45 protein-coding genes, 2 tRNA genes and 1 pseudogene (2 of these 48 cut by a window edge) are annotated in these 57,671 nt (G+C 59.4%); 14 read left to right on the plus strand and 34 right to left on the minus strand.

All coding sequences use genetic code 11. From position 1 onward, the window contains the following. The 5 genes from NVV72_00780 to NVV72_00800 form a co-directional block, all read right to left on the minus strand. On the minus strand, positions 1-861 hold the 5' portion of the coding sequence (locus tag NVV72_00780) for a hypothetical protein (protein ID MCR6657929.1). The gene continues 183 nt to the left of window position 1, outside the view; the window shows 861 of its 1,044 coding nt (coding positions 1-861); its start codon is at positions 859-861; its stop codon lies beyond the left edge, outside the window. Between the two features lie 82 nt (positions 862-943). After that, the gene (locus NVV72_00785; protein ID MCR6657930.1) at positions 944-2,359 is read right to left on the minus strand and encodes a hypothetical protein; all 1,416 of its coding nucleotides are present in this window, start codon (positions 2,357-2,359) and stop codon (positions 944-946) included. Between the two features lie 89 nt (positions 2,360-2,448). Continuing rightward, on the minus strand, positions 2,449-3,588 hold the full coding sequence (locus NVV72_00790; protein ID MCR6657931.1) for a hypothetical protein: 1,140 nt from the start codon (positions 3,586-3,588) through the stop codon (positions 2,449-2,451). Continuing rightward, positions 3,509-4,147, minus strand: coding sequence for a hypothetical protein (locus tag NVV72_00795; protein MCR6657932.1), 639 nt, complete (start codon positions 4,145-4,147; stop codon positions 3,509-3,511). Before NVV72_00795 ends, NVV72_00790 begins: the two co-directional genes overlap by 80 nt. A 125-nt stretch (positions 4,148-4,272) precedes the next feature. Then, complete coding sequence (locus NVV72_00800; GenBank protein ID MCR6657933.1) at positions 4,273-5,229, minus strand: SDR family oxidoreductase; 957 nt, start codon at positions 5,227-5,229, stop codon at positions 4,273-4,275. A gap of 94 nt (positions 5,230-5,323) precedes the next feature. Here NVV72_00800 and NVV72_00805 point away from each other — a divergent pair, with 94 nt between their 5' ends. Beyond that, positions 5,324-6,460, plus strand: a complete 1,137-nt coding sequence (locus NVV72_00805; GenBank protein ID MCR6657934.1) for a tetratricopeptide repeat protein — start codon at positions 5,324-5,326, stop codon at positions 6,458-6,460. Continuing rightward, the gene (locus tag NVV72_00810) at positions 6,399-7,331 is read left to right on the plus strand and encodes a hypothetical protein (protein ID MCR6657935.1); all 933 of its coding nucleotides are present in this window, start codon (positions 6,399-6,401) and stop codon (positions 7,329-7,331) included. The genes NVV72_00805 and NVV72_00810 overlap by 62 nt, the downstream gene beginning before the upstream one ends. A 42-nt stretch (positions 7,332-7,373) precedes the next feature. Here the strand turns inward: NVV72_00810 and NVV72_00815 are convergent. Then, a tRNA-Arg gene (locus NVV72_00815) sits at positions 7,374-7,500 on the minus strand. Between the two features lie 409 nt (positions 7,501-7,909). Between NVV72_00815 and NVV72_00820 the strand changes: the two genes are divergently transcribed. Next, positions 7,910-10,048: a hypothetical protein gene (locus NVV72_00820; protein MCR6657936.1), complete on the plus strand. Its 2,139-nt coding sequence runs from the start codon at positions 7,910-7,912 to the stop codon at positions 10,046-10,048. A 272-nt stretch (positions 10,049-10,320) separates the two neighbouring features. Here NVV72_00820 and NVV72_00825 read toward each other — a convergent pair whose 3' ends face one another. The 3 genes from NVV72_00825 to NVV72_00835 form a co-directional block, all read right to left on the minus strand. After that, positions 10,321-10,653 carry an SDR family NAD(P)-dependent oxidoreductase gene (locus tag NVV72_00825; protein ID MCR6657937.1) on the minus strand — a complete coding sequence of 111 codons (333 nt, stop codon included), beginning with the start codon at positions 10,651-10,653 and terminating at the stop codon, positions 10,321-10,323. Positions 10,654-10,676: 23 nt separating this feature from the next. After that, complete coding sequence (locus tag NVV72_00830) at positions 10,677-11,006, minus strand: SDR family NAD(P)-dependent oxidoreductase (GenBank protein ID MCR6657938.1); 330 nt, start codon at positions 11,004-11,006, stop codon at positions 10,677-10,679. Between the two features lie 289 nt (positions 11,007-11,295). Beyond that, entirely contained in the window at positions 11,296-12,120 is an 825-nt protein-coding gene (locus NVV72_00835; protein MCR6657939.1) for an inositol oxygenase, read from the minus strand. Positions 12,121-12,494: 374 nt separating this feature from the next. On the opposite strand from NVV72_00835, the gene NVV72_00840 reads away from it, so the two are divergent. Both NVV72_00840 and NVV72_00845 read left to right on the plus strand, forming a co-directional pair. Then, complete coding sequence (locus tag NVV72_00840) at positions 12,495-13,778, plus strand: GRP family sugar transporter (protein ID MCR6657940.1); 1,284 nt, start codon at positions 12,495-12,497, stop codon at positions 13,776-13,778. Positions 13,779-14,054: 276 nt separating this feature from the next. Next, on the plus strand, positions 14,055-14,867 hold the full coding sequence (locus NVV72_00845; protein MCR6657941.1) for a substrate-binding domain-containing protein: 813 nt from the start codon (positions 14,055-14,057) through the stop codon (positions 14,865-14,867). A 99-nt stretch (positions 14,868-14,966) separates the two neighbouring features. Here NVV72_00845 and NVV72_00850 read toward each other — a convergent pair whose 3' ends face one another. The 3 genes from NVV72_00850 to NVV72_00860 are packed head-to-tail and all read right to left on the minus strand — an operon-like array spanning position 14,967 to position 21,303. Next, entirely contained in the window at positions 14,967-16,175 is a 1,209-nt protein-coding gene (locus NVV72_00850) for a hypothetical protein (protein ID MCR6657942.1), read from the minus strand. Further along, a complete protein-coding gene (locus NVV72_00855) occupies positions 16,172-18,514 on the minus strand; it encodes a GH92 family glycosyl hydrolase (protein ID MCR6657943.1) in 2,343 nt (780 codons plus the stop codon). The genes NVV72_00850 and NVV72_00855 overlap by 4 nt, the downstream gene beginning before the upstream one ends. 17 nt (positions 18,515-18,531) lie before the next feature. Continuing rightward, on the minus strand, positions 18,532-21,303 hold the full coding sequence (locus tag NVV72_00860) for a glycosyl hydrolase 115 family protein (protein ID MCR6657944.1): 2,772 nt from the start codon (positions 21,301-21,303) through the stop codon (positions 18,532-18,534). Positions 21,304-21,562: 259 nt separating this feature from the next. Here NVV72_00860 and NVV72_00865 point away from each other — a divergent pair, with 259 nt between their 5' ends. Both NVV72_00865 and NVV72_00870 read left to right on the plus strand, forming a co-directional pair. Then, entirely contained in the window at positions 21,563-22,345 is a 783-nt protein-coding gene (locus tag NVV72_00865) for a hypothetical protein (GenBank protein ID MCR6657945.1), read from the plus strand. Then, positions 22,330-24,063, plus strand: a complete 1,734-nt coding sequence (locus NVV72_00870; protein ID MCR6657946.1) for a DUF4982 domain-containing protein — start codon at positions 22,330-22,332, stop codon at positions 24,061-24,063. The genes NVV72_00865 and NVV72_00870 overlap by 16 nt, the downstream gene beginning before the upstream one ends. Before the next feature lie 39 nt (positions 24,064-24,102). On the opposite strand, the gene NVV72_00875 is transcribed toward NVV72_00870, so the two are convergent. From NVV72_00875 to NVV72_00890, 4 genes are all read right to left on the minus strand, one after another. Continuing rightward, a complete protein-coding gene (locus tag NVV72_00875; protein MCR6657947.1) occupies positions 24,103-25,068 on the minus strand; it encodes a family 43 glycosylhydrolase in 966 nt (321 codons plus the stop codon). 20 nt (positions 25,069-25,088) lie between these two features. Further along, positions 25,089-27,260, minus strand: coding sequence for a GH92 family glycosyl hydrolase (locus NVV72_00880; GenBank protein MCR6657948.1), 2,172 nt, complete (start codon positions 27,258-27,260; stop codon positions 25,089-25,091). 19 nt (positions 27,261-27,279) lie between these two features. Further along, on the minus strand, positions 27,280-28,791 hold the full coding sequence (locus NVV72_00885) for a tryptophan 7-halogenase (protein ID MCR6657949.1): 1,512 nt from the start codon (positions 28,789-28,791) through the stop codon (positions 27,280-27,282). Between the two features lie 203 nt (positions 28,792-28,994). Further along, the gene (locus NVV72_00890; GenBank protein ID MCR6657950.1) at positions 28,995-32,093 is read right to left on the minus strand and encodes a TonB-dependent receptor; all 3,099 of its coding nucleotides are present in this window, start codon (positions 32,091-32,093) and stop codon (positions 28,995-28,997) included. 730 nt (positions 32,094-32,823) lie between these two features. Here NVV72_00890 and NVV72_00895 point away from each other — a divergent pair. Then, a complete protein-coding gene (locus NVV72_00895; protein MCR6657951.1) occupies positions 32,824-33,567 on the plus strand; it encodes an FCD domain-containing protein in 744 nt (247 codons plus the stop codon). A gap of 56 nt (positions 33,568-33,623) precedes the next feature. On the opposite strand, the gene NVV72_00900 is transcribed toward NVV72_00895, so the two are convergent. The 9 genes and pseudogenes from NVV72_00900 to NVV72_00940 all read right to left on the minus strand — a co-directional run bounded on the left by NVV72_00900 (position 33,624) and on the right by NVV72_00940 (position 46,226). Further along, the gene (locus NVV72_00900) at positions 33,624-35,189 is read right to left on the minus strand and encodes an alpha-N-arabinofuranosidase (GenBank protein ID MCR6657952.1); all 1,566 of its coding nucleotides are present in this window, start codon (positions 35,187-35,189) and stop codon (positions 33,624-33,626) included. A 257-nt stretch (positions 35,190-35,446) separates the two neighbouring features. Further along, positions 35,447-36,185, minus strand: a pseudogene (locus tag NVV72_00905) (GntR family transcriptional regulator). Between the two features lie 35 nt (positions 36,186-36,220). Further along, positions 36,221-37,114, minus strand: coding sequence for an ATPase (locus tag NVV72_00910; protein ID MCR6657953.1), 894 nt, complete (start codon positions 37,112-37,114; stop codon positions 36,221-36,223). A gap of 10 nt (positions 37,115-37,124) precedes the next feature. Further along, positions 37,125-38,237: a heparan-alpha-glucosaminide N-acetyltransferase domain-containing protein gene (locus tag NVV72_00915; protein ID MCR6657954.1), complete on the minus strand. Its 1,113-nt coding sequence runs from the start codon at positions 38,235-38,237 to the stop codon at positions 37,125-37,127. Next, a complete protein-coding gene (locus NVV72_00920; protein MCR6657955.1) occupies positions 38,234-40,516 on the minus strand; it encodes an alpha-N-acetylglucosaminidase in 2,283 nt (760 codons plus the stop codon). The genes NVV72_00915 and NVV72_00920 overlap by 4 nt, the downstream gene beginning before the upstream one ends. Positions 40,517-40,700: 184 nt before the next feature. Next, the gene (locus tag NVV72_00925; GenBank protein ID MCR6657956.1) at positions 40,701-43,361 is read right to left on the minus strand and encodes a TonB-dependent receptor; all 2,661 of its coding nucleotides are present in this window, start codon (positions 43,359-43,361) and stop codon (positions 40,701-40,703) included. Positions 43,362-43,980: 619 nt separating this feature from the next. After that, on the minus strand, positions 43,981-44,811 hold the full coding sequence (locus tag NVV72_00930; GenBank protein MCR6657957.1) for a GntR family transcriptional regulator: 831 nt from the start codon (positions 44,809-44,811) through the stop codon (positions 43,981-43,983). Between the two features lie 406 nt (positions 44,812-45,217). Beyond that, positions 45,218-45,300: transfer RNA gene (locus NVV72_00935), tRNA-OTHER, on the minus strand. 68 nt (positions 45,301-45,368) lie between these two features. Continuing rightward, complete coding sequence (locus tag NVV72_00940) at positions 45,369-46,226, minus strand: DNA adenine methylase (protein ID MCR6657958.1); 858 nt, start codon at positions 46,224-46,226, stop codon at positions 45,369-45,371. Positions 46,227-46,395: 169 nt separating this feature from the next. Here NVV72_00940 and NVV72_00945 point away from each other — a divergent pair, with 169 nt between their 5' ends. The 5 genes from NVV72_00945 (at position 46,396) to NVV72_00965 (ending at position 47,955) form a co-directional block, all read left to right on the plus strand. Then, positions 46,396-46,620 (plus strand): hypothetical protein, encoded by a 225-nt coding sequence (locus NVV72_00945; protein MCR6657959.1) that lies wholly within the window; start codon positions 46,396-46,398, stop codon positions 46,618-46,620. Further along, the gene (locus NVV72_00950) at positions 46,617-46,946 is read left to right on the plus strand and encodes a hypothetical protein (GenBank protein ID MCR6657960.1); all 330 of its coding nucleotides are present in this window, start codon (positions 46,617-46,619) and stop codon (positions 46,944-46,946) included. Before NVV72_00945 ends, NVV72_00950 begins: the two co-directional genes overlap by 4 nt. Further along, a complete protein-coding gene (locus NVV72_00955) occupies positions 46,939-47,223 on the plus strand; it encodes a hypothetical protein (GenBank protein ID MCR6657961.1) in 285 nt (94 codons plus the stop codon). Before NVV72_00950 ends, NVV72_00955 begins: the two co-directional genes overlap by 8 nt. Before the next feature lie 3 nt (positions 47,224-47,226). Beyond that, on the plus strand, positions 47,227-47,457 hold the full coding sequence (locus NVV72_00960) for a hypothetical protein (GenBank protein ID MCR6657962.1): 231 nt from the start codon (positions 47,227-47,229) through the stop codon (positions 47,455-47,457). Between the two features lie 294 nt (positions 47,458-47,751). Next, positions 47,752-47,955, plus strand: a complete 204-nt coding sequence (locus NVV72_00965; GenBank protein ID MCR6657963.1) for a helix-turn-helix domain-containing protein — start codon at positions 47,752-47,754, stop codon at positions 47,953-47,955. On the opposite strand, the gene NVV72_00970 is transcribed toward NVV72_00965, so the two are convergent. Next, positions 47,944-48,843 (minus strand): hypothetical protein, encoded by a 900-nt coding sequence (locus NVV72_00970; GenBank protein ID MCR6657964.1) that lies wholly within the window; start codon positions 48,841-48,843, stop codon positions 47,944-47,946. The two genes, NVV72_00965 and NVV72_00970, sit on opposite strands and share 12 nt — an antisense overlap. A gap of 214 nt (positions 48,844-49,057) precedes the next feature. On the opposite strand from NVV72_00970, the gene NVV72_00975 reads away from it, so the two are divergent. Further along, a complete protein-coding gene (locus NVV72_00975) occupies positions 49,058-49,402 on the plus strand; it encodes a hypothetical protein (GenBank protein ID MCR6657965.1) in 345 nt (114 codons plus the stop codon). A gap of 2 nt (positions 49,403-49,404) precedes the next feature. Here NVV72_00975 and NVV72_00980 read toward each other — a convergent pair whose 3' ends face one another. The 8 genes in view from NVV72_00980 to NVV72_01015 are tightly spaced (at most 37 nt apart) and all read right to left on the minus strand, a layout consistent with a single transcriptional unit that may run on beyond the window. Further along, positions 49,405-49,725, minus strand: coding sequence for a hypothetical protein (locus NVV72_00980; protein ID MCR6657966.1), 321 nt, complete (start codon positions 49,723-49,725; stop codon positions 49,405-49,407). After that, a complete protein-coding gene (locus tag NVV72_00985) occupies positions 49,722-49,904 on the minus strand; it encodes a hypothetical protein (protein ID MCR6657967.1) in 183 nt (60 codons plus the stop codon). The genes NVV72_00980 and NVV72_00985 overlap by 4 nt, the downstream gene beginning before the upstream one ends. Next, positions 49,873-50,352, minus strand: coding sequence for a hypothetical protein (locus NVV72_00990; GenBank protein MCR6657968.1), 480 nt, complete (start codon positions 50,350-50,352; stop codon positions 49,873-49,875). Before NVV72_00990 ends, NVV72_00985 begins: the two co-directional genes overlap by 32 nt. After that, positions 50,349-50,693: a DUF6527 family protein gene (locus NVV72_00995; GenBank protein ID MCR6657969.1), complete on the minus strand. Its 345-nt coding sequence runs from the start codon at positions 50,691-50,693 to the stop codon at positions 50,349-50,351. Before NVV72_00995 ends, NVV72_00990 begins: the two co-directional genes overlap by 4 nt. Beyond that, positions 50,693-51,598, minus strand: a complete 906-nt coding sequence (locus tag NVV72_01000; GenBank protein MCR6657970.1) for a hypothetical protein — start codon at positions 51,596-51,598, stop codon at positions 50,693-50,695. Before NVV72_01000 ends, NVV72_00995 begins: the two co-directional genes overlap by 1 nt. Positions 51,599-51,635: 37 nt before the next feature. Then, positions 51,636-54,146 (minus strand): carbohydrate binding domain-containing protein, encoded by a 2,511-nt coding sequence (locus NVV72_01005; GenBank protein MCR6657971.1) that lies wholly within the window; start codon positions 54,144-54,146, stop codon positions 51,636-51,638. A 2-nt stretch (positions 54,147-54,148) separates the two neighbouring features. Beyond that, the gene (locus NVV72_01010) at positions 54,149-54,490 is read right to left on the minus strand and encodes a hypothetical protein (protein MCR6657972.1); all 342 of its coding nucleotides are present in this window, start codon (positions 54,488-54,490) and stop codon (positions 54,149-54,151) included. Next, positions 54,490-57,671: the 3' portion of a hypothetical protein gene (locus tag NVV72_01015; protein ID MCR6657973.1), read on the minus strand. It continues 187 nt past the right edge of the window; 3,182 of the gene's 3,369 nt are visible here — the last part of the coding sequence; the start codon falls outside the window, past its right edge; its stop codon occupies positions 54,490-54,492. The genes NVV72_01010 and NVV72_01015 overlap by 1 nt, the downstream gene beginning before the upstream one ends.

Consider the following 57,671-nt stretch of genomic DNA (forward strand, 5'->3'; position numbering starts at 1 on the left):
GGTCGATTTCAGCGCGCCGAAGGCGGCAGCCGTGAGACTGTTGAGCTGATCCGTAGTCAGGGCGCCCAGTTGATCGGTCGAGAACGAACCCAGTTGCGCCGCCGTCAGGCCCGGAAGCTGGGTGGTTTCCAAGTTGGCGATATTGGTCGTGTCGAGATTGGCGATCTGGCCGGTTGACAGCCCGGCGATCTGCGAGGTCGTCAGGCCGTCGAGTTCGGTGGTCGTCAGGCCGCCGATCGCCGTTGCCGACAAGGCGTTCAGTTGCGCCGTTTTCAGCGCCTGGACCTGCGAGGTGTTCAGCGTGGCGATCTGGGTTTCATCGAGTGCCGCGATAGAGGCGGTCGAGAGGGCCGCAAGGATGGTGGTGGCCAGGCCACCGACACGGGTCGTCGTCAGCGCCGCCGTCAGGGTGGCGTTCAGGCCAGCCACCGCCGCCGTGGTCAGTTTGTTAAGTTGGTCGGTGGAAAGCGAAGCGACCTGGTCGGTCGACAGGTTGGCCACCTGGCTCGATGTCAGGCCGAGCGCCCGGGTTGAGGTCAGGCCAGTCAGCGCCGTCGTCGTGAGGGCTGATACGGCTGATGTTGTCAGGGCGCCGATACGGGTCACCGCAAGTCCAGAGAGCTCCGTGGAATTGATCGCCGACGCCTGATCAGCCGTCAGTGACTTGAGCGCCGCCGTGGTCAGGGCATTCAACTGGGTTGAGGCCAGAGCGCCGACCTGGGTTGAGGTGAGGCTCGGCACCTGGGTCGAAGTCACGCCGGCCAGTTGCGCGACGCTGAGTGATGTCAGGCTGGTCGTGGAGAGACTTCCCAGATCGAACGCTGCAATCGCGCCGATTTGGGAGGCGGTGAAAGCCTGCACCTGGGTCGTTGACAGCGCATTCAACTGGTCGGAGGTAAGCGCGCCGACTGCCTGGGTGTTCAGGCGGGAAATCTTGGCGGCATCAAGCCCGGCCAGTACGCCGGTGCCATTGGTCTCCAGGAAGAATATCTGGCTGCCGTTTATCCCGGCGACGGCATTTGCGGACAGGGCGTTCAACTGGGTCGAGTTCTGCTCGCCAAAAGCGATGGCGCCAAGCGCGTTGACCTGAGCCGAACTCAGGCCACCCAGCGCGGTGGTGGTCAGCGCGGCATATTGCGTCTCGTCCATGACAAAGAGCGCCGTGGTCGACAGCTTCGAGACCTGCGTCGAGGTCAGACCGCTGAGCTGGCTGGTAATGGTGAAGAGGTCCAGAGACGGTATAGCCGCCGGCGCGATGGCTGAAAACTGGGTCGAGATCCCACGCCGCCAGATTGAGGAAGGACAGGCTGCCGATCTGGGTGGCGTTAAGCCCGCCGATCTGGGTTGTTGTCAGGCTGCCGAGGTCCGTCGTATCCAGGGCACTGAAGGTATCGATAGCATTAAGCTGCGTCGTCTTGAGCTGCGACATCTGGGTGGAGGTCAGCGAATCCACCTGCCCGAAATCGAGCGAATGAACCACCGTGGCACTCAGTGCCTGCAAGTGCGTGGAATCAAGGCCGGAGAGTTGCGTGGTCGTCAGGCCGGTGACCTGGGTCGTTTTGAGCGCGCCGAAGGCCGTGGCGGACAGGCTGTTGAGCTGGTCCGTAGTCAGTGCCCCCAGTTGTTCGGTCGTGAACGCCCCCAGTTGCGCCGCCGTCAGTCCCTTCAACTGCGTGGTTTCAAGATTGGCAATATTGGTGGTGTCGAAATTGGCCAGTTGCGCCACGGAAAGGCCGGCCACCTGCGTGGTGGTCAGGCCATCCAGTTCCGTCGTGGTCAGGCCGCCCAGCGTCGTCGCCGTCAGGGCGTTCAGTTGCGCGCTCTTGAGGGACTGGATCTGCGCGGTGTTGAGCGTGGCGATCTGGGTCTCGTCTAGCGCCGCGACCGATGCGGTGGAAAGCGCGGTGAGGATGGTCGTTGCCAGCCCACCCACCTGGGTAGTGGTCAGCGAAGCCGTCAGAGTGGCGTTGAGCCCGGCCACCGCCGCCGTCGTCAGCTTGTTGAGCTGATCAGTGGACAACGATGCGGCCTGATCGGTCGAGAATGAAGCCACCTGCGTAGCGGTCAGGCCCAGCGCCTGTGTGGCCGTCAGGCCGCTCAGGGTCGTCGTCGTCAGGGCCGACACCGTCGCCGTGCCGAGCGCGCCGATACGGGTCACCGCCAGGCCGGACAGGCCGGTCGAGGTAATCGCCGCAGCCTGGTCCGCCGTCAGCCCCTTGAGCGCGGCCGTGGTCAGGGCGTTAAGCTGGGTAGAACTCAGGGCGCTGGCCCGGGTCGAGGTAAGGGCGCCCAATTGCGCCGAACTGACGCCACCCAGTTGCGCCACGCTGAGAACACCGAGCGAGGTCGTATCGAGCACCGCGAAATTGGTGGCGCCGAGCGCCGCGATCTGCGCCGAGGACAGCTTGCCGATCTGTGTATCCGAGAGCGTATCGACGGAGGTTGTCGTCAGCCCGCCAATGGCCGCTGTGCTGAAGGCCGCCAGCTTGGTTTCGGCCGGCCGCTGATCTGCGTCGTGGTCAGGCTGCCGGACTGATCCGCCGTGATGCCGCCGATGGCGACATTGGTTAGGGCGTTCAACTGGTCGGTGCCGAGCGCGGCCACCGTATCCGTGGCGACACCCTTCAGTTGTAAGGCCGTCAGGCCCGCCAAGGCCGTTGAGGTGATGGCGGCGAATTGCGTCGAGGTCAGGCTCGACAACTGACCGGTCGTCAACTTCGTCACCTGAGCCGCCGTGACGCCGGCCAGTTGCGTGGTCGAAAGCGCGCCGATGTCGTCCGTTGAGAAGGTCGCCAGGGCTGCCGGCGAAATGGCGCCAAGCTGGGTGGACGTCAGAGAACCGACCTGGGTGGAGGTCAGGCGCTCAACCTGGGTGGCGTTGAGGCCGGACAATTGCCCGGTGGTCAGTGCGCCGACATCGGTTGTCGAAAGATCAGTAATGGCGGCAGCGCTCAGGGCGTTAAGCTGCGTCGTCTTGAGACTGGCCACCTGGGTTTCGGTGAAGGAATCAACCTGGGTGGCGTCAAGAGCGCCCAGCAGGGTGGTATTCAGGGCCTGCAGGTGCGTCGTATCCAGCGCCGAAAGCTGGGTTGTCGTCAGGCCGGCCGCCTGGGTCGATTTCAGAGCGCCGATCGCGGCGGCTGTCAAACCATTAGCCTGGTCCGTGGTCAGGGCACCGACCTGATCCGTAGACAGCGAGCCCAACTGGACAGCCGTCAGGGCGCCGGCCCGGGCGGTCGTCAGCGCCGCCACATTGGTCGTCGTCAGGCCGGTCAGGCCCGCCGTGGTGATAGCCGCCAGTTGCGTGTTGGCGAGGCCCGATGCCTGGGTAGTGGTCAGGGCGCCGATTGAGGTGGCACTCAGCCCCGCGACCTGATTGACGGCCAGACCGGCCAGCAGCGTAGTGTCGAGCGCGGCAATCGCCGTGGTCGTAAGGCTGTTGAGGTTGGTGGCAGTAACCGATTTGAGCTGGGTGGCGCTCAGTTCGCCCAGCAGTGTGGTGGCGATATCACCGAACTGCGTCGTGCTGATCGAGGCGATGGCGGCCGTGCTGAACCCCTGAACCTGGGTGGTCGTCAGGGCCAGCACTGATTCCGAGGTCAGGGCGCCGATGGCCGAAGAGGTGAAGACGCCGAGTTGCGCCGTGGTCAGACCGGATAACTGGGTGGTGGTCAGCGAGGCGACTTCGTCCGTCGTCAGGCCGCAGAATCTGGGCGGTCGAAAATTTGCCGACCTGGGTGGAGGTCAGGGCCGCGAACTGATCGGTTGTAAGGTGGCTGATTTCGGAGGCGGTCAAGCCGGAAAGCTGGGTCGTGTCAAGCGCCGCAATGGCGGTCGTCGAGAAGGCTTCAAGCTGGGCGGTCAGCAGTACGGAAAGCTGGGAGCTGGTAAACGCGACCTGCCCGGTCGCCAAGAAGGTAATCTGGTCAGTGGTAAGCGCCTTGACCTGATTGCCCGTCAGCGACTTTAGCTGCGTGGTGCTGAGCGCACCGATCTGGGTGGTCGAAAGGACGGCAACGCCCGATGTCGACAGCGCGCTGATCTGCGTCGTTTTCAGTTCCTGGAGCTGATCCGTCGTCAGGTTCTGAACAAACGCAGGGCTAAGCTTGGAGATTTGTGCTGCGGACAGCCCAGAGATGGATGACACGACTTTTCGCCCCTTGATCCCGCCAGAAATACGACTCACTTATTAATTGGTACGGTAAACTTTCGATTAATTTTTACAAGTGGACACGAAATACAACCCTTGCGGTATAGGGATGACGCCTTTCTCTACAGGGCCAAAACCTCGCGGAAATAGTTAATGGTCCGGGCCAGACCGTCTTCCAGCGGCACGGACGGCTGCCAGCCAAGCGTGGACCGGGCCAGGGAAATATCCGGCTGACGCTGGCGGGGGTCATCCGCCGGCAGCGGGCGGTTGACCAGTTCGCTTTTCGCCCCGGTCAGAGCAATGACCTTCTCCGCCAGCTCGCGCATGGTGAATTCCACCGGATTGCCGATATTGATCGGCCCGGTCACGTCGTCCGGGCTGTCCATCAGGCGGATCATGCCGTCGATCAGATCGTCGACATAGCAGAAGCTGCGCGTCTGTTCGCCGGAACCATAGAGCGTGATGGGCTCACCGCGCAGGGCCTGGACGATGAAGTTGGAGACCACCCGCCCGTCATTGGGGTGCATCCGCGGGCCGTAGGTATTGAAGATGCGCATGACCTTGATTTTCAACCTGTGCTGGCGATAATAGTCGAAGAACAGGGTCTCGGCGCAGCGCTTGCCTTCATCGTAACAGGCGCGCGGCCCCTGCACGTTGACGCGCCCCCAGTAATCCTCGGTCTGCGGATGGACTTCCGGATCGCCGTAGATTTCGCTGGTCGATGCCTGGAGGATCTTCGCCTTGGTGCGCTTGGCCAGGCCCAGCATGTTGATGGCGCCGATGACGCTGGTCTTGGTCGTCTGCACCGGATCGAACTGGTAATGCACCGGCGAGGCCGGACAGGCCAGGTTGTAGATTTCATCGACCTCGACATAGAGCGGGAAGGTGATGTCGTGGCGCAGCACCTCGAAATACGGATTGCTCATCAGATGCGCGATGTTGCGCCGCTGGCCGGTGAAGAAGTTATCGGCGCACACCACATCGTCGCCGCGCTCAAGCAGACGTTCGCACAGGTGCGACCCCAGAAACCCCGCGCCGCCGGTGACCAGTATCTTCTTCACGGCATCCCCTTCATGCATACACAACTGATCCAGCGAGGTGCCACGAGTCGCCGCCTTTGACAAAAGGTTAACGCCGTTTACTCTCTGATCTGAACGAATCAGGGAACCCGCCATGCCGGACACCGCACACATCACGCCCGCCACCAACAGCATGAGCGTCATGGAACTGATCCAGTCGGCGGAAGCCCTGAAGGCCGGCGGCCATGCCGCGGCCGCAGTGGCCCTCTACGAAACCTTCGTGGCGCAGAACCCGGATCACCCCCTGCTCTATGCCCTGCTGTTCAACCTGGGCGTCATCCTGACCGATCACCGCGACCTCAACCGGGCGCGCGAGGTCATGGAGCGCGCGCTGGAGGTCAATCCGGATTTCCACAGCGTCTATATCAATCTCGGCCGCATCTATGAGGGGCTCGGCGATAATGCCAAGGCCGTCCTGACCTGGAACAGCCTGGCCGGCCGGCTTGGCCAGATTACCGGCTCGGCGCTGAAGCACAAGACAATGGCGCTCAACCAGGCCGCCCGCGTGCTGGAAGGCGCCCACCAGGATGAGCCGGCCGAAACCGCCCTGCGTATCAGCCTGGAGATCGATCCGCACCAGCGCGAGGCCATGCAGCACTTCATCGCCCTGCGCCAGCGCCAGTGCGCCTGGCCGATCGTCATCCCGTTCGAGAACATGACGCGAGAGCACCTTCTGACCGGTATTTCGCCGCTGTCGATCGACGCCTATACCGACGACCCCATCTTCCAGTTGGCCCTGAGTTATCACTATAATCTCAAGGATGTCGGCGTGCCGGTGGGTGATATCATCACCAACCACTGGTCCGCGAAAAACGCCCAAAAGGACAAGCCGATCCGCATTGGCTACCTGTCCTCCGATCTGCGCGAACACGCCATCGGCCATCTGATGTACGAGGTATTGGGCCTGCACGACCGCTCCAAGGTCGAGGTTTTCGCCTATTATTGCGGCATCCAGACCAATGATCCGATACACAATCACTACAAGAACACCTCCGACCATTTCATCGACATCACCGGCATGGACGATGTCAGCGCGGCGCGCCGCATCGCCGATGACGGCATTCAGATCCTGGTCGATGTCAACGGCTATACCCGCGACGGCCGCACCAAGCTGCTGGCCCTGCGCCCGGCGCCGGTGATCGTCAACTGGCTGGGCTTCCCGAGGAAGCTTGGGCAGCCCCTACCACCACTATATCATCGCCGACGACTGGATCATCCCAGAGGGGGATGAAATCTACTATTCCGAGGCGGTCACCCGCCTGCCCTGTTACCAGCCGAACAACCGCCTGCGCATCGTCGCTGAAGTGGTGCCGACGCGCGCCGAGGTCGGCCTGCCGGAAGATGCCTTCGTATTTTGCTGCTTCAACGGCACCCACAAGATCACGCGCTTCACCTTCGACCGTTGGCTGGAAATCCTCAGCCGTGTGCCGAACAGCGTCCTGTGGTTGCTTTCCGGCGCCGAAGCCTCCCACGGCAGGCTGAAAGCCTATGCCGAGAGCAAGGGCATAGATCCGGCGCGCATCGTCTTCGCCGACAAGAAGGCCAATCCGCATCACCTGGCGCGCTATCAACTGGCCGACCTGTTCCTTGATACCACGCCCTACGGCGCCCACACCACCTGTTCCGACGCCCTGTGGATGGGCGTGCCGGTTCTCACCCTTTCGGGGCGCACCTTTGCTTCGCGTGTCTGCGGATCGCTGGTCAGGGCCGCCGGCCTGCCCGACGAACTGGTCTGCACAACGGCCCAGGACTATATCGACCGTGCCGTGGCGATCGGTCGCGGGAATGGGGATATTAAAGCCTGGCGCGAGCACCTGCTGGCCAATCGCCTGACCAGCACCCTGTTCGATACCTCGAATTTGGTGACACACCTGGAGGACCTTTACGCCGATATGTGGCAGGCGTGCCTGGATGACAAACTGCCCCAGCCCGACCTGACCAATCTCGATACCTATTTTGAAATGGGCCTGCTGCACGACCACGAGGCCGTCGAGGTCCAGACCATTGGCGACTACAAAGGCTTCTGGCGGGATAAGCTGGCGAAACGCCACGCCTACCGGCCGGTAGGCTATGACCAGCGTCTCTGGAGAAAGCCGGAATAGCGGAAACAAAAAAGCCTCCCAAAAGGGAGGCTGTTTGTTAAATGGCGCACTCGGAGCGATTCGAACGCCCGACCCTCAGATTCGTAGTCTGAACAATTCGTTTATAATTTCAGCAGGTTAGGCTACTGAAATTGTAAATCTACAGTCCATTCTGCCACTCAAGCATCGCGGTTTGCGCGCAAGTGATTATGTCATTTCAAATCGGGGTGAGATTAAAATGTCGATCTTCAGTTCAGGAGCCTCGCATCCGTTGGATACAATAACTCGGCTAAAGATTCTATCGGGCTTGGCAGGGCCTCAATCGTGGCTTTGGGCATAGCGCTCCCTTAGTGGCATCACGCAACGCTTCTGGAGTGGGAAACGGCGACGTCAGGCCAGAATGATAACCGCCATGTTGAGGGCGGTGAGATGCCACCTGTCAACGGCAGGTGATTAATGCTCCGATTGATAATGATGCTGTGGCCGTTCGATGCTGCGCTCACCCAAGTTGCTTCTTCTACAACACCATTGTGTTGCGGCACCCGCGCGCCAATGCTACATCATTTTATAATATTATATTACAATGAAGGGGAGCGGATATGACGGGACGACATGTCTGGAAAACATCGGTGAAGCAGGCTTGCTCACTTTTTGCCATTCTAGCGATAAGCATACCTTTAGCGGCGCAAGCGGAAGATCGCCCTCAGGACATTCTGCTGAATGGCCAGGCCGGCGGCGCGAAATTCGAAGGCATCGGCGTCGTCGAAGGTGGTGGCGGCACCGGTGTATTGCTCAAGGATTATCCAGAGCCGCAACGCAGCCAGATCATGGACCTCGTTTTCAAACCCAAATTCGGAGCTTCTGTAAGCGCATTGTACGTTGAGATTCCCGGAGACGGAAATTCGACCCAAGGTTCCATGCCCAGCCACATGCACAGCCGCGACGATCTCAACTATAAGCGCGGCTACATCTGGTGGGAAATGGCCCAGGCCAAGAAGCGCAACCCGGCCATGTCTTTCGACGGTGCGGCCTGGAGCGCACCGGCCTGGGTCGGCGAGAGATCAGGCGGCAGTTTTTGGTCACAGGACACAGCAGATTACTATGTGTCCTGGCTCAAGGGCTTGCGAAGCGAGTACGGTATCGAGATGGATGCGATGGGGCTGCGCAACGAAAAAGGCGAAGACCCAAGTTTTGCCAAAATGCTGCGCCACACGCTTGACACCAATGGCTTCTCTTCGGTCAGGCTGCATGGCTATGACAACTGGCCGAACGACAAATTCAATTTCGTGGCTAAACTGGAAGGCGATGCCGAGTTACGTGATGCCCTCGACATCCTCAGCGCGCATAATAATCTGCCTGAAGGTGTGACCTCGCTATCGGTGATCGAAGGCGCGGCTCGCATGAACAAGGCGCTCTGGAACACGGAGCAACACGTCTATAAGGGTGGCTTCGACGGACTGATCAGCACCGTACAGTCCTTCAACCTTAACTACGTCAAAAACCGCTTTACGCGGGTGACCGACTGGTATGGCATCGCCGGCCTCTACACCATGGAGCCCTACAGCGGCGAAAAGGAAGCCACTGTTCGGGCGAACTGGCCGTGGAGCGGGCATTATGAGATCAACTCCAAACTCTGGGCCTACGCCCACTATGGTCAGTTCAGCGCTATCGGATGGACCTACCTGAACTATGCCAGCGGGGAACTGAACCAAGGTGGCAGTTTTGTCACCCTCGTATCTCCGCAAAAGGATTACAGTGTAATCATCGAAACGAAAGACGCCTCTGCACCCCAAACCGTTCACCTGACTGTAGGCGGCGGCCTCTCTTCGGCGCCCCTCGCCGTCTGGCGCAGTACCGAGACCGAGCAGTTCATCCGTCTGGCAGACCTCAATGCCGAAGACGGCATGATAACGGTCACGCTCGAACCGCATGCCGTCTACACTCTCTCCACGACCCGTGGACAGCAAAAAAGCGGGTTTGCCGACGTTCCTCAACCGACCGCCTTTCCCTTCCCATACAGCGATAACTTCGATGCCTACCATCAGTCCGCGAAATGGGGCTATCTGCCGCGATATTTTGCTGACATCTCAGGTGCATTCGAGCTGACCACCTGCCCGAAGCGTTCGGGCCAGTGCCTGCGGCAGTCCATGCCGGAAGCTCCCCTGTCCTGGTCTCCCGACTGGCTGCCTTATACCATTATTGGCGACGAACACTGGACGGACTATACGGTCAGTTCGGATGTATATCTGGAAGCCGGTGAAACCGCGGCCATCCTCGGCCGGATCAACAATGTCGGCTCCGGCTATGGCATTATTCCTAAAGGATATATTTTGCGCGTAACGGGTAACGGTGATGTCGTCTTGTCGGTCATTCGCGGCAAGGTCGACAAAAAGGAGCTCGTCGGCGACGCTGAACAACAAGCCATGATCAAAGCCGGGGTGGACACCGGTGACGGCGGAGAAAAGCTTCTGGGCACGGCTCATTTGTCCCACATCGGTGGTAGCTGGCATTCCGTCAAGCTTCGTTTCGCCGGCCAACTAATCATTGCCATTGTCGATGGCAAGGCAATGATCACGGCGACCGACGCCACCTACACGACCGGTATGGCGGGCTTGCTCGCAGGTCACACGGGTGATCATGTCAGCCGCCCCTTCTTCGATAACTTCGCTGTTGCGCCTAATGGATCGAAGTCCTTTCCGCGCCAGACGGCATTAAAAGCGAAGCCGATGTACGAATAGTCGACCGGGCCGGTCGCCGCTAATCGCGGCCGGCCCGCTATCCCTCGGGCGGCGAAGGCGAGATATTCCCCAAGTTTACGCCAATCAGGATCGAAATTTCAGGAACATGTTTGCTGTCAGCCGACCTCAGACGTGCATCTTTTGAAGACCGGCAGAGGGGCCAGGGCTAACACAATCCCTTGCCCTATGCCGATACACAGAGTGCCGATGCCCCGACGGGGGCGTCTATTCAATCTGCCGGATGTCACCTTAAGGGATAGCCGGGCCCTTTGTTAGCCCTCATCCATGGAGCTAAACAAATCGAACAATTGATCGAAGTTACCGTTCTTCTCCGCGAAACGTATCGGCTTACAGTTTTCGACGATGATCTCACCATTGGTGGGGGGATTAGCCAGGATCGACATGACTTCGTTAACGAAGTCGTTCAAGGGCATGGCTCTTGGATCGGCCGCCTGCTGGCTGCCCATTAACTCGATTTGAACATAAGGCGGCGCCAGTTCGAGCACCTTAACATTCGTGCGTTCAAGTTGCTTGCGCAGTGACAAGGTGTATGAGTGGACAAATGCCTTAGTCGCCGAGTACGTCGGGGTGAATACCAGCGGCACGAAAGCTGCACCGCTTGAGACATTCAGTACGGTAGCTTCCGGTTGCTTTTCAGGTGCGGCAGAAGTGCCGCCGTGAGCCGAACCGGGCCCAGAATGTTCGTCGTGATCATCGCCTCGGCTACGGTGGTATCGCTCTCTTGGCCAAGCATTTCCATCTTCATGATGCCGGCATTGTTTACGAGTACGTTCAGTGCCGGGAAGTTGGCTGTCACTGTGGCAACAAAGTCTTTATTCGATTCAGGGCTGTCAACATCCAGCGTAAGCGCTGAGATGCCAGGAGTCGCACGAGCCACTTGATCCAACAGGGCCTGACGCCGTCCCGTGATGATGACCTGATTACCAGCTTTGGCCAAGGCTTCGGCCAGCCCTCGGCCAATGCCTGAGCCGCCGCCCGCTTCGGTGTCGAGTAAGGCTTCGACTTGCAGCAGTACATAGCCCTTTGGCGCGCCTCATTTCCTGTGCCAGTATAGATCTGCATGCACGATGCCGGCCGGCGGGAGCCGAGCGTCAATCGGTGGGCTCAATCACCCTGACGCCGGACAGGCAAATGAAAATTGCGTTCCAAGACCGCTTGATCATCATTAGATTGATTTAAAAGGGCGAGAGTAGCAAGCGCCTCCATTGCCGATTGGCGGCGGTTATTTACCACGCAACCTTTTCAGGCAGGAACTCGGCGAACAGATCATCGTAATAGGGCTTTAGCTTGGCCAGATCCGGCTTGGCATGACCTTTCGAGTAAAGGTCGTACCTGTTGAATTTCAGCACCCATTCCAGCATGGCGCGATCCTTATCATTGCACAGGTGATCGTAACCGCCATGCTTGTGCCACGGATAGAAGGAATGGAAGCGCAGCATATAGAGCGCCTCATCCGGCAGATAAGGCTTCATCACCTCGGCAATATAGCCATCGTGGCCGAATGACATATGCACTGTCTCAAGACCACAATTGGGTTCGTAAATACCATATTTGGTCTGGTATTCTGGTACGTTACGATCCGGGTTGCCTGCAAAATATTCATGAAAGACAATGTGCTCCGACCAGGCGCAGCCCACCGGATATGTATCCCCAACCACGCCCCATTGCGGTTCACCCCACAGGCAAAGGCATTTACCCAGGTCGTGCAGAAAGCCGGTCAGGATCATCCAGCGCGGCAGTCCGTCACGGCGCATGGCCTCCGAGGTTTGCAAAAGGTGATCGGTCTGGGTCAGATCGGTATCCGGATCGCTCTCATCGACCAGAGCATTGAGAAATTCAGCGGCGTCCCATATCGACTTCTGCCCCCTTGTCAGGCCGAAATATTCGGCCTCCTTGCGCAGCACATAGTCAACCGTCATCTGCTCGTGATTATTGCGATAAAATTGAGCGACGCCCGGCACGGCAGCCGCGTCATACTGACGAAATTCGTCCTCGCTCTTGCCTTCCTTATAGCGACTTTCATCAGCAGCCTGTGTGGCGCTTGCACCCATAATTGCGTCTCCTCTGATCTTATGTGATCTTGTTTACGTTATCGCTTACGTATTTTATTTTCGCAAGACATCATTAGCCTCAAAATCTGCCTTGATACATTACCAATCTCACCTTGACACATTCTACGTAATGGGTAACGTTCCGTGGGCGCCCCAAACCTTCCCACAGAGAGAATGGACGGGCCCACAGGAAATGAGGAAACTGATGAACGAACGGCAGACGACCAGGTCGCCCATAGTGCGCGCGGTATTCACCGATATTCAATTCTGGGTCCCCGTGCTGGTTCTGGCCTGCGGCATACTTCTCCTGGCGCTCATCCACTGAAACACCCCCTGAATCCATATAAAAACCTGGGAAAGAAAGGACCGCCATCATGGCGTCTTCACAAAAGACGGCTGCGGCAGCGGCCAATCCTCAACACGTGCTGGGCGTCTTATGCGGTCTGGCTGCCGGCGCCTGGCTCGGCGCGGCGGAAGCGCCGACCAAGCTGGTCGCGGCGGGTTTTTCGCCTTTCGCCATATCCCTGTGCATGGTGGCGGGCGTCTTTACTGCGCGCTGGACCTTCCCGACCCTGATGAAAGGCACAGGCTTTGTGTTTTCGGACATAGCCAGCAAACCTCACCTTATCGTCTGGGCGCTTCTGGCGGGCGCTCTGTGGGCTGTCGCCAACACGCTGACCGTGTTCGCCATTCGTGATGTCGGCCTCGCTACGGCCTTTCCTTTGTGGAACACCAATTCCCTGATAGGTCTGTTATGGGGCTGCCTGCTGTTCCGTGAAATGCGGGGGGCAGGCGCGCGCACCACCAGCAAGGTGATATTCGGCACCCTGGCCATTATCGCCGCCGCCATTATGCTGGGCTTCAGCACGCTTCACGATCCGGGCGCCTCACCACATGCCATACGTGGCCTGGCTGCCGCTGCTGGCGCCAGCCTGATGTGGGGCACCATGTATGTGCCTTACCGCAAAGCCTATCTGAGCGGCATGAACCCGCTCTCCTTCGTCACCATCTTTACCTTCGGCGAACTGGGCACCATGCTGGCCCTGACCTGGTGTTTCGATGGCGGCGCGCATTCCTCCGCTATGCAGCTTATTCATAGCCGTCAGGTGCTGTTCTGGTTGTTCCTGGGTGGCTTTGTGTGGGTGATTGGCGATCTGTTTCAGCAATTCGCCACGAAATATCTCGGCATCAGCCGCGGCATTCCCCTGTCCAACACCAATCAGTTATGGGGATTGGCTTGGGGCGCGCTTGTGTTTGGAGAACTGGCCGGCGCCGATACATTACATCTTGGCCTGGTCGCCGGCGGATCGCTGCTTATGATCTTCGGGGCGCTGGCCATCAGCACGGCGTCGGCCGGCGCGAACGAGATGAGCCGCCGCGATGAAGCCTTGCGACGCGAGTGCGACCGCTATGGCCTTGATTACCAAGAAGCGCTGAAAGCGCAAAATGGCGACGAGGCCAAGGGGCCGCGTGCCCGGCGCTGGTGGGACTGGGTCATAGTGACGGCCGCTGTCGGCCTGTTCGCCTGGCTGGCCGCCGATGCAGTTGTCCCCCCGCTGGCTATGAATTGGGCCTGGGTTGCGGTCCTGTGCGCCATCCTGCTGGTGGCGCTGGCAGCAGGCTGCTGGGCACTGTGGACGCGCACGCGTTTCAGTTAGGCCGTCCTGGCGTCTGGACGCCGTTACGGAAGCGTGTGAATAGACTGAACAACAGGTTCAACGCACTTTAAAAGTTCCCTCAATGGTGGTCAGGCTCAAAGACATAGCCCGCGATCTCGGCGTTTCGACGGTTACCGTCTCAAAGGTATTGCGCGGCCGGACCGACATCGGTCAGAAAACCCGCGAGCGCGTTCTGAAACGAATGAACGAGCTGAACTATCAGCCCAATATGCTGGCGCGCGCCCTCGCGGGGGGCGTTCCTATGCGGTCGGGTTGGTGGTGCCGGATCTGGTCCATCCCTTCTTCGGCGAATTCGCCCGTTCATTGGCAGGAGCGCTGCGTTCGGAAGGTCTGGTGCTGGTCCTGGCGTCGTCCGAAGAAGATCCGGATATCGAAGAACAGGAAATCCAGACCCTTTTGACGCGCGGCGTCGATGTCCTGCTGGTCGCCTCATGCCGTCCGGCAGCGCATCCCCCAAAGGCTCTGACGGAAACCACCACGCCCGTTGTGCTCATTGACCGTCATTTTCCAAAATTGCCGATGGATTTCGTCGGCACCAACGACCTCATGGTGGGTGAACTCGCTGCGCGCCACCTGGCCGGCATCGGGCGCAGACGGATCGCTCATATTGGCGGGCGCGGCATCAGTCCGACGGCGGACCGCCTTAAAGGCTTTCAGCGCGCCCTGGCCGCGGCGGGTATCGAACTGCCCAAACCTTATGTGGTGACGCGTGATCGCTTTGAAGAAAGCGGCGATGCGACCGGCTACCATGCCATGCAGGAATTGCTGTCCTTGCGCGAACCGCCGGACGCCGTCTTCTGCTACAATGACTTGTCAGCCATTGGCGCCATGGACGCGGCGATGCAGGCCGGTCTGCGCATTCCGCAGGATATCGCTTTCATCGGCTGCGGCAACCTGCGTTACGCCGATTATCTGCGTGTGCCCCTGACCTCCGTTGACCAGAGTAGTCACCGGCTCGGAGATATGGCGGCGAAACGCGTTCTCGATCTGAGCACAGGCGCCGGCGGTGCGCCGCAAACCCTTCGCCTGGAACCGCGGTTGATTGTCCGTAAGTCAACCGTTGCCTGAATTACTGTTCAAATTTTCAGAAAAATCTTCTTAGAACTGCAAAAGTCGTGAACTCTTGCGCCTCGATGATGGCGCTCATTTCGAAGCCGGTTGATATTCTTAAGGAATAAGAGACCGAAATTCGGCTGCTCCGCACTCGGCTTTTTTCTCGCAAAGTGGAATGGGAATGCGGGTGGATGCCTTGCTTCCGAGTGGCGTAAGGTACCGCATGTCATCAAGCGAGGGGGAGCGGAAACGCACATGCACGAATTCCCGTCCGGCGCCATCACGCCAGAGTTCAAAAATCAGCGCGCCGCCGGGCGGAGGATCATCGGCGGCAAACCCCTGGGCCTGCCAGTGCAAGCCCAAGGCGCCGCCCACATAGGCGATATTGCCGTCATGACCGACCAGAAGGGTGTAAGGACTGGCATCCGGATCAAACAAGGCCGCCTCAATGTCTTTCAAAAGCCCGCCAGCCGCATAGGTCGCCACGGCTTTCGGGCGGGCAATCAACCGGAATTCTTCGGCGTGTAGGGCCGACAAGGCGGTAATCTGCCTTTCGTTCACCTTGCCCCAGCCCACCTCAGTCATCGGGAAACCATTCGCGTATTCCAGCATAAGAATTTGCGACAGGCTGGAGGCCATCTTCAGGGCGCCGCTTACCTTTGGATCATGGCCACTGACATCCAGAACCGAGGGCATGTCGGTCAGGCTGCAAACCTTATCGGCCTCACAACCCGGCTGGCTTTTCAGGTTCAGAACCTCACTCAAAAGCGCGTAATCGGATTGATGAGCCTTATCAACGGCGGCCATGCCGCCCGACGGCAGCGCCTCGTCCGTCAAATCCTTCCTATCCAGTGGCGGCGACACCACATCCGCGTTAAACGGCGAAAACCGCGCATCGGCATGGCCTTCGCCGGCATGTTCCACCTTAAGACCACAGCCTTTAAATGCCGTGCCGGCGTAGATCTCAGCCGACCTGATTGTGCGCTGATCCGTATCCGCCACAATATGTATGGCGCCCGCCCGCGGGCAAGCCGGCCCCAATAAGCCTGTATAAGTCAAACGGTCGAATTCGGCGATGCGGGCAATGGCCTGCTCGCCGTGAGGGGTCAGGCTGGCCGGCGGCACAGTCCAGACCGGCCAGGCCTGATCGGTGAGTTCTCTCGGCAGAGGCGGGTCATTGTTCGGCCGCTTTATGCCGTGACGCATCAGGATGACCACCCTTTCGAGCGTCAGGTTTTTCTCCTCTGCAAAGGCTGCTGAGTGCGGAAGGGCCACCAGGCACAGGAAAAGGGCTGCGAAGGTCAGGATGCGGAATGGGATCATTGCGTGGTTATAGGGTTTGGGGGGCTGGTAAACTTATTTGCCCATGTGCCGGGCATTGGCGCCATATCGAGGTCAAGCGTGCCGCCTGAAACGATTTCCTTATGGGTTAGCCAGGCGCGGTCCAGGGCTTTGCCGTTCAGGCGCGCGGCGACCACATATATATTGTCGCCAGAATTATTGTGGGCGCGGACGGTGAAGCTCTTCCCGCCTTCGAGATGGATGGTACTGGCGGTAAAGAGGGGTGAACCAATATAGTAAAAGGGTTGTCCGGCATTGGGATAGAGGCCGATGGCGTTCCAGACAAACCATGACGACATGGCGCCGGCATCATCATTGCCGGGCAGGCCCGTATGTTTCAGACTATAGTTATCCGCCATGATCTGGCGAACGCGTTTTGCGGTCCTGTCCGGTCGACCGGCGTGAATATACAGATAAGGCGCCAGAATATCCGGCTCATTGCCCTGGGAATAATGGCCCGTATCAAACAGGCGGTCGAGCCAGCCCGTAAAGGCTTCCGCACCGCCGACCTTGTTGATCAGGCCGGAGACATCGTGCGGCACATAGGTTGAGTACTGCTGGCCGCTGCCTTCGTAATAGGGCGCCTCCCACCAGGGCGTAGACTTATCGGGATAGTCATAGGCACAGCTATAGTTCTCAAGCCACGCACCATCGGCATAGCGCGGATGGATGCAGCCCAGCTTGTCATCCCACAGTTTTTTCCAGCCCTGTGACCGCGCCAGATAGCGCGCCGCATCGTCACGTTTGCCAAGCTGGCTGGCCACCTCAGCTATCGCGAAGTCGTTATAGGCATATTCCAGGGTGCGCGAGGCCGAGCGCGGCTGGCTTAAGGACACATAACCGAGCTTGAGATAATCCTTCAGAACCCGGCCCTGAAGCAGCGGTTGATCGGATTCGACCTCCCCATCGGTCTTCAGCGCGGCATAGGCCAGATCATAGTCAAAGCCGCCCAAATCCTTGACAATAGCATCCGCCACAACAACATCGCCGTTCGATCCGCCCTGGGTCATGCCATTGGCGCCGGCGATGCGCGCATCCGGCAGCCAGCCAGTGTGCTTATAAGTGTCCAGCAGGGAGCGTATCATGTCACGCTGCCTTTGGGTCTCTATCAGGGTCAGCAAGGGATGCAGGGTCCGAAAGGTGTCCCACAGCGTGTAGAAGTCTTCGTAGTGGGGCTCGGTCGAGTCCCACCAGGCATTGTCGCCGCTCAGATCGTGGGGCATGGTTTCGCTGTGATAAAGCGCCGTGTAGAAGATGCGTCTTTGCGCCTCTGTGCCGCCGTCCACGGTGATTTTTGACAGTGCCTGGTCCCAAAGCCCCTGGCCACGCAGGCGTACAGCGTCAAAATCCCAGCCTGGCGCCTCAGCCGCCAGATGCGCCCTCGCCTTTTCCGCGCTGATAAAAGACACCGCGACCTTCACCTGGACGACGGGGTTTTGGGCAATGTCAAATCGCGCATAGCCTCCCAACTTGTGGGCGAAGCCCTGATCGATATCGTAATCGACCATGACGCTTTGCTTATGTGCCAGGCTCAGGCTTTGCGGAAGGCCATCCAGACTGCCGGTGCCGGGATGTGCTTCAAAGCTCCCCTGACTGGCCCTCCACGCGCCCACCTCCAGGGATGGCCGGTCAAAAACGGCATAGAAATAAATCCTGTAAGGCGTCGGGTTCCAGGCGCCTTCAAAACTGGCCCAGCCGGACAGGGTATGATCGTCAATAATATCGACATGGGAAGCGGTTGCGCGCTGGCCCTTTCCGCCCATTTCCACAATGGAACTGACATTCAAAATGACGTTGCCCGGCATAGAGGCCCGCTCGCCGGCGGCCGGCGGGAAGGTCAGGCGCATAAAACCGACCATGCGCGTGGCCGTCACTTCGGTCTTGATGGCTTCGTCTGGTGCATTACCCAAAACAACACTGTAATAGCCGGGCGAGGCCATCTCATGACTCTTGGCAAAGACCAGATGATTGGCACGCAGCGGGCCAACGGTCGGTGATATCCGGAAATTACCGTACTGACTATCACCTCCGGTGCCACTGACATGGGTCAAACTCAGGCCCATAATGGGGCTGCCTGAGTCATATCCATTGGTATCACCCCTGGTGGTATCCGGGCTGAATGTGACGAAGCCGAAAGGTATTTGTGCGCCAGGCACTGTGTTGCCGCCGACGGTTGACCCGCCATCTACGCCTATAAAGGGATCAACCAGGGCGGACAGCCCCTGCGCCTGTGCGGCCGATCTGGCGGGATCAGCCAGGGCCGTCCCGTTAAGCGTGACTGTGAATAACGCCACGAGGGGCAGGATCTGAAACCGATACATGTGTGAACCCTCTTATCTCAAGGCGCATATCGCTGCGGCGCACCGGCAAAGGTCAATTCGATGCGATCCAGCACCACGCCCGGATCGAGGGCATAGATTTTCACCACATGGTTGCCGCGCGACAGGCTTACCTTGCCCGCCTCACCCAGCGCCGTATTGCTCAGCACATTGCGCTTCCAGGTATCGCTGCGGCCGACCGTCTTGAAATCGACCGTCTGGATGGGACCGTCATCAACCTGAACACCGACCTTGAGCCCGGTCTCCGGCGACAGCGGATGGGTGGGCAGGGCAATCACGGTCAGGTCAGCCTCGCCGGCTGTGGTGGTAAAGACCTTGTAGCTCAAAGGCTTGGCATCCTGCGGCTGGCGATGGCCCGGCAGGTCGAGGCGCGAACGCAGGACGCGCCCCTGACTGCCGAGTTCATCAATCACCTCCCAATCACCCGAAGCGGTCGACGCCGCCGGGACCGTCACCCTCCGTTCTGTCTCCACGGCATTGACCGGTGCGGAAGGCCCGTCCACCACATCGACCGGCACCTTGAAGGTCTGGGCGCCGCAGGTGATTGCCATCTGGCTGGATTGCCCCTGCCCGCTCCAGTGGAATCCCGGGCGCGACTGCCAGCGCGACGCTTCATCGAGGGTCAGGCGCGTCGCATCGGCGCTGATACCGGCGATCGGCGAAATCGTTACCGGGGTATCCCCGGCCTCGCGGCTGTAGACCTCGACCACCTGATCGCCAGGCACGCCCCGCACAAAGGTCAGGCGCGGGAAGTCATGGGCATTGATCACCCGTCCGCCGGAAAAGGCCAGGTCACAGCCGGGCCGGTCCGAGGCGGCATAGTGCGGCCAGGCGGGCGGGGTAAAGACCGGCAGGTCTCTAGGCCGGGCATCCATCATATGGCGCCATTTGCCGTTTTCCAGGGCGTTGTAGGCGGCGGTATCGGCATCAATGCCGGCCTGCGCCGCCTGCGCATCCTTGACATAGCTGTTGGCGCCGGCGCGGCCGTCACGCGCATAAAGCGCCGCCAGATCAAGCGACAGGATACGCTTGTTGAGATTGCCGGCGCTGCGCACCGGGTAGAGCACCAGCTCGAAATAGGCGGCCTGCCGGTCCGCCGGCAAGGTGGCGCCCAGCGCCTCTGCCCGCTTCGTCAGGCGAGCATAGGCCGCCAGACGGGCCTGCGCCTCGTAACCGTCCTCGCCGATAAAGCCGTCGGTCTGCGGCCGAGTCACCGGCTCGACACCGTTCCAGCCGAGGAATTCCGGCCGCCGGGCAAAGGCCAGGTCGTAATAATCCATCAGTATGGCGGCAATTTCGGTCGAGCTTCCCTCATCGAACTGTGTCGCGGCCCAGCGGCGCAAAGCGTCGCGCGGCGGTGTTTTGAACTCATTCGCATCGAAAGCCAGGTCGAGGGCGTACTGCGTCAGAAACTCGGCGGGTTTGATATCGCCGACATTGAAGATCCATTCGCGCCGCGACTGACGCGCCCAGGCCTTGCCCATTTCCTCGGCGATCAGACCGGGATGGGTAGTGGCCAGCCAGAGATAATCGTGCGGCTGCCCCCAGTAGGATAGGTGATAATAGACACCCGTACCGCCGGGGCGCTGGATTTCTGCCTCGGTCGGCAACTGGCGGATGTAGCCGTAATTATCATCAGGCCACAGGAGCGTAATGTCTTCCGGCACCTTGAAGCCAGACTGGTAGGTATCAAGCACCTCCTTATAGAGCGTCATGGTCTGCGGAATTTTGTCGGCGGGCTTGCTTAAGGTCCGGCTCAGGATATCGCGTTCGCTGTCGAGTGCCATTTGCAGGCCCTCGCGCGCCTGCGCCAGTGTATCGGCGCCTTCCATCGGGGTATCGTGAACGCCGCGCAGGCCCACCGTATAGAGATTATCGAAGCCCTTGACCTCGGACACACGCTTTTGCCAGTAGGCCGTCATGCGGTTGCGATTGGTAAAGATATTGAAATCACCATCCTGCTTTTCGTTCCACTCGCCGAAATTGTTACGCATCAGGGCTTCGGAATGGGAGGTGCCCATCACGATAGCGTAGTCATTGGCCAGTTTCGGATTGGCCTTGATATCGTAAAAAGGCGTCGAGACATCGTGCATGGCCGGCCACAGGGTATTGGCCTTCAGCCGCCACATCAGCTCGTAAATCCGGGCATAGGTTTTCGGGCCGATATTGCCGGTCTGCGGATCGTAGGTCTGGGCTGCCCAGGGTTTCAGCCCCCAGTCCTCGTCATTGAGGAAGAGGCCGCGATAGGTCACGGAAGGTGCTTTCGACACAACGGGCGCAGCGGACACATGCAGGCGCTCGACGCGGCGCGGCGAGACATCGGCCCACCATTCCCAGGCCGATACACCCATTTCTCGCGTCAGATCGACCACGCCATAGATCATCCCTCTTCGATCGGCGCCGTAGATCAGCAGGATATTCTGGTGCGCCGGTGTGGTGATGACCACGCGTCCGTAACGCTCCCACGCCCCCGAAAGGGCCGTCAGATCAATATGATGGGTTTGCGCCAGTTGCTTCACCAGCGGGCTTTCCAGATCGCCGATCACCACACAGTCGGGCTTGCATGCCGAGAGACGGGTCGCGACGACCGGCGCCTGGCCCGATATCTTTTGCAGGTCACCGGCCAGCATCCGCGCCGCCAGGCCGGCAGTGGCGCCCTTTCCGCTGTAGATGAGACTGGCGACATGCCTGCCATCATAAAGCGCGAAATCCGGCGATTGCGCCCAGGCGCCCCCTGCCATCGTGGCGGCCATCAGGCCCACAGCGGACACACATATTCGCCGGCTTTGCTTCATTGACGCTTCCTCATCCTGGCCAGGGCTATTTTTCGTATTTCAGCGCAGCACCCCAAACTGATCGACCAATTATCAGCAGATCAGCATCGCAAAGGCAAGAGAAAAACCTGACGCGCGCTACGCAGCGCATTAAAATGACTCCACCCCTGAAAGCCTGATTGCTACCACCTTGATCATTTGGTCAACCAGTTATAGGGTCTAAAAAACATCGAATGCCGCCCGAAAAGGACTCGCCGTGATACAGCCCAGCCGCCGCACCCTGCTCCAGACCGCAGCCGCCCTGACGGTGCCGCTGGCTACCGCACCCGCCTGGAGCGCACCGCAAAAACCACAAGTCACTGATGATCTCGCCCCGCGCGAACGCCTGTCGCTGGATTTCGGCTGGCGCTTTGCCCTCGGCCACGCCACCGAGGTGCATCGTGATTTTGACTTTGGCCTCGACCAGAAGACCTTCGCCAAGCAGGGTGCCAATGTCGCCACCGCCGCGGCGCTCGATTTCGACGACGGCACCTGGCAACCGATAAACCTGCCGCACGACTGGGTAGTCGACCTGCCCTTCGCCAAGAACGACTATTTCATACCGCCGGCGAACCCAGAGGATGGTGATTCCGCCGCCGGTCATGGCTACAAGGCGGTCGGGCGCAAATTCCCGGAAAACAGTATCGGCTGGTATCGCAAGGTCTTTACCCTCAGCAAGGCCGACGCCGCCAAGCGCCTGACGATCGAGTTCGACGGCATTTTCCGCGACGCCACCATCATCTTCAACGGCTATATCCTGACGCGTCATGACAGCGGCTACTGCCCGGTAACCGTCGATATTTCCAACTTCATCAATGTCGATGGCCCAAACGTGCTTGTGGTCCGTGCAGACGCCACCCTGGGGAAGGCTGGTTCTACGAAGGCGGCGGCATTTACCGCCATGTCTGGCTGGTCAAGACGGCGCGCACCTATATCGATCAGTGGGGCGTCTGCATTCGTTCAGATACCACCGGCAAGCTGTCGATCGACACCGATGTAACCAATGCCACCGATGACGACCGCCACCTCCAGGTAGTCTCGACCGTGATGGATCGGGACGGCAAAACGGTCACGCAACTGACCGCCACCGTCGATGTGCAAGCCCGCAAGAGCGCCACGCTCAGCCAGGCCGGCGCCCTCTCCTTGGTACGGCTGTGGTCGCTGGATGATCCGCATCTCTATGCCGTGCATACCGAACTGAAGGATGGCGATACGGTCATCGACACCTGCCGCAGCCGGTTTGGCGTGCGCGACATCCGCTTCGACGCGAAAGAGGGCTTCTTCCTCAACGGCCAGGGAATGAAGATCAAGGGCACCAACAACCACCAGGATCATGCCGGCGTCGGTGTGGCCATCCCGGACGCCCTGCAATACTGGCGCGTGAAGCAACTGAAGGACATGGGCTCGAACACCTGGCGCTGTTCGCACAACCCGCCAACGCCGGAACTGCTCGATGCCTGCGATGAGCTGGGCATGATGGTGATCGATGAAACCCGGATGATGACCTCGACACCGACCGGGCTCGAACAACTGGAAACCCTTATCCGCCGCGACCGCAATCATCCGAGCATCATCCTGTGGTCGATAGGCAATGAGGAAACGGCGCAGCAGGGCACCGAGCGAGGCTTAAAGATCGCCATGGACATGCGCCGCCTGGTCAAGTCGCTCGACCCGACCCGGCCGATCACCGCCGCCATGAACCACTATATGGGCCACGGCATCACCCCGGCGCTCGACGTGATGGGCTTCAACTATCATGAATCGGACATCGAGCCGTTCCGCCAGCTTTACCCGGACATGCCGATCGTCGGCACGGAAACGGCCAGCGCGGTCTCGACGCGCGGCGAATATGTGCGGGACGACGTGAAGGGCTATGTGCGCGCCTACGATCTTGACGCCCCCTCATACGCCAAGACCGCCGAGGCCTGGTGGACGCTTTATAATTCCAAGCCCTATCTCTCTGGCGGGCTGGTCTGGACGGGCTTCGATTATCGCGGTGAGCCGACCCCCTTCAATCGCTGGCCGGAAATTTCCTCGCACTTCGGTATACTGGATACCTGCGGCTTCCCGAAAGATATCTACTATTACTACAAATCCTGGTGGCAGTCGGCTCCAATCATGCACCTCTTCCCGCACTGGAACTGGGAGGGCCAGGAAGGACAGGATATCGCGGTCTGGGTCCATTCCAATCTTGATGCCGTAGAACTGTTCGTCAATGGCAAGAGCGCCGGGCAGAAGACGGTCATGAAGGACCGCCACCTTGAATGGTCGGTGCCCTATGCGCCCGGATCAATCACCGCCTATGGCTACAGGAACGGCAAGGTGGTGATGAAAGAGACGCGCAAGACGGCCGACCCCGCTTATAGCGTCACCCTGACGGCGGACCGCACCGGCCTTAATGCCGACGGCCGCGATGTGATCATGCTGAAGGCCGAGGTGTTCGACCGCGCCGGCGTGCCTGTGCCGCGCGCCGACAACCTGATCCACTTCGATGTCGACGGCCCGGCCCGGATCATCGGTGTCGGCAATGGCAACCCAACCAGCCACGAGCCCGACCATGCCTCCTCGCGCATGGCCTTCAACGGTCTGGCCCAGGCGATCCTGCAAGGCCAGCGTAAGGCCACAGGCACCGTGACCGTGATTGCGCGCAGCAACGGCCTCGTCTCCGGTCGGTTGACACTCAAGGCGATGGACGTGCCCTTGCCGGTGGAACTCTAGGCAATGAAAAAGCCCCGGCAGATTTGCCGGGGCTTTTCGTTATTTGATCGGGGTCACGGCCTTGGCGGTCGGGTGGACCTCATTGATCGTGCCGTCCGGATTATAGGTCATCGGCTCTATCGCGATGGAGCGTTTATAGTCGCCGCCGCCCGGCAGAAGGCTGTTGTGATAGAACAGCCACGACTTGCCTTGGCGCTCAATGATCGCCTGGTGATTGGTCGAGATCGGCAGGTAGTCGAGGATCACACCGCGATAGGCATAGGGCCCCATTGGCGACTTCGAGGTGGCATAGACGATCTGGCCCGGCCAGCCGGTCGAGAAGCTGAAATAGTAGAGCCCGTTGTGCTTGTGGAAGAAGGGCGCCTCGCCGTATGTCTTCTTCGGATCATCCGACGGGAAGCCGGTGATGACCAGATCCATGATGGGACCATCGGTATGGATCATGTCGCGCTTCAGCTTGACCACCTTGGGCACGCGCGTGCCAAAGGCGAGATAGGCCTGGCCGTCATCATCGATCAGCACGGTCGGGTCGATCGGCTCGGCCCCGGCATTGGCATCGCGCGCCTTGTCGATCAGGGCGTCGGTCCGGGCATCGACAAACGGCCCTTCCGGCGATTTCGACACGGCCACACCGATCTTATCGCCTCCGACGGGGGCGTAATAATAGTATTTGCCGTTGCGATAGGCGGCTTCCGGCGCCCAGGCCTTGGCATCAGGACGCGCCCACTTGAATACCGTCACCGACAGGAAAGAACCATCGTCCCGCCAGTGGCCCAGATCCTTGGAACTGAAGACGCGCCAGTCGGTCGAGTCCCAGTACTTGCCGGAATTATCCTGATCATTGGTGGCGTACAGGTAATACCGCCCCTTGAAATAATGCGGCGACGGGTCGCCATTGAAACGGGTGGATATCGGTGCGCCAACAAAAGCCAGGGCCGCAGTGGAAAAGACAGCCAGTCCCAGGATGATACCTATTGCCGTTTTCAATTTGCTTTTGGTCTTCATAGTCTTGTGACTCCTGACGATTATGGTTTCATCGCCCAACGGCCGGGCTGGCTGCCCAGCGTCAGTTCAAGGGTGCCGCCTTTCGTGATTTGGACCTGCGAAATCCAGGGGACATTCAGCGGCCGGCCGTTCAGAGTGGCTCTCTGTATATAGATCTGGTCCGGGCCGGTATTGCAGGCGATGATCGTAAAAACCTTGCTGCTTTCCAGATGGATAACGGTTTTGGGCTGATGCGGACCGTGCAGATAGAACAGATCGGTGCCCAGCTTCGGGAACAGGCCGATACGGTTGAAGACGTAGTGCGAACTCATGGCGCCATTGTCTTCATCACCTGGATAGGCGTCGGCGGGGAATTTCTTGAAAATTTCATTGGCCCAGTAGGCGCTCAGATCGGGGCGGCCGACATTACTAAACAGCCACGGCGTCGAGAAGGATGGCTCGTTGGTAATGTCGATCAGGCCGGATGACAGGGCGTGCTGAAGACGCCTGATGAACATCTCGCGGCCGCCCATGGCTGCGACCATGCCGGGGATATCATGCAGCATGTCGTAGGAATATATCCACGCCGTGCCTTCGTAGAAACCGACATTGTTGTAGGTCTTGCCATCCCAGCCCAGCTTCGGGTCGATGTCCTGGAAGGCGCCGTCGGCCTGTTTCGGGAGGATAAAACCTTTATAGCCATCGCTTTCCGCTTTCGCATTCCAGACATTACGCCACATCTTCGAACGCGAGGCCAGCACCGCCGCCTCGTTCGCATGGCCAGTGGCTTGCGCCAGCTTACCGGCGTAGAAGTCATTGAGCGCGAAGCCGATGGTCGATGATCCCGAACGGGCGCGCTGGTTATCCGGTTCCGGGCTTTTGTCACCGACGGCGAAATAGAGCTGGCTCAGATAGCGCGGGCTGCGGCGCTGAAAGGCATTGAAATGCGTCACACGGTAAGCATCCGACCAGTTGACACCGGGCACGCCGCGGATCAGCCCCTCGCCAATGACATTATCGACCTCGTCACCGCCCTGCCCCACATGGTAGTTCCGCCCGGCGATAAAGGCGGTATCGAAAGCGCCGAAGCGATCGAAGGCATGGACGATGGAGGCGATATTGCCGGCATAGTCACGCGGGCGGATCAGCGACATGAGCGGAAATTCAGTGCGATAGGTGTCCCACAGGGTGTAGTAGTCGTCCCAGTGCGACGTACCGAGATCGCCATCGGCCTGATCGAGCGAGCGATCGCGCGGCTGGATGGCCGTGTGGTAAAGCGCTGTATAGAAGCGCGTCATATCCGCTTCCGGCACATCGGAAATTTCGATCTGGCTGAGCGAGGTGTTCCAGGCGTCTTGCGCAGCTTGACGCACGCCGTCGAAATCCCAGGCGGGGATGTCGTGATCCAGCAGGGCCTCGGCCTTCTCAGCGGAAGTGAAGGAGACGGCGATCTTCATCAGCACCGGCTTCCCATCTTGCGCATCGAATGACCACCACGCACCGAGCCTCCGATCGGCGGAGGCGGCGCCTGAGGTCGCACCGGACAGGGTTTCGCCGTTCTTGAAAATACCCCAGGCCTTCGGTTTCTGATCGACCTGGGCACAGAACCAGATATCGACCAGGGCCGGATTCCAGTACCCCTTTGCCTTCACATGACCGATGATCTTGCCTTCCGCCGGATAGAGCGTCACATCGGCCTGATCGGAGGCCACCAGCCCCTTGATCTTGCGCGTGATGTCGAAGACGAGTTGCGCCTGATCCGTCTGGGGGAAGCTGACGCGATAGATGGCGGCATAGTGCGAAGGCGTGACCTCGACGCGGGTCTGGTAGCGATCGAGCGTCACCGCGTACAGATCAGCCGCCGCCTGCTCACCTGACTTGGCGGACAGGTGAGCGGCCTCATCGAAGACCGGCGCACCGACCTGCGGCGATACCAGAAAGGTGCCGTAGGTCGTGACCCCGCCGGAGCCCTGCGTATGCAACTGGCCAAAACCGCTGATCTGTGCCGCCGGGTCGTAACCGGCATTGCTGCCGGTCAGGGTTTCCGGGCTGGGATGAATCGAGCCCGATGGCAGGGCCGGCCCCGGCACCGTATCGCCCTGATTGTCATTCCCCACGCCGACCATCGGATTGACGTAGGTGTAGAGCGGTGTCTGGGCGTAGGCCGGAAGCGTCCATAAACAGGCGACGGCGCATAACAGGGCGGTCTTCATACGTCTTTTTCCAGTTCTATCATTCAGGCGCGGTCAGGTTCGCGGCGCAATGTTGGGCAATGAAGTCGCTGTGGCTCGGCATGTAGTCGCAGCATCGCGCGATCACCTCACGCATCTCCGCCAGCCACTTGTTCACGGCTGCTTCGTCAAGCGTCATAGCCAGGGCATCAGGCGCCGCGGGCCGCAGGCCCTGCCCCCACATCACCGCCAGCCAACTCTGAATGCGGAACTGTTCGCCGGGAACCTCCTGAATACGCCCGCGCGACTGGAAAAGGTCCATGCGATTTTGCAGGCTGTCGGGAATGGTCATGGCAGAACAGTAGCGCCAGAAATCAGAGTCCCTGCGCTCGCCGGCCCGATAGTGCAGGATGAGAAAATCGCGCACAACCTCATATTCACGCCCCATATCCGCATTATAGAGGTCGCGGTCGGCATCGGAAAAGCCCTTGTCCGGAAAGAGATATTGCAGGTAGGCGATCGCCTTCTGGATCAGCATGATGGCGGTCGATTCCAGCGGCTCCAGAAAACCGGCGGCCAGGCCGATGGCGACGCAGTTCTTTTCCCAGACCTTTTTTCGTCGGCCGGTGCGGAAACGGATCAAACGCGGATCGGCCAGGGCCGGGCCTTCAAGATTGGCCATCAACTGATCGGCGGCCTGTGTCTCGTCCATGAAGGCGCTGGCGAAAACCAGTCCATTGCCATCGCGGTGCTGCAAGGGGATGCGCCACTGCCAGCCCGATGCGCGCGCCGTGGACCGCGTAAAGGGCAGAGGCGCGCCATCGCGGGCGGTCGGTACGGCCCAGGCGCGATCGCACGGCAGCCAGTGCGACCAGTCCTCGAACCCGACACCGAGCGCCTCGCCCAGAAGCAGCGACCGGAACCCGGTGCAATCGATAAATAGGTCACCATCAACGGATCGCCCCTGGTTCAGGGACAGACCTTCGATCGAACCGTCGGCCGTCAGCCGAACCTGCTCGATCCTGCCCTCGATCCGCTGGACACCGGCGGCTTCCGATATCTGGCGTAAATACCTGGCGTACAGACTGGCGTCGAAATGGAAAGCATAGGTGAGGTCCGCCAGCGGCGAGTTCGCCCCGGAAGGGCGCATGAATTTGCCACGCCGGGCAGCCAGACTTTGCAGATTATAGGCTTCAAGGGTATCAGACGGATTGACGAGCGCGTGCCGCAGCCAGACACTGTGAAATGGCAAGGGGCCGTAATCCCGGCCAGGCGCCCCAAAGGGATGGTGATAGGCGCCGCCGACCCTTCCCCAGTTGACGAACTCGATACCGAACTTGAACGTCCCTCTGGTGAACCGCAGAAAGTCGTCTTCGTCGATCCCCATGACCTGATTAAACACATGCAGGTAGGGCGTTGTAGCCTCCCCTACCCCGACAATGCCGATCTCATCGCTTTCCACCAGAACGATCTCAACCGGTGTCCCGTGCAACAGCCGGGCGAACCAGGCGGCCGTCATCCAGCCGGCCGTGCCACCGCCGGCAACTACAATTTTTCGGATAGGTTCAGGCATTCAGGCTCCTGTGGTTTCCCGCCCTTGACTACATCCAACGACAAAGCCTGGCGAAAAGCGACTCCAAAAAAGAGCCTGGCCCCTGGGGAAGGGAGCCAGGCTTCTGGGAAGGTGGGCGTCAATCGGGGAGATAGGGCAGATTGACGCCTGGAGGTCCCAAATGTGCGGGCAGTAGGGAAAGCCCACCCGCACGGTAAGCAGAACTAGAAGTTGGCCTTGACGGTCAGGGTGTATGTGCTGCCGTCGTAGTCGATCCAGCGAACCAGCTTGTAGTCGTTTTCGTATTCAAAGCGCTTCGAGTTCGTCATGTTGTACGCATCCAGGGATACGGTAATCCGGTCATTAACATTATATGACGCGGAGAGATCGAGCTGGCCACGGGCCTTGACCGAACGGGCGCTGCCGCTGTAGGTGCCGTTGGCATTGAGCGCATAGTCCGAACGCCAGTTATAGGTGGCGCGAACGCCCCACTTTGTGGTCTCGTAATAACCGATGACATTATAGGTATGTTTCGAGATGCCTGGGAACGGCGCCAGCGACGGGCTCTTTGCCTGCGTGAAGGCATAGTTGAAGTTGCCGCCGAAGTTCTTCCAGAAGCCCGGCAGGAAGTCCAGGTTCTGCTGGATGTTGAACTCAAGACCATGCACATAGGTCGGCTTGTCCAGATTGTAGCTGCCGGAGGCGTAGATGTAGACGGTCTTCGTGCTGCTGCTCAGGCTGGTGGCGATACAGTTTGTGCCGTTCCAGTTAAGCGCGCCATACCCCCAGTTGGAGCCATCAGCCGGGCACAGAATGGCCGGATCGCTGGTGCCGGCAATGCGTCCCGTGATCTTCTTGTCGAAATAGGCCAGGGAGATCAGGCTGTTCGGGCGGTTGTACCATTCCAGGGAGAGGTCGTAGGAATCGGCCAGATAGGGATGGAGCTGGTTATTTCCGATCCTGACGGATGCATTGTCAATTTCCATCGATGGCGTCGATGAACTGCCGTCACGCACGGGTTGCCCGAAGATAGAAACCGGAGAATACTGGCGCGCCTGCGGACGGACATAGGTCTTGTAGTAGGCGCCGCGAAGAACCAGATTTTCCTGGATATCGGCCGCAAAGATGGCCGACGGCAACCAGTAATGATACTTATTCTTGATTTCGTGCAGGCTGTAATTTGACAGTGAGCCTACGCCGTCAGCAAATGCAGAGGTCTGGTCGAGCGTTTGTATCGTGTTGGCCGTGTCTTCATAGCGCACACCGAAGTTACCGCGAACACGATGCCCGATGATCTGGGTGTCGTACTTGGCCTGGATATAGGCTTCGGTGAGGTCGTTGCTGTTGGTGTAGTTGTAATTGGCAAAGGCGCCATCGGCATAGAGGATATTCAGACCGACGCCGGACAACCCGCCACCTTTGTAAGCGGTCACCGGCGTCACGGCGGACAGGAACTTCTCAGGGTCGATAACCTGCCAGTTCTTGGAGATAGCCGCGTCGCCGTCCATGAAATCATCGATCGACGGGGCCGCCATGATCATGTCTTGCGTGATCTTGGTCGTATCGATACCGTAAGCCATGTTACGGAAGCCCTTGGACTTGAAGCGGTTCTGCTCAAGGCGCACCCCGCCCTGGATGCTGGTGATCGGACCAAGCTCTACAAAGCGTTCAAGATCGAACTGAGCCGAATTGACCTGATTGTAGGCGTAGCTCTCGGAACCGGAAATGTTGAGAGTATAGGCACCATCCGCCGTATTCAGATTCTCCGGGTCGCAAGACGTCCAGTTCCATGCGTTTGTCACGAATGTAGCGGATTGTTGGCAAGGCACACCACCTACAACGGTAGATGCTGTTGCATCGTGGAACGCATAATTGAAAATGGCGTTCTGCGGCGTCGGCGTAACGGCGTAGTTGAAATCGCTCAAGCTGCCCAGGCCGGTGTTGAAATTGGCTGTAATGCCGTTTGTTCCGCCCGCGTAATTGGGATTGGTCTGCAGATCGAGCTCGGTCTCAAGCGACGAACTCAGGCCGTTCGAAATCGACAGAACGCCTGCCGCACGCCACTTTTCATTGCGCCAGTCGGCATTGGCGACGAGCCCCTTGGACTGCTGATGTTGCGAATACAGACGCGTCGATGACTTGGCAGGGAAGTTGGTCATCGTGATGTCAGGATAGAGATAGCGTCCGTCGGAGGTCGCCACCGGATCGCCATTCGTGGCCACAGTACCCGCGCCATCCCACATCGAGTTGATCAGGAAATACTGCGTCGTCTTCGGCAGGTTACGATCGGTATAGAAGCCGACGATACCGAGCTTGGTTTCGTCATTGGGCTTCCATTCCAGTCCGGCGGAGCCGGTCCACAGGTCGCCCTCGTTCACGCGGGTATACTGACGCAGGGCGCTGTCATACCAGGCGCCGGCCGTACCCTTTGAACCCGTCGTGCTGTTGACGTAGGCAGCCGCGTCAGCATCGCTCATGTTCAGAGCGCTGCCCAGAGAGCGACAGAAGGCCGTTCCCGAGCTGGTGCAGGCCGTCGGCGAATAGAAGGCGCCGTATTTTGACGCAAAATCGCTGGCGGAAAGCCCCGTCCCCTGAGCGGTGAGAACGCTGTAGGTGTTGAAACGCAGCGTATCGCGGCGGAAGTTTTCGTGCTTATAGGCAAGCGTTCCGAAAACGGCGAGCGTCGGACTGATATGCTTGTTGTAGCCCAGGGTAAAGGCCGGCGACGACAGCTTACCAAGCGTATTATATTCGTAGGCCGCCTTGGCGAAGCCGCCATCCTTGCGCGACAGGGCGGGCGCAATCTGCATGTCGATATTGCCCGAAAGACCGCCAGACTGGGCATTGGCCATGGGCGACTTCTCGATCATGAAGGCGCTGAAGATGTCCGAATTGAAGGCGCCCAGCGGACCGGAGGAGTCGTCGCTCAGGGAGGGCGGATCAGCAAACGCCTGGCCATTCAGTGTGGTGCGGGCATAGGAACCCGGCATACCGCGCAGGTTGATGGTGGCGTTGCGGCCTTCGGCTTCACGGTTGATCTGGACGCCCGGCACGCGCTGCAGGGCTTCACCCACGTTCAGATCCGGAAAGCGCCCCAGACCGTCCGAGGAGATACCGTCGGTAATTTCGATATTGTTACGCTTGGACTTTACTGCGTCCGCATAGCTTTTGCGGAAACCGGTTACCACGACTTCGGTCGTATCTGACGGGGATGCCTGAGCGGTCGCATCCGCTGTGCCTGAAGCCGTTTGCGCAAAGGCCGACGAGCCGATCAGCAAGGCCGCTGTCGCCGCTCCTGCCAGGATAATGTGTTTCTTTAGCATTTTTTGTTCCCTTTATTCTTGATTATTCTGAAATCTGCGCGGTAAGCCCGCAGAATTCAGGTTGAGCCAATACGCACGCCCGCCGCAGTCGCGATGGACCTTATTATCGCCCCCGCAATTTGCAGCCGGCAGATCACACTAGAAAACTGAATTCATGGCACGCGACACATCAACCAATTTGACGGTCTCGCATTTCACATCGTGCATGTGGTCGGATACCCGCCGACCGATCATGCCTTCTTACCAACTAGCCTGACTCACTTATAAGCATTTCGGCGAACCCTGTTTGGTTTATCTCTTTTGTCACACAATATATGCTTTTCGCAAAATAGATCAACCAATATTTCTTGATATCGCCCTCCATTTTTTCCAAATTGGTTGGCCAAAAAAAATTTTCCCATTATAATTCAAATTATTAAGCCACCTTCAGCCGCTTCAAAAAATTGACACACTCTTGACGAATTTCACAAATTGGTTATCCAAATACCCCACACTGTTGAGTTACAGACCAATGTGAGCGATAACAGCCCACACAAAAACAGGATGGACCGCTGAGATGCGACACCGCGTCATTCAGCTTACGGTCGATAAACAGGGCGAAATTGGATGACCGATTCGAAAAAAAAAGCCATTGTACGTGCCTGAGGGACACGCCATATTGCCGGCGTCCCGTGCGGGTGATGCGAACGCCCGCACAGCCAAGCCCGCCTTAACCCCGAAAAAGGCCAAAATGATCACATCCCCCGACAAGGAACCGCGCTTTTACCAGGCTGTGGGCCAGGACCTGATCGAACGCATTATGGCCGGTGAGTTCAAGGCCGTGGAACGCCTGCCCAGCGAACGCGAACTGGCGGCGGCCTACGATGTCGGCCGCGCGGTCATTCGTGATGCACTGGTCATGCTCGAAGTCAAAGGCCTTGTCGAGGTCCGCCAGGGCTCCGGCATCTATGTTACACGCCGTGCCCGGGAGGCGCAGGCCCTGAAACTGAACGACATCCCGGCCAGCCAGATGCCGGAGGCCCTGCCCGCTGCCGGTCCGTTCGAATTGCTCCAGGCCCGGCAATGGCTGGAAAGCCATATCGCCCGCCTGGCCGCGACCTATGCCACCGATTTCGACCTTAAGGCCATTTCCGAAGCCTACGAAGATCATCAGCGCGCCCCTTATGGCGAGGTCAAGGAAGCCATGGATATCCGCTTCCACCTGACGATCGCCCGCGCCACGCAGAACATGGAACTGGTGGCCGTCGTCCAGCAACTGCGCAATCGCCGGGAAAACAATCCGCTATGGGCGCGCCTCAGCGAGCGTATCCGCGACCCGAACTACCGCGACCGCTGGGTTATGGACCACAACGAACTGGTAGACGCCCTGATGCGCCGCGACCCGGAAGGGGCCTATGTCGCCATGTGGCGCCATATTGAAAATGTGCGCAAGTTCCTGGAATCCCAGATGAATGACGGCAGCGAAGCCGGCTGAGGCACAGCAGAATAGGTATGCGGCGGGCCGCAAAAGCCGCCCACCGCACCTCCGGCCTAGTTCAACTGCACGACAACAACAGACTTCGACGGAATGTCGAGGGTCAATTGGTTGCCCTTGATCTTGCCACCCGTATAGTCGACAGGCGCGACCGCGGCCTTTACGCCAGGCAGATTGGCGGCATCCATCTTGTCCGCTGTGAGCACCTGGCCGCCAACCTTGGTCACCTTAAGCCCGCTGACATCGACCGACAGGACGATATTGTCGACCGGGTCCATATTGGCAATGCCGATATAGACGTGACCGTCCTTACCGCGCGCCGCCGAGGCATTGAACGCGGGAATAGTAGTGCCGCCGGCGCTGTATTGCGGCGCCGTAAAGGTCAGAGGCAGGGCCGTCGCGTCCTGGAAGGGCACATACATCTTGAAAGCGTAATAGGTCGGCGTCAGCTCGATCTTGTCCTTATCGGTCAGGATCATGGCCTGAAGGACGTTGATCGTCTGGGCGATGCTGGTCATCTTCACGCGGTCAACATGGTGATGGAAGATGTTGAAATTGGCGGCAGCCAACACGGCATCGCGCAAGGTATTCTTCTGGTACAGGAAGCCGGGATTGGTGCCCTTTTCCACGTCATACCAAGTGCCCCATTCATCGACGAACAGGCCGACGCGCTTTTGCGGGTCGTACTTGTCCATGATCGCTTCGTGCTTGCTGATGATCTCTTCCATCTTCAACGTGCGTGAGAAGGTACTGACCCACTGGTCGGTGCTGAAGCCGGTCGCCGCCCCCTTAGCGTTCCAGTCACCGGTCGGCAGGGTGTAGTAATGCAGGGAAATGCCATCCATCTCCCCGCCCGCCATCTTCATCAGAGTATCCGTCCATTCATAGTGCTCGGCATTGGCGCCCGAAGCGATCTTCAGGCCCCGATTGGTGTCACTCTTGTGGAAAAATGCCTGGAAGCGGCGATATTCATCGGCATAATATTCCGGACGCATCTGGCCGCCGCAACCCCAGCTTTCATTGCCGATTCCCCAGAAGGCCACCTTCCACGGCGCGTCACGACCATTCTTGCGGCGCTCATTGGCCAGGGTATCGTTGCCCGGCGAGGTCATGTACTCCACCCACTCGCGCATATCCTTCGGCGAGGAAGACCCGACATTGACCGAGAGATAGGCTTCGGAGCCGATCTGGTCGATGAAGTCCATGAATTCGTGCGTACCGAACTGGTTGGTTTCCGGCGCATCGCCCCACCAGTTGTTCTTGCGTACCGGGCGCTGGTCACGCGGACCGATGCCGTCGCGCCAATCATATTCATCGGCGAAGCAGCCGCCCGGCCAGCGCACGACCGGTACATGCAGGTCCTTCAGCGCCGCCACAACGTCGCTGCGGATGCCGCGGACATTGGGAATCTTCGAGTCCGGCCCGACCCAGATACCATCATAGATGCCGCCGCCCAGGTGTTCGGAGAATTGTCCGTAAATATAGCGGCTGATCGTGCCGCCGTTTTCGTCCGCTTTCAGCGCCGCATCAGCGCGCAGGGTATCGGCATTGGCAATCTGAAAGGCGCCCGCCGCCAAAGCAAGCGACAGACAGGCCGTGGAGACCAGGGATCTGAATTTCATATCACATTTCCTCTATTATATATTATAGTCAGACAATTTAATCGAAAGCCATGACAGGCGCAATCGTTAATCAGCGTCTGCCGGTGATTATTGCGAGCGGCCAGGGTTGCTGGATAAAAAAGGCGCCTCTGCCGGTAGCCGGCAAAGGCGCCCAAGAGCCGATCATCCCAGAAACCCACCCGGCCGGAACCGGAGGGGTAAACGCTTCCGACAGGGTGATCGGCGGCAGTTTCGCAAATATGTGTGCCTGCATTTCATCAGTGCTGGCTCAGTTCCGCGACCACATCATAGGCGTCGCCGCGATAATAGGAGTGGCTGAGTTCGCAGGTCCGGCCATCGTTCAGGAAACCGCGACGCTCGATGAACAGACCGGCCTCACCCGGCGCCAACTCAAGCTTTTTCTGCCTGTTCCGCCGCCAGTGATATCGCTCTCAGGCGCTGCAGGGCGCGCACCGGACGATGCCCGGTCAAATCCAGGGCGGCGTAAAGCGAAGAGGTGATCAATCCGAGCGGTGGCAGGCAGAAGGCGGGAATGGTGGTGTATTCCAGCGCCATCAGCGTATTGTCGGCATAACGCAGGCGCACAAACCGGCAGACCTCCGAACCAGGCGACAACCCCAGGGAGAGCGATTCCTCTGGTGTGACCGTACCGCGAGTCTTGCTCAGCCATTCCGAGCGCGGCGTGCTGCCGCGCGCCAGCATATCCTCGCTGAAGGAGGACAGCTTGGCGAAATTCTTCTCCAGGCGCCGAATAACAAAAGTGCCGGCCCCCCGGCGGCGCGCGATCAGGCCCTCCGCGGCCAGTCCCTCGATCGCCTTGCGGACCGTGATCCGCGCAATGTCGAAATCCTCGGCGATCTGCCGCTCAGCGGGCAGGACATCATTAACGGCCAGGGCGCCGGTATGGATGGCCCGGCGCAGGCTGTTCTGCAATTGAATATACAAAGGTGCGGGATCTTCGCTTGCCAGGTTTCCCAGCGTGTCACGCAAGGACAACCGACCGGTCAGGTTGGAATGGGGGACCGATGTATTCATCTGTTCAGACCATTATCGGCGCCGTGGGCCAGCAGCAGCGCCCCTTCCACGGCATCCTGTTCGGCCGGCGTCAGCAGGCGTCTCGCCTCTTCTCCCAGCCAAGGCAGGATCGGTTCGGCCAATCCGCCGACCAGGGCGATGCGTGAGGCGCCGATATCACTCAGACGCGCGATATAGCGGCCAATATCATCGGCCACATCCCGCACAAGTCCGGTAGCGATTGGGTCACCGGCGTCTGCGGCTTCCATGATCATGGGGGCGAGCGTGCCGAAATCGCTGGGCGTGGCCGTGGTGACGAAGGCGATGACGTCGGCCGGATTGCCGCCGAAGGAGGCGATGACGTCGCGCGTAAAGGCGCTGGACGGCGCGATCTGGTCATAACCACGCAAGGCCGCCCGCAGGGCCGCACGCCCAAGCCCAGCGGCGGAGCCATCGTCCCCCACCTCGAAACCCCAGCCGCCGACAGCATGGCCGACACCATCCACGAAGGCATAGCCGGCGCTGCCCGTGCCGGCGATCAGTATGGCGCCGTCGCGTCCGGAAAAGGCCCCAAGGCAGGCGGCATGGGCGTCGCTCGCCGCGTAAATGCGGCCAAAGTCCGGCCCGGAATCGATCGTGACCTGGGCATTCATCTCGGTGGTAATGCCGGCCAGTCCCATGCCAATGTGGATATCCGGCAGATCGGCGTGGGAAAGCTGGGCCTGCGCCAGGGCTTCGTCAACGGCGACCATGATATTCTGCCAGACCGTGACAAGGCCCAGGCGAATATTGGAGGCACCGCCCAGGCCTTCGCCGAGAATTTTTCCGGCCCGGTTTTTCAGGCGGGCGCGACATTTGGTGCCGCCGCCATCGATGCCGATATAATAAAGGGGCGTATTGTTTTGTAACATGATAGTAAACTCAGATCTTGATAATGATATTCTTGCGGTCGAGCAGATAGCCTAAGCCCCAGCAGACCAGCATATAGGCGACGGCGCAGGCCAGAGAACCGAGCGCACCGGGAACAACCGCCTGGAACAGGTGAATGCCGATCCAGTCATAGAGCCCCTCTCCGCCCACCTTGATCATCTGGAGCACGGTGACGAACAGTTCCGAGAACAGATAAATGGCCAGCGGATTGCGCCCGAAGATTTCGAAGAATTTAGTGCCGCGGGTTTGTCCGGCGATCTCGACATAGCTGATCAGTCCACCCAGGATCACCAGGTCGATACCGATGGTCAGCAGCACGAAGGAACTGGTCCAGATGCGTTTGGCGAGCGGGAAACCGAGGCTCCACAGCAGGCCGACCGCGACGAACACCGCACCGCCGATCAGCAGATTGCGCACCAGAAGCGACTTGTTTTCGCTGCGGCTGATATAGCGTCCTGCCAGATAGCCGGCGATCACATTCACGATGGCGGGCAAGGTGCTCAACAGGCCTTCCGGATCATAACCGTGCCCCTTGCGGTACATATGGTTGATACCGAGCACCGCCTGATCGAGCAGTGCGCCGGCATTGCCGAGCGGCGTCAGTTGCTGGCCGGGTACGCCGAACATCATCAGGATCGACCAGTAACCGACCAGAAGCAAAACACACAATGCGATCAGGTATTTGACCGACAGATAGCGGCAGGCAATGGCGGCAATGCCAAAGCACAGGGCGATGCGTTGCAGCACGCCCATGATGCGGGTCTCGCCGATTGGATTGAACACCCAGCTTCCGTCGGCCTGCTGGTGGACGAACGGGAACCAGTACATGAGGTAGCCGAGCAGGAAGATGATCGCCGTGCGCTTCAACACCTTCAGCAGATAGTCCTGGTGGCTGACGCCAGGCTTCATGGCGAAGCTCATGGCGTTGCCGACGGCGAACAGGAAGGACGGGAAAACAACATCGGCCAGGGTAAAGCCGAACCACTGGGCGTGTTGCAGGGTGGCGAAGGGTTCCGCTCCGGCGCCGGCCGTATTGACGACGATCATGATGCAGACGGTCAGGCCGCGGAAGACATCCAGGGATTTGTAACGCGCGGGCTTCATGCGCAGGCCTCCAGCAGGGATTTGACATCCGCCAGCGGATCGGCAGGCACCTGTCGGGTGTAGGTGGTATCGGCCTTGACCCACTCATGCTCCCAGTCGGTGATGGCGGCCGTGAAAGCGGCCTGATCGAAGGGCGTTTGCGCGACGACCGACTGACGTAAAGCGCTCAGGAACTGCGTCCATCGCGGCAGGTAGAAGTTGGCATAAAGCCCTTGCCAGGCCTTGGAGGCATAGTCGTTGAGATTGCCCTTGCCGCCCCACACCGTCACCTGCGCCTTGGCGTTTTCGACATAATAGGCGCTTTCCGCCGGCGTATCGCCATAGGCGCGGGCATCGTCGATCCAGCTCGACAGGGTTTCCTGCTGCGTGCCCAGCAGCGCATCGACGCGGCGGGCCAGATCGCTCAGATGCTTGACGGCCGCATCGCCGCCCGCCAGATCACCGGCCTTGTAAGCGGTGATCGCCGCCTGCAAAATGGAATCGATCTCAAAACCGGCCAGATGGCGCACAGCATCGATGATATCGTTACGGAACAGCTTCGAGCCGGCCAGATCTGGTGCCAAGGCCAGGAACTGCTCCACAGCCTGCTTCAGCAATAGCGGATTGCCCGGCAGCGGCGGAAATTCCGTCGCGTCTATTGTGGGGCGCTTGAAGAACAGATAGGCGCCGGCGCGGCTTTTCCACCAACGCGGCGTCCAGTAGCGCGTCTGGTAGACGGCGGCTTGCAGATTGCCCCAGGCCGCCAGCAGGGCCGGCGAGGTCTGGCCATAGCGGGCGCGGGTATAGACCTTGAGCCAGTCGGCGGGCGCCGCATCTTCCCAGGCCAGGTCATAGAGATATTCATAGACGACGCTGTTGCTGTGAAGACCTTCCGGGAAGACACCGAAGCCCGCGAGATTGCGCGTCTTGTCACTGCCCCTGATGGCTGCCAGATCGGTGCGGTAAAAGTCGAGATCGCCATAGACAGGGTTGGAGCCACCGTAATTATGGACATAGCCGTATATCCAAGATTTGCCCTTGAAGGCGTCGGCGCGGGTCCAGACATCGGGGTAGCGGTCATTGCCGATATCCAGTACCATCAGCTTGTCATCAGGCACGCGGCTCAGGAAGGCGCCAATGGCGTCGCTCGACCAGAAGTCGCGGTCGGCGCCGAACAGCCAGCCTTGCATCACCCACACGGCATCGGGCCGCGCCTGACGGATCGACTGATAGATCGCCGCGCCATAATCAGCCGAACGCACCGCCTTCACCGCCGGATCTACGGCCTCGGCGGCTTTCGCGTTAGCCGTGGCGTCGCCATAGGTGGCCTTTGCCGCATCGGAGCCATCGGCGGAAATTGGCGGCAGCATTTCATTGAAAGAGTCGGCGAGGTAATATTGCCCTTCGCCATAGGTTTCGGTGTAAAGCGCGATGAAGCGCCCCGCCAGTTTGGCAAACAGGGGATCGGCCGGATCAAGCCAATAGGTTTCGTGGAAGCCTTCCCAGGCGCGCATCTTGTAAATCCGCGCGTCGGGATGTTTTTCGGCGAAGGCCTTGGGCACATAGCCGCCGAAGGCTGGCAGGATCGGCGTCATGCCCAGTTCGCGCATTCGCCCGAGAATGCGGCGTTGCAGGTCGCGTTTCTTGACGATCCAAGCCTGTGGCACCGGCGTGTCATAGCCTTCAATATTGCCCATGCGTTGCCAAGGGGTGAAGGCCGGCCCGGAGAAATAGGCCGCCAGTTCAGCGTCGCTCAGGCCGTTTTCCCGCCACAATGCCTGCCAGACAAATTCCTGACCTTCCATGGCCAGCGGCATATCAATGCCGTGCAGCGCCATCCAGTCGATCTCGCGCTCCCAGCGCGGCCAGCCCCACCAGGGCGTGGTATAGCCGAAGGTGCAGGTGTTCATATAGACGCGGTGGCGGAAGGGCGTCTCAACCCGGCGCTCCGCTGTGGCCGGCCACTGATCCGGTAATCCGATACGGTCGCCTTCCCAACTGATATCGGCCAAACCGTTTTGTTTCAGATAGCTGTAAACCCCGCGCGTCACCGCCACGGGACTTGAACCGGTCACCATCAGCTTGCCGCCACGCGCGGCCACGCTGTACCAGGGTCGTTGACCGGACATAGGAGACAGTTTGAAAATAACCGATTTTGCCGACCTGCCGATCAGTCGCGTCAGCACACCACTGGCAGCCGTCGCCTCACCGGCCTGCGCAGCTTTCCCCGGAAGCAGCGCCAGGCCGGCCAGGCCGAGGGACTGCAGGAGCGCCTGGCGACGTGAGAGCGGGTAAGGCATAGGCGAAATCCCAAAATCCATTCAGTATAGACAGAAAGTCCGGACAGCGTAATGGCACACATTACACTGTCCGGGTTTGACCCGCGGAGGGAAGCAGGGGGAGGAAATACTTTAAACCTCTCCCAACGGGCCATGCATGACGAAAGCGCGGGGCTTAGATGGCTACCTCACCCCGAGCGCTCGCCTACATCTTGTATTGAAGGCTGATATAGTATGAGGAACCGGTGACGCTGGTCATCTGCCAGCGGCTCTCGATGTCCTTATATGCCTCTTCCTTCTCATTGGTGATGTTGAGCGCACCGAAGGACGCGCTGAGACGGCTGTTGATATTATAACCGAGTGTCAGGTCGTAGAGGGTGCGGCCGCGGATCGTGTGGCCTTCACGTGCGAAGAAGCTTTCTGCACTGGTCTGTGTATAGGCACTGCGGTAATTGGCCGAAAGACGGGCGCTGAAGGTCTTGTTTTCCCAATAACCTGTCGCATTAAATGTGTTTTCCGACAGATTGGCGAGATGGAAACCGGACGTGCCCTTGCTGGATGGCTCGACGTGCGTGTAGTTGCTGGTTACACCAAAGCCCTTAACCGGAAGCCACTGGTCGAACGATTGCTGCCAGTTGATTTCGAAGCCCTTGATCTTGACAACCGAGGTATCGTTCTTTGTTTCAGTTATGTCGTAGATAGCGCCCGTCGTAGAGACACAGTCGCCATCACTGTTGGTCGAAAGCGCCGTTCCATCGAAAGATGCCGGACAAACCAGGGATGAATAGGTACCGTTCTTGACGTCTTTCAGGAAGCCGGAGAGGCTCAACCCGTTGCCATCACCATAGTACCACTCGATACCGAGATCGAACTGGTTAGCTGTCAGAGGTTTCAGGGTGGCTGCGCCCAGCGCAATGGTATTGACTGTTACACCGTCCGAATTCGTGCCGGTGCTGATCGTCGTCGCCAGATTGGAATTGGTGTCGAGAATCGGACGGACCAGAACCTTGGCCGCCGCCGCACGGATAAGCAGGTCAGGCGTCAGGTTGAAAACAAAGTTGGCCGACGGCAGGACGTTGTCGTAATCGGTTGGCGTCGAATAGGTGCCCGTTACCAGCGAGACGTTCGAATTCACTGGATTGGAACCTGACGCCAGATAGCCGTTCACCAACTGTTTGGTATCCTCGTAGCGGATACCGAGATTGCCGTGGAATGGCACGTTGAAAACATCGCCCTTCAGATTGGCCATGGCGTAGACCGACGAGATGTTACGGCTGACGCTGTAGCTACCTGTTGGATCGAAGACGGTCGGCACATTGATGCCCGATGCGGCCAAAGCCGCCCGGTAAGCGACGATATCCGGCACCGCCCAGGTACGGTCAACCGAATCCGCGCCATCCAGGAAGTTGTCGACGATCGTGGTTGATACAGGGCTGGCCGGCGTATCGGCGGCCGACAGGCTTCCATCAAGATCACGGCGGGTCGAATAACGCGACAGGGTATCGCGCTTGACCTTGCCGCCGAAGGACACCGAGCTCAATATGCCCATGTCGATCCAGCGCGTGGCATCGAACTGGGCAGCGACCTCGTCGGAAATATTGGCGTGCTGGGCGCCGTCCGGATATTCGTTACGCGTCAGAAGCGCGCTGTCATAGGACGCTGCGTCGGACAGATCGTTCGACGTGGTGAATTGGATATCGTTAGGGTCGCTCATATCAAGGGTCGACGAGGCGATATTGATGCCGAGAATGGCGGCCTCTTCGGTCAGGTAAGCCTTGCCCTGCGTATAGTGCAGCACACCCTTGAGGGTCCAGTTGTCGAAGCCTGTCCACTTGACAGTGCCGGTCAGGGCCTCGCTTGACAGATTGCGGGTTTCCAGTTGACGGTTATTTTCCGCGGTATAGTTGGTCTGGGTCGTCTTGAGGGCGGTCAGGCCGTCACTGTCCTGGGTCGTGATATTGCTCTGATTAAACAGGAAAACCTGCTGGATAGTATCATAGCGGGTATTATCTTTTGAATGGATCGCCGAAAGGCCCAGTTCTAGGCCGGCGACCGGCCTGTACTGAACGGCAACGTTGAACTGCTGACGCAGAGTGTCACGATCAATGCGGCGATAGCGGATACGGCGAGGCGTATAGAGTGTCGTTCCGTCGGCATTGGCGGAAGTAAACCAACGGTCCATAAACAGATAATCGGCGCGGTCACTCAGTTCCTGGTAATTGGCGCCGAGGAATACACCGAGCTTCCCACCGTCAAACTGGTCAACATAAGAAATGCTGGCTTTTGGGGTTATCCCGCCCTTGGCATTGTTCGCCTTCTGCCCCTTAACCGAGACAACCAGTTCGCGGCCCTTCTTATCGAGCGGGTGAACTGTCTCGATATTTACAGTGCCGGCCAGACCGCCGGCGTCCATATCTGCGGTTGGGGATTTGTAAACCTGAATGCTGCTGGCCAGTTCGGTTTGAATAATGTCATAGCGGAAGCCGTCGTTAAAATCGGCACTTGCAAAACTTTGGCCGTTAACGGTCGTCATGGCATATTGCGGACCAAGCCCACGAATACTGATTGTCGCGCCGCGACCATTGACGTTCGCCATTTGCACGCCCGGAATGCGCTGGATCGCTTCGGCAATGTTTTCGCTGGGGAACTTGCCAAGGTCTTCAGATGAAATACCGTCAGAGACCCGCGTGTCATTCTTCTTGTTCTTCAGAGCCGAGGCGAGGCTTTTGCGAAAGCCGGTCACGACCACTTCGGTGGTATCATCGGCGGGCGCTGCGGGCGCGGTCGCTTCCTGGGCCATGGCCGAAGAAACAGTGAGCAGGCCCGCGAGAGCCGTGCTGAGTAAAGCGTAGTTCTTGAACGTCATAGTCTATCCCCTTTTAGATTAAGTCGCGAACAGCCGGCGTTTAGGTATGCGTGGGCCGGTCTGTTTCTGATGTGACAGGTGTCATGTTTCAGCCTTCAAACCAATTTGGCGGGAGACGATACCATTAGGACCGTATTGGAGCGCCAATTGTAAAATCGAGACTATGGCTGGCAAATTGGCCTGTCAATTTCATTATTGGCAGCGTGACATTTTTTTGTCGAGCTCTACAGATTTTAAATTGGCTTAACAGTAAGATGTTTTCCGAATTATCCGGATTTAATATTAAATTTTAGGTATTTATGCATATTTAAATAAGAAATCTGACCAATTTACAGCCCGCACATTGGTCAACCTCTGTGATAAAAATACTATATTCATCGACCAGATGGGCAAGAAATCGCACCAAAATTGGTTTGCCAAATTCATTGGCCAACCAATATCGCCAGCCGGACCGAAAGTTGGGCATAGGACCACCCTTTCGATTCCTCGTCAGAGAGACCTGCGCGTCACGACCTCGCAACCGCGGCTCGAGGTTAAGAGACAGGCGAGAATGATCTCCTGTTCGGCTCTGATGCAGCAGATCAGCGCTCTAAATGCCATTCTCAGAAAGGGCTCTAAATCAGACGCCGACCTTCAGCCGGCGACGACCGGCACGGACGCGGCTCCCTGTCTTTTCCGCGTTGCCTTCAGCCAAGCCAAAACCTTCGCCACCGGAGAGCAGTTGCTTCACGGCGTCCATGTGCTGCCACATGGTGACATAGGCGCCATCTCCATCACGGTTGCGGACGGCGCTTAACAGGCGGGCGTGATCCTGAACCCAGCGGTCACGATTCTGGGCGCTGTGCAATCTTGGGCCTGCCGCTTTCCAGAACGGGTCGTTATCCCGTCGCATCCATAATTGCCCAACCATGATGGTCAGTTCTGCGTTCTGCGTGGCGGCGGCAATCGCCATATGCACCTGCAACTCAAGCTTTTCCCTGACATCCGCAAAGTCAGCCCGGCCATAATCATCGCACGCCTGCTGGATATGAAGAATATCGTCTTCAGTAACCTGGATGGCGGCCAGGCGGGCAATATGGCTTTCGAACCACTGGTGCGCCTGCATCAGCTCGAAAGGTCCGCCGGCAGGCAGGAGTTCCCAGGCCGGACGTGCCTTGACCTCGACGACCTCAACAGGCTGTATTTCATAGGCCTTGCGGGTGATGTAGATTCCTGAGCCCTGGCGGGATTGCACGAGCCCCTTCACTTCGAGCATGACCAGGGCATCACGAATCACGGCCCGCCCGACGCCGTAGACCTCGGCCAGTTCACGCTCGGTCGGCAATTTTCCGGAGGCCCGGAATTCACCGGTGCGAATGCGTTGCAGCAGGGAATTCCCAACGCTCTGATACGCGCGGACCTCCTTGTCTGCCTCAGTCTTTGCCGTTAAAATATCACCCGTCTCCGTCATGCCTGTTCGCCCCTGTCGCAAACTCTGCTTAAATATCCCGCCATCCCCGCCGAGGGCACTTGTATCTCAATTCTACACTATATCGAAATTGGTTAAGCAATTTCAAGCGGAGATGACCTCGCTATCCACCATAACGTACATTGAATACCGATGTGCATACTGACCGAAATGACAGAAAAAAATGCCATACTCAGTGCCAAGCTAAGGCTAAGGCCTAAATGCCTGGCTTTTGGGTAAGGCATCATTGAGCTTGACGGTCACTGCCGCCACGCTCTGATGGAAGATCTGGGTGCGACAACCTGGCTGGGCGGAAAATGCCGCAAAATCAATACGTTCTTACAGTGGTTCACAGACGAAAAAAGCGGTGCAATTGCACCGCTTTTTTCGTCTAAGTCATTGATTTGAATGGCGCACTCGGAGCGATTCGAACGCCCGACCCTCAGATTCGTAGTCTGAGTAATTTGTCAGTGTTTTCAAAGCAACGAATGCGCCAAGGTTGTAACCGAATTGGGCGAGTTCGCAAGCCTGCTACATCAGGTACAGCGGTGCCAACCACGTCATAAAAGCATCGCCTGTGGCGCGGCGGGGCTCAGGTTTACGCCTTTTCCGATCAGCAGCTCTTTCGCGGCCTCGCTCCGATCGGCATTGCCCACCGTGTAAACCGTGTCGACCGACAGGATATCCGCCCAGGCGAAGAGCGCGCGGATCTCGGGCGTGTCGTTTATCGACATCAGGAACATGCCGGCAGCGCCCTGGAGCTTTGCGGCCAGGCGCTCGAAGTCGCCCCGAATGAACAGGCCGTGGCCATAGTCGCCCTCGCAGCCCCAGTAGGGCGGATCGAGATAGAATAGCGTACCCAGCCGATCGTATCGTGTGATGAAATCGAGCCAGTCCAGGTTCTCGATCACCACGCCCTGGAGGCGGGTACGGATGCGCTCGATGCGCGGCTGGATACGCGCCAGGTCGAAATTATGCGCGGCCGTGGCATCGACACCGAAGTTCTGACCGGACACCTTGCCGGCGAAGGCCAGTGTCTGCAGATACAGGAATCGGGCGGCGCGTTCGACATCGGTCAGATCCCGATCGCGCGTTTCCTTCAGGCGATTGAATTCGTCACGCATCGCCGGCCGCCAGCGCAGCTCGCGAAACAGCGCCTCCGGATGCCGCTGGATCACGCGGTATAGGTTGGTCAGGTCGCCGGAAATGTCATTCATGACTTCGACGGCTGGCCGAACTGCCCGACGGAGGAATACGCCGCCCATACCGACGAACGGCTCACAATAGGCCCTATGCTCGGTGGCGGCCAGGATAGCGCAGACGCGTTTCGCCAGGAGACGCTTGCCGCCGAGCCATGGCGCCGCCGGTTCGCAGGGCGAAACTGGATTGAGAACAAAATGTGAACTTTTAATTGACATGGGACCCTCGTTAAGGAATCAATGCAGCCGCCTGTGCAGGCAGGGCGGCGGCGTACTGAAGGAACAGACGTGCACTTTTGGCACGCCGGGCGAGGGTCTTGCTCGCCGTTTAGGCGCGTTGGCGCGCGCCGAACCCGCCCGAGGACGGGAATTGAAAGGGATAGGTTCGATGAAGTGGCCACGCACCGAAAACTGGAAGGCCGAAACCATGCTGAAGGACCTGCATCCGGATGAGGTGCTGACGATCATGCGGCCGGGCCAATCAACTCTGCACCTCACCGTGCGCGAACTGATCCATGAGGCCCGGATCAGTGGCACCCTGACGATCGAGCAGGTCGAATGGGCATTTTCAGACCGGCCGTTGCCCTGCAAGACCGGATCAGGCGTTCAATGAAACTCGCTGACCCACCGCCACCCGCCTCGCGCCAGGTCATAGCCGAGATCGACGCCGCCCTGGGCGAATTGCCGGCCAATGCGCTAGATGTCTATATCGATCTGTCGTGGCCGCATTATCAAGAGCTACTCGCCATCAAATGCTTGAGTACCGACGCCATGCAGATCCGCAACTGGGGGACTTGCTACGAGAGACGTCCATTGAAAGTTTATCGCGGATATGTTCTTAAATACTACCAGTACGGCCACAGCCTGGTCGTCTACAGTAAACCGGACGGTTCTATAGGCGGTGTCCGGATCGCTTATGACAGGGATGCGGATGACTGATACAATTCAAAAGACCATAACGGCCCTGGACGAACGCACCGTGGACCGCTTCAACGCCGTTGCGGCGCTGGTCAACGTTATCGATGATGCCTACCCAGGGCAGTTCTCAGCCGACGAATTGAAGGAGGTCGAAACTTTCGCCGGGCGGGTCGTCGCCGATCTGGAATCGGGCAGCATCGATACCTATACGGCGGTCGCCTCGATCGATGAGGCCCGTATACTGGCAGCCGCCGGCGTGCCGGACTTTCTTGACCTGATTGCAATCGGTGCGGAATAGCGCTTGGCCGACGGAATGATTTACCGCTTTTACGACTACGAATCCCGCGAGGAGCTTGAGGGTTTCATAGCACCCGCCCTTGCCATCTGCCCGCGAATTGGTGAGGTCGTGCGGGTCATTATCGACGACCGCGCCGACCTCGGCTTGCGCCGGATCGCGGACATCGAGCACCAGGTCTTTGCCGGCGCCACTGAACTCGATGCGCGGCACCTGGTGCTTATTTATTTGGCGTAATCCGGCGCGCCAGGCGCTGCGGAATAATTGCCAATTTTCCTGAAAATATAACCATTTCCGCTTGCCTTACCCAAATAATTTGGGTAATGTCATTTTACCGGGAACTTCCCCGGTGACCCTAGAGGAGAACGCCTATGAAACTTCGGTTTCGGTTCTTTTTTAGAAAGTCCCTCAAGCGGCTGGTATTAGATTTGACCATCAAGATCAGCCACCTGAGAGACCTCTTCTAAAGGCGGGGTGGGTGGCGGAAACGCTACTCACCTTGCCCTAGGGATTATCACGGAAAGGCAGAAAATGCAAGATTTGACACCAATGACCCCGGACGAGGTGAAAGCCTTCCGCGCGGCTATGGGCTGGTCACAGGCGGCGCTGGCCAAGGCGGCCGGCGTTACCAACCAGACGGTCGAAGCCTGGGAGAAGAAGGAAGCCAAAGGCTACTGGCGGTACGTCTTCGCAGCTCTGGCGGCCGGGCTGGAGCCGTGGAAGTCACAGTCCTAAATGCGTGCGTATCACGGCCGCCAATCCAGCCGCAGCAATATTGGTGGACACCTTGCCAGCGAAGCCGCCAATTTTCTTAAGAGACTCCAGGATCAGGCTGGGCCGCTTTTCGCCAGCCATCTCCACCTTCAATTCGGTTAAGGCACCGGCAACATCTGCTCGTATGGTCTCGGGTAAGCTAGGGACCACGCCCTCAATCTGCTCGACCAGGTCCGTAATATCGCCCATGTGGAAGGAACCGGTATTGCCGATGACGTTCCCGTCAACATCACCTTGCATGAGACTACCAACATTGCCCGCAATATGGTTATTATTGATAATTTGGGCAGTTGGCAGTTCAGATTTTTTTCTTTCTTCTGGCGTGAACATCAAATTTTCCCCACGTATGCCAGCCTTTTCCATTTCTATTGTCCACTTCAATAATATATTGCGGACCTCACTAGTTACGCCTGAAAAAGCGCCTGGGGAAAGCTCTACTCCAAACTGTGCGACATTCGGAACAATCTCATCGAGTGCTTTTGAACGGAAGTCATCCAGAATATATATCTGATTAGTACCGTCGGCGCGCAGCACTATGTCTTCAATCGCGGAAATCCTCTCGTTGAGATAGACTTCAGATATTAAATTTTGGATCTCGCTATTCTCCAGCCTTATCAAAATCCAGCGTCCTTGAACTCGCCCCTTAGGCAAACCATTCAAATGACGATAGTCAGGCAGGTCTCTGGGCGCACAATCGTATCCATCAAGCTCGCAATCAACCCAGACTTGGAACTCATCGAGATCCAACTTCGCCGCCGCAATCTTTGCGAGACGCAATGCCCTAGTAACCGGCTGGCCATCGTCAAGCACCAAATTTTGAATTTGATTTATAAGCGGCACATTGGTCATAGTTTACCTCTCTGTCCCTCTGTATGACGCTGTCGCCTTAAGTTCGCAATAGTTTAAAGCGAACCAAACGCTCTCACCCCTTCGCTACCAGAAGGAACACCACGCCGATCAGTCTGACCTCAGATGGCATCAGGGCGCTTATGCCGCCGAAGCCGGCCTTGATTAATTGGCCTTAGCCATTAACTGTCACTTGTCAAACAAATGGGAGCCCATAATGACCGCCGCTTCATTGGTGAACCAAATCCAATCCTCAGCCCGTAAAACACCGGAAGCGGGGACCTCGGCCGCAGATATTCAACGGGCCTGGGAAGATATTCAAGTTTGCATCGACCGCTTAAATGACATGTTTCTGCTGCGGAAACATAGCTTGGACAATAAGCCATCCCATGGTGAAAGTGATCAATACTGGAGTGAAAAACTCGGTAATTTACAAATATTTGCCGAGATGGCCCTGAAGCCGGAATCACGCGAAAGCTATGGTTTGCCACAGATCGAGGAAAATATTTCGCATTTCGGTTATTTAGTTGAACGCATGGCTCGTGGCAATTTGCCCGCCTGATATCACGGCCCGTGCGGCGGCGCGCCGCCCTTCATGATGACCTGGTAGCCGGCCCATAGCAGGGTAATCACGCCACCCAGAAGTGACGTAATCAGCGCCGCCAGGCTGAAGGTCGCCACGCGTTCGGAATAGGTCCGGGTTTTGCGCAGGTGGGAAAAGTCCTGCTGTATTTTGATCCGGGCCTCGGCCGTCGAAATATCGACCCCTAGCGAGGTGAAGGTTTCCCGGATGCCGGCCTCGCTGCCCTTTCGGGCGGCGCGTTCCAGCATCTCCTCCAGGGCGTCTTCGCTAAGCGTTACAATGCGCGTGCGCGGTGGCGTCATTCCCCACCCTTCCCGTCGTCCTGGCCTTTCCGGATCACCGTCACCAGCGATCCGCGCTTGCCGTCGCACTGGACGTTGCCGCCCAGCGTATCGAGCCCGACGCCGGCGATCCGTTTCGTGACGGCCGGCATGTCCGCGAAGTGCTCGTTACGGTTCAGGCGCTGCGGCAGGCAGGACACCAGCGCCGTCGACGGGATGAACAGCGGCGCCTTCGGAACCGGCTTCGGCCCGATCGAGCACGCTGTTGTAGCCATCAGCGAAAGCGCGCCAATACTCATCAGGATCAGGCGCATTGATGATGACATAGCCCTTGCCGGTGAGGTCCGGCACGCAGGTCGGTGCAACAGGCTTCGGCAGGTGGTCGATCCGGCGCTTGGCGGCATCGACGGCGGCTTGAGTGTCCTTTGCATGAGCGATAAGCTTTCCTTCCTCGGCCTGGCCGACCGCGGCGTTTGTGATGGTCTGGTGGGTGGTTTCGGTCGCGGCCGCCGCCGTCTTTTTCAGGTCGCCGGCCTGATGCCAGGTCTGGCACCAGAAGAAGCCGATCAGGATGCCGGCGACCAGGGTGATCAGGATGATGACGGCGCTGGCGACGGCATCGGACAGGCTGGTTTTGTCTTCGGTCATGACATCCCCTTGGTGCCATAGTGTTCCGGCCAGTCCGCCAGAGGAACCGTGGTGCTTTTCAGCTCATGATCGCAGTCCGAAAGGAACTCGATCATCCCGTCCTTGATGAACAGGTGGCACAGCGTCTTTTCCGGCTGTTGCCACTCCGGGTCAGTGTCCGCCGGAATGAAAACGCGCACTGAGGGCTGGACCGTGGGGCGCTCTCGGTCCCCATTCCACGACCAACCCCGGCCGCCACCGATGGTGAAGGCATGACCGCTCTTGCAGCCTGGGCAGTAGAAATAGTGCTGGACGCCGCCGTTCGCGTTCGGCGTGTCGCAGATAAGAATTTTCGGACGCATCACTGATCCTCCAGCGCTTTGTGGTTGGCGATCGCCATCAGGTCGGCCGGCGAGCGATTGAACAGGTCGCCGGAGGTCATCAGCTCGCCCTCGAACTGGCGACGGGAAAGCAGGCCCGGCATCTGGCGTTTGACCGGGCCGCAATGGGCGTGCGGGTATTTCGGGTTGGTGCTGGGGGCGCAGGAATAGAGCCACATGACCCGCTCGGCCGCGGCGAAATCGCCCGCGTTGACATAGCGGACCACCGAGCCGTTGCAGGCGCCGGCGATGCCGATATTGGCGGCGAAGAGGGTCAGGCCGATCGATTGCGCCTGGTTCAGCGGCTGGGTGACGCAGCGGTTCAGGCCGGCGCGCGTCGCTTCGAGGATATGATCGGTCACCTGCCGGCATTGCGCGGCGGTTAGCACCAGCCCCTTGCGGACCCGCATCACCTTGCCGTCATAATAGATCAGCCCGGTGGCGCCGGCGCAGATCGTCCAGGGCTCGCCTTTCGTAGCCGGGTCGGCATAGGCCACCAGCCGGTTGCCCTCTAGCCGCTCATACTGGCCATAGCCCCAGGCCGACATGGACATGACGCACCCGGCCGCGCCAAGGCCCAGGGCGGCTTTCCTGACCGCTGCCCCGGCCGTATCCCCGATCATGGTCTTGAACCAGACGCAGAAGGCGCGGATCTTGTCGATCACCCACTTCTGGCGGATGAACATGGCGACCTTGCCCAGGATGATCAGGGCGAAGCCGACATCGAGGCCGAAGATCTTAGGCACGCGCGCCTGGAATTCCGGCGGGAGCTGGTTCCACAACGCCAGGGCCTGGTCGGGCGCATACTGGAAGAAGGCGAGCAAGGCGGCCCCCGCGGCGACAAGCCACAGCGACCAGCGCCGCATCGCGGCCTGGATATCGAACATTGTATTCCCCTTTTTGGATTGATTGCGGTCAGCCGGCTTAGCCGCCGGTCAGGGCCTTGGTGATCGTCCAGGCGCTGATCTCAACCGGCTCGCCGGCCGTCAGGTCCGTATCCACCAGGATCAGGTCGGCGCCAGAGCCGGATTCGCCACAGGTGCCCTGGTCGAATTGCGCACCGCCCAGATCGAGGGCGCGATAATAACCGGCCGTACCGGTGGCATCGGCAGCATTATCGCGGGTGATCGGCTCGGCCGTCGCTACCACATCGGCGCCGTCCGCCGCCGAATTCAGGGTAAAGGCCGGATCACCGAAGGTCAGGGTGGCCAGCAGGGTGCCGGTCGGCGCCGTCTCGGTGTTGCCGGGCGCAGCGCCCGAATAGATTTTCAACGAGCCACCATCGAACATGGAGAGCTTTGCCGACAGGATGGTCCGGGCGGCCGCATTGGTCAGTTTGGTCATGATAGTCCTTTCAGGGATTAGGCGGCGAGCGCCAGGGTAAAGGGAGGCATTGGCCACACTGGCCGCATTGGTGGCCGTGGTGGCGGTGATGACGCCGGCGGACGACTTGCCGCCGGTGATGACGGCCAGCCCGCCACCCTGGCCATCAGTGACGGTCTGGTCGATGCGGGTGGTCAGGCTGGTCAGGTCGGCATTGGTGACCGATGTCAGATTGCCCGTCGCCGCCGCATCGCGGTCATTGGCCAGGGCATTGACCACCAGGACCGGCACCGGCGCGATCGGCGCCGGGAAGCTGACCGATGCGGTGGCGGCCTGCACCTTGCCGGCTTGCGCCACGATGCCCCGGATAGACGCCGCCGTGCCATTGGTGGTTCGCAGCGACGGCGAAACCACCGAGCCGGTTTCGAGCTGGATGTCGGCGATCAGGATATCGACGCTGTCGGCCGCCGCGTCGGATACAATGCCGATATTGTTGTAGGTGTAGGTGCCAGCATCGGTCGTGAAGGTGAAGCTGACCCGCGTCCAGGCCGTGGTGACCGTCTGATCCGGGCTCCACTGACCGAATTCCGTCGCCCCCTGGTTGCCAAACCACCCGATGGCGAACTTCTGGGTGGCGGAGGTGCCGCGCGCCCATATGGACACGGTATAGGTCGTGTTACCCGCCAGCAGGTTCAGGCCGGTCGTCGTCTGGGTAAATATGCCGCCGCCATCGTCCTGGTTGACGGGAGCGGTGATCGTCAGGCGGCAGCAGGTGGTGACGCCATCCGGACCGATTGTGGCATTGGTCTGGATGTCGCCGGCATTGAACTTCGTCCAGAAGCCCGTATTGGTGAAGGCATTGGAATTCTTGATCAGGTTGGTATAGGCAGTCGTATTGACGCCCCGAACTACCAGCCCGCAGGCCGTCGTATGGTCGCCGGAATCGGCAATCGAGACGGTCGTTTCCGTGCCGTCCGATACCTTCCAGAAGACGGTAAGCCTGACCCCACCCGCAGCAGCGGCCGTGCCGGTCGATTGCGGCGTCGAAGGCAGCAGCCCCCAGCCCGAGGGCGTGGTGACCGCCTGGTTGGCCGATTCCACAAAGAGCAGCAGCAGATCGTTCGACGCCCGCCCGGAACTGGCGAAGGTGGGTGTTATCGCCCCGGTGCCGTTGACGAAGGGCGCCACGCCGACATATGTCGGCAACACGACGCCAGAACTGCCGGAAGCCGTCTGCACCATGGCGCCGATGGCTTGGGCCGCCGAACCCTCGGCGACGGCGGCGCCACTGGCGGCCCAGGTCATGGCGCCGATGGTCTGCGAAGCCTGCCCCCTGGCCACAGCAGAACCCGCCGCCGATTGCGCCAACGCCGCGAGGGTCAGCGCCGCCTGTCCCTTGGCGACTTTTGATCCGGCAATGGCCTGCACCAGATCGCCGATGGTCTGGGCGGTCAGGCCCGTCTTGACCGCCAAACCGGAAGCCGCCTGCATGACCGCCGCCGAATCCTGCGCCGCCGCGCCGGTGGCTACGCCTGCGCCCTGCGCGGCCTGGGTAACACCGCCGGAAAGCTGGTCGCCCGAAGCGACCGCCACAGCGCTGCCGGCGGCCGCCTGGGCCATCCCGGCCACCGCTTGCGCTGCCATTCCCAGCCTGACGGCATGACCCGCCGCCTGTTGCATGAGCGGCGCGATTATCTGGTCTGCCGACGCCCTGGCTATCGCTTCCTGATAGGCTTCCTGAAGCACCGGCGCGATCACCTGCGCAGCACTGCCTGTGGCGATTGTCGAGCCGCTGGCCGCCTGATCTATACCGGCCACAACCTGCCCTGCCTGCCCCAGAGCAACCGGTGTGCCTGTGGCGTCCTGAACCATGCCACTGACCGCCTGGTCCGCCGCTCCGCGCGCCACGGCCCGGCCGCTGGCCTCCTGCCCCAGAGGCGCGATCACCTGGTGGGCCTCACCGGTCATTCCCGCTGGCGGCGTCACCTGGGCCAGAACCTGCATCGGCACGGTCATGGCCACGCGGGAGCGTACACTCAGGCGTGACGCTTCGACGGCCGGCGCCAGGCTTACTGGCAGCCGGACCGTCCGCCGGATCAGGACAGCGGGCATGGTCAGTACCGCGGTACGAACCGCAGCGGATCCGGCTCACCGCCCAGCACGGCCTGGCCGGACAGGTAGCCGATAAGCTGGAGCCGGTAGAGACCGGCCAGCCCCTCGCTGGCGGCCGCGCTGAAGCTGCAGACGACCTCACCGTCGACGACGGCGATCTGGCTGTCCTGAGACGTCAGCGCGAAGGCCACCGGATCGTCCGGTCCGGATGCCTCCGCCGCCTTGCCGCGCAGCGACCAGGTGTAATCACCCGGCGCGATATCGGAAATGCCGCCGTCATCGTCGGTCAGGCTCAGGGCCAGGCTGAAAGCCACCCCGGCGATGCGGTCTACCAGATGTCTCATTAACCCACCTCATTGGCGCGCAGCGCGTCGAAATAATAATCCATGGCCGGGATCGACTGGTGATCGAAGATCAGCAACAGGTGCGTCGCCCAACTCGGCGGATAGAAGCCCTGTTCCATGGCCGGATCGGCGCTGTCATCGTCGTACATCGTGCCAAAGCCGCGCTGGATCCATTCGAGCGAACCGGTTTCCGGCACGGCGATATCGGTCTCGCCGGCGAAATTGACCTTCGGCGCGTAGATCGGCAGGCCAAAGGCGTCATGACCGATCACCTTCACCCAATATTCGCGGAAATAGATCGTCGTCGTATCGTAGCGCGGCACGTCATCCGGGATCAGGATTCGGAAATCGCCCATCAGGTTGCCGCCCTTTGTCGGCAGCAGGATGTGCAACGGATCATTCTTGCTGTAATCGGCGCTGGCCGCCTTGGAGATTTTCAGGCAGCGCGTGCCGTCATAGGCATAGGCCGTGGTGACCGACACCGTCGTGATCGAGGTGTTCCAGCGATCGATCTGGGTATGATCCGGATGGGCGAAAACACCGCCTTCGAGGCCGATATCGTCATGCCCGCCATAGAAGGGCGTCGCTTGCGGCTCGAAATAGCCGGCGCCGGACAGGATATCCATGACCGGGTTGGCCGAAAGCATGAGAGGCCCGATATTCGGATTGCCCTGTTTCTGCAGGTTGGTGATCCGCAATATGCCGGGCCCGCTGGAAACGAAGCCGGTGGCCGATGACAGGTTATAGATGGTGCAGTTATCCCAGGTCATGGCTGACAGGGCGCTATCGAGCTGGACCGGCGGCACCGGCGCGGTAAAGATGCCGCCGGCGCCGAGGAAATAGACCTGGCTGCAATTGATCTTGCCGCCGGGCTTGCAGTGGAAGATCGGAACTTCTGCCGTCGGTGTGTTCTGCTCGATCCGCGTCAGGCTACCATTGACGATACCGGTATTATTGATGATCGCCCGGTCGTTGTAGTCGACGGCCGTTTGCAGCAGGTTGACCTCGGCGCCGCCATCATTATCGATGCCGACCGCGTTGTTATAGAGCCCGCCGCCCCGCCAGCGGATATTTTCACCGGCATTGAAGGACCCGATGCGGTGGCGGTAGCCCGTGTGGTTGCTATAGACATTGACCTTCTCCAGCTCGACCAGATAGGCGCCGTCCGAGGTCTCGATGCCATATTCAAAGCCGGTGACCACGCAAGAGGCCATAGACTGGACGTTGCCGTCCATATTGGCGAACGACTTCCACAAGACGCCCGTAATGCCGGAGTCGTAACCCGGCCCTGATATCCAGACCCCCTCGAGCGGCTGCATGATGGGATAGTGGGAGGGCGAGCCATCCCGCGTCATCAGAACAGCGCAGTTCAGCAGGGCCGGCTGGATATCCATATAGGTGACGTGCCAGTCGGCCCAGCCGCCGCCGCTGAAGGTAAACCAGGTCGTGACCTCCTCAGTGACCTCGAAATCGAAGGTCATGGTGACCGTATCGGTGGACGACACCGCGGCGACGTTTGGCCGGGTCGAGCCATAGCGGCCGCTGAAATTGGTCCCCACACCCGGACTATCGGAGAAGAAGGCAAGGCCGGCAAAGGGGATGGTCGGATTGTGATGCGCATAAGAGCCGCCATGCGCGGCGGTATAGGTACAGATCGCGGTATAGCGGCCCGGCGTCAGGGTGCGGAGCTGGCCGAACTGGAAGAACGGGCTGGTGCCGTCGGTGCGGGTATCGATGCAGGTGGCTTCGCCGCCGCCGAAGGTGGCGTCATCATGAAGGCCCGGAGCGTAGGTGTCAGCATTGATCCAGGGCGTGCCGGTCGTGAGCGCGAAGTTATAGTCGTCGACCAGGTGCTCATCGGTCGTCTTGGCCACGATGTCGGAGAAATCCCACCAGGGCCCGGCGGCCTCGACCCAGCTAACGCCGGAGACAAAGGTCAGGGGTAGATGCGACACCGCATTGGCGTTGCACATCTTGTATGTCTTGGCGTTAGCGGAAATCTTCAGGCCGGAATAGATGGCCTTCTGCCAGGCCAGCCAGTCCAGTTCCTGATCGAGCGAGATCGCAAAGGGAAAGACAACCTGAAGGGCTTCAAGCGTATCGAAGACCTCGGACGCCGGATGCGAATTGCCGTCTCCGATTGCGCCGAAGGCTTCCGGCGCTGCACCCGACATATCCATGATCATGCGCGGGATCGACGGCAGATAGAGCGTGTTGCCGCTGCCATCGGTGACCGGATAGCGGCCATCGCCATAAATGCCGCCAAAGGCCGTCCCCGCCGACCAGTCGCGCAGGTTCTTGTTGGCGTTTGTCAGGTTGTCGAGGAGGTAGAAATTGGCGGTGATCTGGTCGGCCTGACTGACCGGCGAAATGCTGAGTAGCGAGCGCAGGAAGGCTTTCAGCTTGATCGAGGGCGTGGTGCCGCCGAAATCGATGCGCAGCCGGCCATAGCGATGGTGGACTCCGTTATAGACCGTGTTGACAATCGCCTTGTCCTGGGGATTTAGCGCCGTCAGGTTCCAGCTTGCCGCGTCCCAGCTCGCGCCGGTGAAGTCGGCGGCGGTATTGGTCTCCAGCACCAGATGGTAGGTTTCGTCTTCATCGCTGAGATCGAGTTCGGACGGCTCGAAGGCAATGAAACCGCGCCACTGCGTCGCCCCGAAATCATAGGTGCGCGGGCTGCCGCCGACATGGCCATAGGCCACCATCAGGCCGCCCGCGACATCGGGCCCGGCAAAGCCCGCCGGCGGCGCATAGGCAAAGGGCGTGGCGCCGCCATTGATGGTGATCGAGTCGCCGGCATTGTAGAAACCGACCGCCGGATAGAGGACCGTGCCGAGCGCCGAGATATCGAATTCCGGCGACCAGGTCGTGCCATCGGGCGTGATTTTGACCGTTTTGGCCGACGAGCTGATCGCCATGCCCCACACGGCGCCCGCCGTCCATTCAAAGCCATTGAGGAAGGTGGTATAGCCGCCGGCATTGATGCCGAAGCCGGTCTGGTGCTGGGGTGCATGACCCACCCGGTTATCCGGGCTGAAGAAGCCGCAGGTGTTCACATCGGTCAGATAGGTGTCGTAATTGGTCGCGGCGGCATTGACCAGGCCGAAGCCCGTGGTCGAGTCGGTCGGGTTCGGCAGGGCGTTGATGGTGAATTCGAGATAGGCTTCACCGGTGATCG

The organism is Asticcacaulis sp., from assembly GCA_024707255.1.
GTDB lineage: Bacteria > Pseudomonadota > Alphaproteobacteria > Caulobacterales > Caulobacteraceae > Asticcacaulis.

Excerpts from the sequence above, each read along its gene's own strand:
- NVV72_00800 (MCR6657933.1), bottom strand. The coding sequence starts at position 5,229 with ATGCATGAAGGGGATGCCGTGAAGAAGATACTGGTCACCGGCGGCGCG.
- NVV72_00805 (MCR6657934.1), top strand. The coding sequence starts at position 5,324 with ATGCCGGACACCGCACACATCACGCCCGCCACCAACAGCATGAGCGTC.
- NVV72_00820 (MCR6657936.1), top strand. The coding sequence starts at position 7,910 with ATGACGGGACGACATGTCTGGAAAACATCGGTGAAGCAGGCTTGCTCA.
- NVV72_00835 (MCR6657939.1), bottom strand. The coding sequence starts at position 12,120 with ATGGGTGCAAGCGCCACACAGGCTGCTGATGAAAGTCGCTATAAGGAA.
- NVV72_00840 (MCR6657940.1), top strand. The coding sequence starts at position 12,495 with ATGGCGTCTTCACAAAAGACGGCTGCGGCAGCGGCCAATCCTCAACAC.
- NVV72_00850 (MCR6657942.1), bottom strand. The coding sequence starts at position 16,175 with ATGATCCCATTCCGCATCCTGACCTTCGCAGCCCTTTTCCTGTGCCTG.
- NVV72_00855 (MCR6657943.1), bottom strand. The coding sequence starts at position 18,514 with ATGTATCGGTTTCAGATCCTGCCCCTCGTGGCGTTATTCACAGTCACG.
- NVV72_00875 (MCR6657947.1), bottom strand. The coding sequence starts at position 25,068 with ATGAAGACCAAAAGCAAATTGAAAACGGCAATAGGTATCATCCTGGGA.
- NVV72_00880 (MCR6657948.1), bottom strand. The coding sequence starts at position 27,260 with ATGAAGACCGCCCTGTTATGCGCCGTCGCCTGTTTATGGACGCTTCCG.
- NVV72_00885 (MCR6657949.1), bottom strand. The coding sequence starts at position 28,791 with ATGCCTGAACCTATCCGAAAAATTGTAGTTGCCGGCGGTGGCACGGCC.
- NVV72_00890 (MCR6657950.1), bottom strand. The coding sequence starts at position 32,093 with ATGCTAAAGAAACACATTATCCTGGCAGGAGCGGCGACAGCGGCCTTG.
- NVV72_00895 (MCR6657951.1), top strand. The coding sequence starts at position 32,824 with ATGATCACATCCCCCGACAAGGAACCGCGCTTTTACCAGGCTGTGGGC.
- NVV72_00900 (MCR6657952.1), bottom strand. The coding sequence starts at position 35,189 with ATGAAATTCAGATCCCTGGTCTCCACGGCCTGTCTGTCGCTTGCTTTG.
- NVV72_00910 (MCR6657953.1), bottom strand. The coding sequence starts at position 37,114 with ATGTTACAAAACAATACGCCCCTTTATTATATCGGCATCGATGGCGGC.
- NVV72_00915 (MCR6657954.1), bottom strand. The coding sequence starts at position 38,237 with ATGAAGCCCGCGCGTTACAAATCCCTGGATGTCTTCCGCGGCCTGACC.
- NVV72_00920 (MCR6657955.1), bottom strand. The coding sequence starts at position 40,516 with ATGCCTTACCCGCTCTCACGTCGCCAGGCGCTCCTGCAGTCCCTCGGC.
- NVV72_00925 (MCR6657956.1), bottom strand. The coding sequence starts at position 43,361 with ATGACGTTCAAGAACTACGCTTTACTCAGCACGGCTCTCGCGGGCCTG.
- NVV72_00930 (MCR6657957.1), bottom strand. The coding sequence starts at position 44,811 with ATGACGGAGACGGGTGATATTTTAACGGCAAAGACTGAGGCAGACAAG.
- NVV72_00940 (MCR6657958.1), bottom strand. The coding sequence starts at position 46,226 with ATGTCAATTAAAAGTTCACATTTTGTTCTCAATCCAGTTTCGCCCTGC.
- NVV72_00945 (MCR6657959.1), top strand. The coding sequence starts at position 46,396 with ATGAAGTGGCCACGCACCGAAAACTGGAAGGCCGAAACCATGCTGAAG.
- NVV72_00950 (MCR6657960.1), top strand. The coding sequence starts at position 46,617 with ATGAAACTCGCTGACCCACCGCCACCCGCCTCGCGCCAGGTCATAGCC.
- NVV72_00955 (MCR6657961.1), top strand. The coding sequence starts at position 46,939 with ATGACTGATACAATTCAAAAGACCATAACGGCCCTGGACGAACGCACC.
- NVV72_00965 (MCR6657963.1), top strand. The coding sequence starts at position 47,752 with ATGCAAGATTTGACACCAATGACCCCGGACGAGGTGAAAGCCTTCCGC.
- NVV72_00970 (MCR6657964.1), bottom strand. The coding sequence starts at position 48,843 with ATGACCAATGTGCCGCTTATAAATCAAATTCAAAATTTGGTGCTTGAC.
- NVV72_00975 (MCR6657965.1), top strand. The coding sequence starts at position 49,058 with ATGACCGCCGCTTCATTGGTGAACCAAATCCAATCCTCAGCCCGTAAA.
- NVV72_00980 (MCR6657966.1), bottom strand. The coding sequence starts at position 49,725 with ATGACGCCACCGCGCACGCGCATTGTAACGCTTAGCGAAGACGCCCTG.
- NVV72_00990 (MCR6657968.1), bottom strand. The coding sequence starts at position 50,352 with ATGACCGAAGACAAAACCAGCCTGTCCGATGCCGTCGCCAGCGCCGTC.
- NVV72_00995 (MCR6657969.1), bottom strand. The coding sequence starts at position 50,693 with ATGCGTCCGAAAATTCTTATCTGCGACACGCCGAACGCGAACGGCGGC.
- NVV72_01000 (MCR6657970.1), bottom strand. The coding sequence starts at position 51,598 with ATGTTCGATATCCAGGCCGCGATGCGGCGCTGGTCGCTGTGGCTTGTC.
- NVV72_01005 (MCR6657971.1), bottom strand. The coding sequence starts at position 54,146 with ATGCCCGCTGTCCTGATCCGGCGGACGGTCCGGCTGCCAGTAAGCCTG.
- NVV72_01010 (MCR6657972.1), bottom strand. The coding sequence starts at position 54,490 with ATGAGACATCTGGTAGACCGCATCGCCGGGGTGGCTTTCAGCCTGGCC.